Origin of the sequence: Shewanella seohaensis (assembly GCF_023283775.1) — a bacterium.
GTDB lineage: Bacteria > Pseudomonadota > Gammaproteobacteria > Enterobacterales > Shewanellaceae > Shewanella > Shewanella seohaensis.
Map to the genome: position 1 here is coordinate 1 of NZ_JAKILE010000007.1, position 57671 is coordinate 57671.

At 48.2% G+C, this 57671-nt stretch carries 45 protein-coding genes (1 of these 45 running past the window's edge); 27 read left to right on the top strand and 18 right to left on the bottom strand.

The features are described 5' to 3' along the window. Positions 1-572: 572 nt before the first annotated feature. Together L2713_RS09565 and L2713_RS09570 are read right to left on the bottom strand one after the other, a co-directional pair. The gene (locus L2713_RS09565; RefSeq protein ID WP_011624435.1) at positions 573-1478 is read right to left on the bottom strand and encodes a substrate-binding domain-containing protein; all 906 of its coding nucleotides are present in this window, start codon (positions 1476-1478) and stop codon (positions 573-575) included. Between the two features lie 56 nt (positions 1479-1534). Continuing rightward, complete coding sequence (locus tag L2713_RS09570) at positions 1535-2431, bottom strand: formate dehydrogenase accessory sulfurtransferase FdhD (protein ID WP_248967720.1); 897 nt, start codon at positions 2429-2431, stop codon at positions 1535-1537. A gap of 297 nt (positions 2432-2728) precedes the next feature. Between L2713_RS09570 and L2713_RS09575 the strand changes: the two genes are divergently transcribed. From L2713_RS09575 to L2713_RS09630, 12 genes are all read left to right on the top strand, one after another. Beyond that, positions 2729-3193, top strand: coding sequence for a DUF3305 domain-containing protein (locus L2713_RS09575; RefSeq protein ID WP_089068732.1), 465 nt, complete (start codon positions 2729-2731; stop codon positions 3191-3193). Further along, positions 3193-3849, top strand: coding sequence for a DUF3306 domain-containing protein (locus L2713_RS09580; RefSeq protein ID WP_248967721.1), 657 nt, complete (start codon positions 3193-3195; stop codon positions 3847-3849). Before L2713_RS09575 ends, L2713_RS09580 begins: the two co-directional genes overlap by 1 nt. Before the next feature lie 186 nt (positions 3850-4035). Next, entirely contained in the window at positions 4036-5697 is a 1662-nt protein-coding gene (locus L2713_RS09585; protein ID WP_167373723.1) for a 4Fe-4S binding protein, read from the top strand. Positions 5698-5707: 10 nt separating this feature from the next. Next, entirely contained in the window at positions 5708-6385 is a 678-nt protein-coding gene (locus tag L2713_RS09590; protein ID WP_089068735.1) for a TorD/DmsD family molecular chaperone, read from the top strand. Positions 6386-6552: 167 nt separating this feature from the next. Then, positions 6553-6750: a twin-arginine translocation signal domain-containing protein gene (locus tag L2713_RS09595; RefSeq protein ID WP_011624441.1), complete on the top strand. Its 198-nt coding sequence runs from the start codon at positions 6553-6555 to the stop codon at positions 6748-6750. Positions 6751-6767: 17 nt separating this feature from the next. Beyond that, positions 6768-9620 (top strand): molybdopterin-dependent oxidoreductase, encoded by a 2853-nt coding sequence (locus L2713_RS09600; protein WP_248967861.1) that lies wholly within the window; start codon positions 6768-6770, stop codon positions 9618-9620. Positions 9621-9646: 26 nt separating this feature from the next. Continuing rightward, positions 9647-10243, top strand: coding sequence for a formate dehydrogenase FDH3 subunit beta (gene fdh3B / locus L2713_RS09605; RefSeq protein ID WP_007651894.1), 597 nt, complete (start codon positions 9647-9649; stop codon positions 10241-10243). 49 nt (positions 10244-10292) lie between these two features. Continuing rightward, positions 10293-11321, top strand: a complete 1029-nt coding sequence (locus L2713_RS09610) for a formate dehydrogenase subunit gamma (protein ID WP_011624443.1) — start codon at positions 10293-10295, stop codon at positions 11319-11321. Between the two features lie 380 nt (positions 11322-11701). After that, complete coding sequence (locus L2713_RS09615; RefSeq protein ID WP_011624444.1) at positions 11702-11902, top strand: twin-arginine translocation signal domain-containing protein; 201 nt, start codon at positions 11702-11704, stop codon at positions 11900-11902. 17 nt (positions 11903-11919) lie between these two features. Continuing rightward, positions 11920-14772, top strand: coding sequence for a molybdopterin-dependent oxidoreductase (locus L2713_RS09620; RefSeq protein WP_086903568.1), 2853 nt, complete (start codon positions 11920-11922; stop codon positions 14770-14772). Between the two features lie 29 nt (positions 14773-14801). After that, the gene (gene fdh3B, locus L2713_RS09625; protein ID WP_011624446.1) at positions 14802-15371 is read left to right on the top strand and encodes a formate dehydrogenase FDH3 subunit beta; all 570 of its coding nucleotides are present in this window, start codon (positions 14802-14804) and stop codon (positions 15369-15371) included. A gap of 76 nt (positions 15372-15447) precedes the next feature. Then, entirely contained in the window at positions 15448-16431 is a 984-nt protein-coding gene (locus L2713_RS09630; protein WP_086903566.1) for a formate dehydrogenase subunit gamma, read from the top strand. 80 nt (positions 16432-16511) lie between these two features. Here L2713_RS09630 and L2713_RS09635 read toward each other — a convergent pair whose 3' ends face one another. Beyond that, on the bottom strand, positions 16512-18569 hold the full coding sequence (locus L2713_RS09635; protein WP_248967722.1) for a TonB-dependent receptor: 2058 nt from the start codon (positions 18567-18569) through the stop codon (positions 16512-16514). A 638-nt stretch (positions 18570-19207) separates the two neighbouring features. Between L2713_RS09635 and L2713_RS09640 the strand changes: the two genes are divergently transcribed. Beyond that, a complete protein-coding gene (locus L2713_RS09640; RefSeq protein WP_248967723.1) occupies positions 19208-20791 on the top strand; it encodes a methyl-accepting chemotaxis protein in 1584 nt (527 codons plus the stop codon). Positions 20792-20969: 178 nt separating this feature from the next. Here L2713_RS09640 and L2713_RS09645 read toward each other — a convergent pair whose 3' ends face one another. Further along, complete coding sequence (locus tag L2713_RS09645) at positions 20970-22940, bottom strand: hypothetical protein (protein WP_248967724.1); 1971 nt, start codon at positions 22938-22940, stop codon at positions 20970-20972. Between the two features lie 257 nt (positions 22941-23197). Then, positions 23198-24133, bottom strand: coding sequence for a bile acid:sodium symporter family protein (locus tag L2713_RS09650; RefSeq protein WP_248967725.1), 936 nt, complete (start codon positions 24131-24133; stop codon positions 23198-23200). 386 nt (positions 24134-24519) lie between these two features. Here L2713_RS09650 and L2713_RS09655 point away from each other — a divergent pair, with 386 nt between their 5' ends. From L2713_RS09655 to L2713_RS09665, 3 genes are all read left to right on the top strand, one after another. Further along, complete coding sequence (locus tag L2713_RS09655) at positions 24520-25857, top strand: coproporphyrinogen III oxidase family protein (RefSeq protein ID WP_011624451.1); 1338 nt, start codon at positions 24520-24522, stop codon at positions 25855-25857. 115 nt (positions 25858-25972) lie between these two features. After that, on the top strand, positions 25973-26206 hold the full coding sequence (locus L2713_RS09660; protein ID WP_109286769.1) for a hypothetical protein: 234 nt from the start codon (positions 25973-25975) through the stop codon (positions 26204-26206). Between the two features lie 28 nt (positions 26207-26234). Next, entirely contained in the window at positions 26235-27173 is a 939-nt protein-coding gene (locus L2713_RS09665) for a DUF4424 domain-containing protein (protein ID WP_248967726.1), read from the top strand. A gap of 56 nt (positions 27174-27229) precedes the next feature. On the opposite strand, the gene L2713_RS09670 is transcribed toward L2713_RS09665, so the two are convergent. Continuing rightward, positions 27230-29221 (bottom strand): ligand-gated channel protein, encoded by a 1992-nt coding sequence (locus L2713_RS09670; RefSeq protein ID WP_248967727.1) that lies wholly within the window; start codon positions 29219-29221, stop codon positions 27230-27232. Positions 29222-29342: 121 nt separating this feature from the next. Between L2713_RS09670 and L2713_RS09675 the strand changes: the two genes are divergently transcribed. Continuing rightward, on the top strand, positions 29343-30305 hold the full coding sequence (locus L2713_RS09675) for a LysR family transcriptional regulator (RefSeq protein WP_248967728.1): 963 nt from the start codon (positions 29343-29345) through the stop codon (positions 30303-30305). A gap of 79 nt (positions 30306-30384) precedes the next feature. After that, positions 30385-31257: a patatin-like phospholipase family protein gene (locus L2713_RS09680; protein WP_248967729.1), complete on the top strand. Its 873-nt coding sequence runs from the start codon at positions 30385-30387 to the stop codon at positions 31255-31257. On the opposite strand, the gene L2713_RS09685 is transcribed toward L2713_RS09680, so the two are convergent. Beyond that, a complete protein-coding gene (locus L2713_RS09685; RefSeq protein ID WP_248967730.1) occupies positions 31250-32185 on the bottom strand; it encodes a LysR family transcriptional regulator in 936 nt (311 codons plus the stop codon). The two genes, L2713_RS09680 and L2713_RS09685, sit on opposite strands and share 8 nt — an antisense overlap. Next, a complete protein-coding gene (locus L2713_RS09690; RefSeq protein WP_011624456.1) occupies positions 32186-33040 on the bottom strand; it encodes a DMT family transporter in 855 nt (284 codons plus the stop codon). Between the two features lie 196 nt (positions 33041-33236). Here L2713_RS09690 and trmL point away from each other — a divergent pair, with 196 nt between their 5' ends. The 3 genes from trmL to L2713_RS09705 all read left to right on the top strand — a co-directional run bounded on the left by trmL (position 33237) and on the right by L2713_RS09705 (position 35767). After that, entirely contained in the window at positions 33237-33701 is a 465-nt protein-coding gene (trmL, locus tag L2713_RS09695; RefSeq protein ID WP_011624457.1) for a tRNA (uridine(34)/cytosine(34)/5-carboxymethylaminomethyluridine(34)-2'-O)-methyltransferase TrmL, read from the top strand. Between the two features lie 819 nt (positions 33702-34520). Next, the gene (locus tag L2713_RS09700) at positions 34521-35384 is read left to right on the top strand and encodes a S1 family peptidase (RefSeq protein ID WP_248967731.1); all 864 of its coding nucleotides are present in this window, start codon (positions 34521-34523) and stop codon (positions 35382-35384) included. Positions 35385-35407: 23 nt separating this feature from the next. Further along, on the top strand, positions 35408-35767 hold the full coding sequence (locus L2713_RS09705; RefSeq protein WP_248967732.1) for a DUF6559 family protein: 360 nt from the start codon (positions 35408-35410) through the stop codon (positions 35765-35767). 518 nt (positions 35768-36285) lie between these two features. On the opposite strand, the gene L2713_RS09710 is transcribed toward L2713_RS09705, so the two are convergent. Then, on the bottom strand, positions 36286-36840 hold the full coding sequence (locus L2713_RS09710; protein ID WP_248967733.1) for a hypothetical protein: 555 nt from the start codon (positions 36838-36840) through the stop codon (positions 36286-36288). 244 nt (positions 36841-37084) lie between these two features. Here L2713_RS09710 and L2713_RS09715 point away from each other — a divergent pair, with 244 nt between their 5' ends. Next, complete coding sequence (locus L2713_RS09715; RefSeq protein WP_248967734.1) at positions 37085-39112, top strand: S9 family peptidase; 2028 nt, start codon at positions 37085-37087, stop codon at positions 39110-39112. Between the two features lie 74 nt (positions 39113-39186). Here L2713_RS09715 and L2713_RS09720 read toward each other — a convergent pair whose 3' ends face one another. The 3 genes from L2713_RS09720 to L2713_RS09730 form a co-directional block, all read right to left on the bottom strand. Then, a complete protein-coding gene (locus L2713_RS09720) occupies positions 39187-40650 on the bottom strand; it encodes a M16 family metallopeptidase (protein WP_248967735.1) in 1464 nt (487 codons plus the stop codon). Continuing rightward, positions 40647-41978 (bottom strand): M16 family metallopeptidase, encoded by a 1332-nt coding sequence (locus L2713_RS09725; RefSeq protein WP_248967736.1) that lies wholly within the window; start codon positions 41976-41978, stop codon positions 40647-40649. Before L2713_RS09725 ends, L2713_RS09720 begins: the two co-directional genes overlap by 4 nt. A gap of 137 nt (positions 41979-42115) precedes the next feature. Continuing rightward, entirely contained in the window at positions 42116-43528 is a 1413-nt protein-coding gene (locus L2713_RS09730) for an amidohydrolase (protein ID WP_248967737.1), read from the bottom strand. A gap of 308 nt (positions 43529-43836) precedes the next feature. Between L2713_RS09730 and L2713_RS09735 the strand changes: the two genes are divergently transcribed. Then, a complete protein-coding gene (locus tag L2713_RS09735) occupies positions 43837-44832 on the top strand; it encodes a helix-turn-helix transcriptional regulator (protein WP_248967738.1) in 996 nt (331 codons plus the stop codon). 82 nt (positions 44833-44914) lie between these two features. Then, positions 44915-46051 carry a cell division protein FtsZ gene (gene ftsZ / locus L2713_RS09740; protein ID WP_248967739.1) on the top strand — a complete coding sequence of 379 codons (1137 nt, stop codon included), beginning with the start codon at positions 44915-44917 and terminating at the stop codon, positions 46049-46051. Between the two features lie 16 nt (positions 46052-46067). Here ftsZ and L2713_RS09745 read toward each other — a convergent pair whose 3' ends face one another. Further along, positions 46068-46706: a class I SAM-dependent methyltransferase gene (locus L2713_RS09745; protein WP_248967740.1), complete on the bottom strand. Its 639-nt coding sequence runs from the start codon at positions 46704-46706 to the stop codon at positions 46068-46070. Positions 46707-46766: 60 nt separating this feature from the next. Beyond that, the gene (locus L2713_RS09750) at positions 46767-47120 is read right to left on the bottom strand and encodes a hypothetical protein (RefSeq protein WP_248967741.1); all 354 of its coding nucleotides are present in this window, start codon (positions 47118-47120) and stop codon (positions 46767-46769) included. 291 nt (positions 47121-47411) lie between these two features. Here L2713_RS09750 and L2713_RS09755 point away from each other — a divergent pair, with 291 nt between their 5' ends. Continuing rightward, positions 47412-49532 (top strand): putative bifunctional diguanylate cyclase/phosphodiesterase, encoded by a 2121-nt coding sequence (locus L2713_RS09755; RefSeq protein ID WP_248967742.1) that lies wholly within the window; start codon positions 47412-47414, stop codon positions 49530-49532. Between the two features lie 267 nt (positions 49533-49799). Here the strand turns inward: L2713_RS09755 and L2713_RS09760 are convergent, their stop codons facing one another. Both L2713_RS09760 and L2713_RS09765 read right to left on the bottom strand, forming a co-directional pair. Further along, on the bottom strand, positions 49800-50402 hold the full coding sequence (locus L2713_RS09760; RefSeq protein ID WP_248967743.1) for a tRNA-uridine aminocarboxypropyltransferase: 603 nt from the start codon (positions 50400-50402) through the stop codon (positions 49800-49802). Positions 50403-50527: 125 nt separating this feature from the next. Further along, the gene (locus L2713_RS09765; RefSeq protein ID WP_086903546.1) at positions 50528-51736 is read right to left on the bottom strand and encodes a multidrug effflux MFS transporter; all 1209 of its coding nucleotides are present in this window, start codon (positions 51734-51736) and stop codon (positions 50528-50530) included. A 115-nt stretch (positions 51737-51851) separates the two neighbouring features. On the opposite strand from L2713_RS09765, the gene L2713_RS09770 reads away from it, so the two are divergent. Then, on the top strand, positions 51852-52811 hold the full coding sequence (locus L2713_RS09770) for a LysR family transcriptional regulator (protein ID WP_248967744.1): 960 nt from the start codon (positions 51852-51854) through the stop codon (positions 52809-52811). Positions 52812-52873: 62 nt separating this feature from the next. Here L2713_RS09770 and L2713_RS09775 read toward each other — a convergent pair whose 3' ends face one another. Next, the gene (locus L2713_RS09775) at positions 52874-54745 is read right to left on the bottom strand and encodes a methyl-accepting chemotaxis protein (protein ID WP_248967745.1); all 1872 of its coding nucleotides are present in this window, start codon (positions 54743-54745) and stop codon (positions 52874-52876) included. Positions 54746-55134: 389 nt separating this feature from the next. Then, positions 55135-57006, bottom strand: a complete 1872-nt coding sequence (locus tag L2713_RS09780; RefSeq protein ID WP_248967746.1) for a methyl-accepting chemotaxis protein — start codon at positions 57004-57006, stop codon at positions 55135-55137. Between the two features lie 444 nt (positions 57007-57450). Here L2713_RS09780 and L2713_RS09785 point away from each other — a divergent pair, with 444 nt between their 5' ends. Beyond that, positions 57451-57671, top strand: the 5' portion of a protein-coding gene (locus tag L2713_RS09785) for a hypothetical protein (RefSeq protein ID WP_086903543.1). It continues 115 nt past the right edge of the window; only the first 221 of its 336 coding nucleotides appear in the window; it begins with the start codon at positions 57451-57453; the stop codon falls past the right edge of the window.

Genomic DNA, 57671 nt, shown 5'->3' on the forward strand with positions numbered 1-57671 from the left:
TTCGATTAACTCAACACCTGTGAGTGTCCACACAGATTTCTTGTTTAGATTGTTAAAGAGCATTTGACCTCGGCTTTCGCGTTACCGCTCAGCGGGTCAGGGCTGCGTATTTTACGCATTTCCCTTGTCGCGTCAAGGCGTTTTTGCAAACTTCTTGAGGCTTTCGAATCAACTGCACATTTTGCATTCGATTCTAACTGATACCGCGGTTGCTTTCGCTGTCTGCCGTGTCAGTGGATGCGCATTATAGGCAGCAGAACTTTTTGTGCAAGGGCTTTTTTCAGGTTTTTTGCATTATTTTTCAAATCGCTTTTTACACCCAAACTAGGCACAAGCTACCCACCACTTATTCCCAAAGTTATCCACAGTCGCTGCATTTATCACCACTGCATGCCAGCAAAATCATTAATTACAGCAGTTCATCGCTCGATTGAAACGTACCGCTGAAGCCAAAAAGGAATAAAGATGAAAGTCGGCAATTAGAATTGGAGAACAAAGAGAGGAAGTAGCGACCTTATACTTATATAGCTACATAAAAGTATAAGGCCGTGCAACGCGGCTCACTTGTGGCGTTAGTTAGCACTCCACAATAACTGGCCGCAATCAGTAAGATCGTATCCGCCTAACAACGCCGCCATTTGGCGTGTATGCCCGCTGCTTAACATAGTAAAGAGTTGTTGCAGTTGTCTGCGGAAGTAGATGCTTTGTGGCATAACAAAGTCGAAGGACTCTTTGACGAGTGGCACGAAGCTTAAACCACTTTCCAAGGCTACGGATTGGCACCCAAAACCAATGTCGGCATCACCCCGTGCTATATATCCTGCAAGTTCACGCTCGCTGTAGGCTGTTAGCACCACATTGAGTTGATCTAAACGTGCCCCTTGCTTTAATAGCCATTGTTCTAAATGTTGTTGACTTCCTGCGCCACCTTGGCGACTGACCCAGCGCCAGGGCAAGGTGAGTACCTTGTCCTCTTCTTGGCATCTGTGGTGCATATCGGTTCGCATGATCAAACCTTGCTGGCGGGAATAGCCATGGACCATGATCCATTGCTGATGGTTCTGATAACCTTTGAGTAAGGCTGGATGGCGGATATTTCTATCCTCCATGCTGCCCCAGTGCAGAGTACAAACATCAGCATATCCCTTTGCTAATAGCTCTAACCCAAGGCGCGAGCCTGTTGCGCTGTAGCTGATCAGCTCACGACTACCAACCTGCGCCATTAAGCGTGCGACTAACATAGAAAGCAGAGGATCATCACTGCCAGTGATCAAGAGTCGGTCGGTTAACATGCCGCTGTGGCAGGAGTCCATCACCCAGCGGTCAATTAGCACCTTAGGGAATAGCCATTTACCGGTGATTTTCGTTGCTGGCAGAATTCGGTCATTCGCCATGGCGTAGACTTTCTTCTCGTTCAGATCTAAATACTCAGCAACCTGCTTCGCACTCATGTAAATCAATTCACTGGCGGATGTCATCTTATGTCCTTGTCGTCCTGTCTCTCTGAGTTCAATCAATACCATTTATCTCGGCATTAGTTGCCTGATGGGGTATTCACATCAAATTCGAGATTTTCACTACCGTGATAGATCAAAAAGTGGCGCCCTTTCGCTCGGGCAATAATAGTGATGCCCAGCTGTTGAGCTAGCTCTAAACCCATTTGTGTCACGCCACTGCGCGACAGCAATACGGGGATCCCCATTTTGGCGACCTTAATCACCATCTCCGAGGTGAGTCGTCCCGTGGTGTAGAAAATTTTGTTATCGCCCCGATCCTGTGCCAACCACATATCACCCGCTAAGGTATCCACGGCATTGTGACGTCCCACATCTTCCACAAAGGCAAGGATCTGGTCGTTCTCGCAAACACCACAGCCATGAACGGCACCGGCATTCTTATAAGTATCATTATATTCGTTGATATTTTTAAGCAAACTGTAGAGCGTACTTTGCTTAAGGCTAGGTGTGGGTAGCTGGATATCATCTAAATCCTGCATAAAACTGCCATATACAGTTCCTTGCCCACAGCCTGAGGTCACGGTTTTTTCCGATAATTTTTGCTCGATATCGGCAGTTTGTTCACGAGTTAATACGGCGGCAGAGTTCACATCCCAGTCGACAATTACGGAGTCTAACTGGCTGACATCTGAAATAAAGCCCTGATTTTTAAGATAGCCTAACGCCAGCGACTCGGGTTTTGCCCCTAAGGTCATCAAAGTCACAATCGGGCGCCAGTTCAGGTAAACCGTTAAGGGCCTCTCACAGGCAACATGCTTATCAATCACCTCGCCCGACTCATCAACGGCTTTGACTGCGATCGTTAACGGCACTTCAGCCTGTGTTTTCACAAATGTGAAGGCTGGCTTCGCTGACGATGGAGGGTCATTCGGCTGTGCTTGCTGAGCAATATTAGAACTATTATCAGAAATCATAATGTTACCGCGTTACGTGTGATGGCATCAGCATAGCAATATTTATACCTAGGTATGAAACTCTGGACTAAATGCGTGATCCGTCGCAATTCTGAATATTTCACTGGGCGTAAATGTCCCAGACAAAATGTCCAATTAGACAAAATGTCCTAAATTCACCCTTATTTTGATGATCCACCTCAAACAAATAACCCCTGTTTAATGGCATTAATATTGCAGTGACCTTTTATCGCAATCAGTAGGGGAAAGAGAACCGTTAGCTCAGGTTCGTCCCCTCTCGGCTGAAACGGAGAGACAATGCAACATACTACTAGTGTTTGGCCAATGTACGTTTCGCTCAAAAAAGTAGAGAAACAAATGGGCCGTTGGACCTCGGTACAATGGGAAATCGATCATCTGCTGCCCGCCACCCACGACGCCCCCGAAGGCGCGACCTTAGTGCTGCTTGAACTGCACAAAGATGAGCGCGCCAGTTATCGCATCAACCTCGACATGGACAATGCCATGCTGTATTTGGTCTGCGATGAAATGGCAGATGGCACTTGGGTCCCCGCGCTACTCTCGGCGGATCAAAACGTGGCGGCAGGCTGCCTTGAAGGCAATACTCCCGTTATCAACATGCTGATGCCCGAAGCCATCGCCTGCTGGATTGAAGCCTTTATCACCCAATACGGCGAAGTTGAAATCGCCGCTTATCGTCGCAAGCATGTCGACCACCGTAAAAACCAAGGCCCTAGCCGCGACCCATTGCGGAGGGACTAATGACTGACTCAACCCCTAAGGCTAACGGCTTTTTTAGCCGTTGGAGCCAGCGCCGTGAGCAAGTCGCAGCCGAAGAAGCCGCACTTGCAGCCCAAACTACGGCCGAAAATCTTGCAGAAGTAAAGCCTGACACCACGGCAGAGCCTGCCGCGACGACTTCTGAACCTCAAGATGCCCTCCCAAAAACCGAGGAGGATCCCAACCGTCTCCTCACCGCGGAGGAATTGCCCAATCCCGAAGAAATTGAGATTGGCGGAAGCTTTGCTAAGTTTATGGGAGCCAATGTTGACCCCGCGGCCAAAACAGCAGCGCTACGAGCCTTGTGGAAACAGCCTCATTTCAATGAGATAGATGGTCTGTTGGAATATGCGCTCGACTACAGTAATCAGCCAAAGCTGACGCCTGAAGTATCCGCTGAGTTAGCCCAAAAAGTATTCCGTTTTATCACCAAAGAGAATGAAGAGTCAGACGAAGATCTGGCCTCAATCCCTAACGATGCGGTGGTGGACGCAGAAAATACAATGGAATCAAAAAACAGTGATGTCGAAACCGAGTTAGCAAACACTCAGATCACGGACAATTTGGATGGGGAGACTGATGACCTACCCCAAAATGCACCAGAGCCTGCCGCTCAGATGCAAAAGCCAGTTGTTTAATGTCAGTTTAGCTAATTTTTATGTCCATAACTTTGGTATGTGAATTGCTGTACTAAGGGATAAAAACTTAGATAAAAGCAGAAAAGGCAATGACTTAGTCTCAAATCACCGCCTAAATCTGCAGCAAAACAGCTATAAAAGAGCAGCCAAAGTACTGTTCAGGAACGCAATGTGAGCACTCATTTGATGACCAATCAAACCCAGCTTGCGCTAAAACAAGCGCGGCAAAATGTGTTAGCCCAAACGCAGATTTTACAGAATCTGATCCCGCCAACAGTGAGCTACACCACTGAAGGCACTGTGCTAATTATTGGCCCAGAGGATCTGGCACGCCTCGCGGCGGACAAATTGTCCACTATGGCGAGCCGTGTCATTTTGGCTAACGAAGCGATTACCAGCCAAGATGAAACCCACCTTGAAAAGGTGATGGCTGCGGCGACGGATGTTGAAAGCTACTACAACAAACTCATTGGCATTAAAGGATTTTTAGGTCAATTCCAGGTCAGCGTTGAGCATCAAAATGGCGCGGCGGAATTGAGTGTTGTCGCCATTCGTAAACCTCATTTCGACTTGATTCTCGATTTAAGCAGCACACCTTGCTTGAATTTAGAGATGCTGCCACCGGGTTATTTCTATGTCGGTCAAGACGAAGCCAAACTGGCCGATGCGCTGGAGCAACTCCCTGAACTAGTGGGGCAATTTGATAAACCCCGTTACGTCAAAATCAATGCCGACCTGTGCGCCCATGACCGTAATGGCATCAACGGCTGTAACCGTTGCCTCAACTTCTGCCCAGCCGATGCGATTAGCAGTGTCGCTAAGAAAATTGAGGTCGATCCTTACCTCTGCCACGGCGCTGGCAGCTGTTCAAGCGCCTGCCCAACGGGTGCAATTGGTTATGACTTACCGACGCCACAGGCATTGCATTCTTACCTGAACAAAATTATCAACCGTTACCGTGAGCAAGCCCAAACCGCACCAGTGATCCTGTTCCACGACAACGCGGTTGGCGCGAGCTTGATAGGGGACGACTTAGCCGGGGATGTGCTCCCTGTCGCCCTCGAAGAAATTACCGTTGCCAGCATTGACCATTGGTTAGCTTCACTGGCTTGGGGCGCTCGCCAAGTGTTAATCCTCAATACCGAGGCAACCGCCCCTACACTCACACAAATGTTGAAAGGCGAACTGGCTTTAGCCAACAGCATTTTAGATGAAATGGGCCAACCGCAGCGCTTGAGTCTTATCGACCCAAGCATGCTGGCGAATTTGGAGCCTCTGCTCGACATCAGCCTCGATTGGCCGGTGATTGTGCCCGGCGCTTTTGCGTCCACCAGCAAACGTAACACTCTGTTTGATGCGATTGATCATCTAAACAGCCAAGCGGGTGAAATCAATAGTTGTTTGAGTATCAACAACGTTCCCTACGGCAACGTCAGCGTCAATGTCGAGAAATGTACCCTGTGTATGTCCTGTGTGGCAATTTGCCCCACCATGGCATTGCAAGATGGTGGCGACAAACCTGCACTACACTTTATTGAGCAAAACTGTGTGCAATGTGGCTTGTGTGAGGCGGCTTGCCCTGAAAAGGTCATTAGCCTGACGCCACAAATTAACTTTGATAAAGCTGCTCGTCAGCAATTACAAACCCTGAAAGAAGAAGCCCCGTTCGAATGTATTCGCTGTGGCTCTCCTTTTGCGACCCAATCTATGGTGCATCGGATGCTGGATATGGTCGGCGCGCACAGCGCATTCTCAGCCAATATTGAACGACTGAAAATGTGTGGCGATTGCCGGGTAAAAGACATGTTTGAAGACATTCTTCAAGATCCTGAAAAGCAACTGCGATAAGAGATCCGCTATGACCGAATCAGTAAGACAAGTATCAGAAAACGATCAGTTGAGAGCCGATATCTATCAACTGTTGGCCGCCCTGTTGCGTCGCCATCCAAGCCCTGAACTACTGCAATTTTTGGCCAATCTTGAAATCGATGCCAATGAAGACAATGAGATGACCAAGGCTTGGTTATCCCTGCAATTAGCGGCGCAGCAGTTCAGCAGTGAACAATTAGAAGATGAGTATTTTGCCCTGTTCCTCGGTGTAGGTTGTGGCGAAATCCTGCCCTATGGCAGCTGGTTTATGACAGGCTCACTGATGGATAAGCCCTTGGCTCTGCTACGCCAAGACTTAATGCAACTCGGTTTTGAACGTGAAGAAAACGTCAAAGAACCTGAGGATCATGTAGCCGCTCTGTGCGAAGTCATGGGTACGCTAATCCTTGAAGCCCCAGGCTACCGCCAGTTGGCATTCTATCAGCGCCACATGGGCAGTTGGATTCAGCGCTTCTGCGATGCCGTCAGCAAAGCCCCGAGCGCAGCGTTTTATGCCACGGTTGCCCATCTTGCTAAGGCGTTTTTCGAGATGGAAGCCACCGAATTTGAACAACTGAGTTTAGACATTCCCGTCAATTGCCCCGGCAGTGCGGAGTTACAACCCGCCGCCAGCGATTTAGAAAAACAAGTGGAATTAATGAACTAAACTTAAAACGGTTAGCGATACGCAGATTCAGTGCCTGTCGCGTTTTAGTTTGATAGGCAAAGGTGGACTTAAGGTTCACCTTTGCCACAAAAAGGAAGCTTAGGCTTCCACAGTAACCGAGGTGGTCGTGGTATGCATCACCTCACCCAGTAACACAAGGAGACACTATGAAGAAGCAAGCTTCCGACATGGGCCGTCGTCAATTGCTCAAAGCATTGGCACTCGGCAGTGCGGCTGGCGCGGTTGCGACTGTCAGTAGCCAAGCTCTGGCTGCGACCCCAACAGTTGCCCCAAGCGAAACTAAGAGTGACAACTATCGCGAAACCGACCATATCCGTAACTACTATGCGTCGTTGAACAACTAACCAGAGGAGTGTGTGTGATGCGATTAACCCGCAAAACAGACCAAGTCGTCGAGCCTAAAGTGCCCGCCCTCGGTCTTAATCGTCGCCAATTCTTAAAATCTGCAGGTCTTGCCACTGGTGGTATCGCCGCCGCGTCTATGCTTGGCACAGGTATGATGCGTAAAGCACAGGCGCAGGAACATATCCCCCATAATGCACCGACTGAAGTCAAACGTACCATTTGTTCCCACTGCGCTGTGGGTTGTGGTATCTATGCTGAAGTGCAAAACGGTGTGTGGACAGGTCAAGAACCCGCGTTCGATCATCCATTTAACCAAGGCGGCCACTGCGCGAAAGGGGCTGCACTGCGTGAACACGGCCACGGTGAGAAACGCCTGAAATACCCAATGAAGTTAGAAGGCGGTAAGTGGAAGAAGATCTCTTGGGATCAAGCCATCAATGAAGTGGGTGATAAAATGACTGCGATTCGCCAAGAATCGGGTCCTGACTCTATCTACTTTATGGGTAGCGCTAAGTTCTCTAACGAACAGGCTTATTTATATCGCAAACTCGCGGCACTGTGGGGCACAAACAACGTCGACCACTCAGCCCGTATTTGTCACTCTACCACGGTAGCCGGTGTTGCTAACACTTGGGGCTACGGTGCGCAAACCAACTCGTTAAACGATATCCGCAACTCTAAGTGCGTCATGTTTGTGGGTTCAAACCCAAGTGAAGCACACCCAGTCGCCATGCAACACATTTTGGTGGCAAAAGAGCGCGGCGCTAAGATTATCGTTGTTGATCCACGTTTCACCCGTACTGCAGCTAAGTCTGACGAGTACGTGCATATTCGCCCAGGTACCGATATTCCATTCATCTATGGCCTGTTATGGCACATTTTTGAAAACGGCTGGGAAGACAAAGAGTTCATCAAGCAACGTGTATACGGTATGGAACGTATCCGCGAGGAAGTGAAAAAATATACGCCTGAAGAAGTCGAAAACGTTGCTGGCGTGCCTAAGGCGCAGATGTATCGTATCGCTAAAATGTTAGCCGAAACCAAACCAGGCACTATCGTATGGTGTATGGGCGGTACTCAGCACCACGTCGGTAACGCCAACACCCGTTCATACTGTATTTTACAGTTAGCGCTGGGCAACATGGGCGTATCAGGCGGTGGTACTAACATTTTCCGTGGTCATGATAACGTACAAGGCGCGACTGACTTTGGTCTGTTATTCGACAACTTACCCGGTTACTACGGCTTAACCTCTGGCGCTTGGGCTCACTGGTCTAACGTTTGGGACTTAGATCCAAAATGGGTTGCAGGCCGTTTCGACCAAGGCGAGTACTTAGGTCAAACCCCACAAACCTCAACGGGTATTCCCTGCTCTCGCTGGCACGATGGTGTGCTAGAAGATAAAACCAAGATCGCGCAAAAGGACAATATCCGTCTGGCGTTCTTCTGGGGTCAATCAGTTAACACCGAAACCCGTGGCCGTGAAGTGCGTGAAGCGCTGAACAAGTTAGATACAGTGGTCGTTGTTGACCCAATCCCAACTATGGCCGGTGTGATGCACCAGCGTAAAGATGGGGTATATCTACTCCCTGCGGCGACCCAATTTGAAACCTACGGCTCAGTGTCTGCCACTAACCGTTCGATTCAATGGCGCTCTAAAGTCATCGAGCCACTGTTTGAGTCTCTGCCTGACCACGTGATCATGTATAAACTGGCGAAAAAGCTGGGTATCGAAAAAGAATTCTGTAAGCACATCCAAGTCAATGGCGAAGAGCCATTGATTGAAGATGTGACTCGCGAGTTCAACAAAGGTATGTGGACCGTCGGTTACACAGGTCAAAGCCCAGAACGTTTGAAAATGCACCAAGAAAACTGGGGCACATTCGATGTGAACAGCCTTACCGCACCGGGCGGCCCAGCTAAAGGCGAAGTCTACGGCTTACCTTGGCCATGTTGGGGTACGCCAGAAATGAAACACCCTGGTACCCAAATTCTTTACGATCAATCTAAAGAAGTGAAAGACGGTGGTGGTAACTTCCGCGCCCGTTATGGTGTTGAACACAATGGTGTGAATATTCTCGCCGACGGTTCATTCTCCAAAGGCAGTGAAATTCAAGATGGTTATCCTGAGTTTACCGCCGACATGCTCAAGCAATTGGGTTGGTGGGATGATTTAACTGAAGAAGAGAAAAAATACGCCGAAGGCAAAAACTGGAAAACAGATATTTCTGGTGGTATCCAACGTGTTGCCATCAAGCACGGCTGTATTCCTTTCGGTAACGCAAAAGCGCGTTGTATCGTGTGGACTTTCCCAGACGATATCCCGCTACACCGCGAACCACTCTACACTCCTCGTCGTGACTTAGTCGCTAAGTACCCAACCTACGAAGACCGTATGGTTGCCCGTCTACCGACACTGTATAAGTCAATTCAGGATAAGGACTTCACCCAAGGCTTCCCACTGACACTGACCTCTGGTCGTTTGGTGGAATACGAAGGTGGTGGTGAAGAATCTCGTTCTAACCCTTGGTTGGCCGAGCTACAACAGGAAATGTTCATCGAAATGAACCCAGCAGACGCTGCTGACCGTGGTATCCGTGACGGTGACAATGTCTTTGTTCATGGTCCTGAAGGCGCCAAGATCACAGTGAAGGCAATGGTGACACCACGGGTTGTTCCGGGTGAATGTTTTATGCCATACCACTTCGCCGGTATCTTCGAAGGTGAAAACCTCGCGAAGAATTACCCAGAAGGTACAGTACCTTATGTACAAGGTGAATCGGCAAACACCATTTTAACTTACGGCTATGACGTTGTGACTCAGATGCAAGAAACTAAGTCCAGCCTTTGCCAAGTTAGCAAAGCCTAACCTACTTGATGAGGAGATAAGCCATTATGGCAGTCATGAAATTTTTGTGTGACACCAAACGCTGCATCGAGTGTAACGGCTGCGTCACAGCATGTAAAAACGAAAACGACTCCGCACTTGAGTGGGGTATTCAACGTCGCCGCGTGGTGACGATTAACGATGGTCAACCGGGTGAAGCATCGATTTCAGTAGCATGTATGCACTGTACCGACGCTCCTTGCATGGCCGTATGTCCGGCAGATTGTTTCTACCGTACCGACGATGGCATTGTGCTACACAACAAAGATACCTGTATCGGTTGTGGCTACTGCTTCTATGCCTGTCCGTTTGGTGCACCACAATTTCCGAAGAAAACCGCCTTCGGTAGCCGCGGTAAAATGGACAAGTGTACTTTCTGTGCCGGTGGCCCAGAAGAAACCTTCTCCGAAGCCGAGCACAAGAAATACGGTGCCAACCGTATTGCTGAAGGCAAGCTACCTATGTGTGCTGAGCTTTGTTCAACCAAAGCGCTGCTTGCGGGTGATGCGGAAGTGGTATCAAACATCTACCGTCAACGTATGGCCTCTCGAGGCAATCCTAACGTGATTTGGGGCTACAACCCAAAGACCGGTGAGATTAACTAAGCAGAGTGATGGTTAGGGAGTCATCCCTAACCTCTGGCAAGGAGTGAAAATGTTAAACAAACAGTTAAACAAATCACTGCGCAGTCTGTTTGCTCTGATGGTACTCGTGATGGGATTGGGCCTAGGTTCAGTAATGAGCGCAAGCCCAGTACAGGCAAGTGATCAGCAATCGAGTCAACAACAGGCGAAAGCGCAAACCAGCGAAGCCGATCTGTGGCGCGCGGTAAAGTCGGGTGAAACTGGCTATACCACAGCCAAAGGGGTCGAAACTGGGGTGTTGATTAACGTTGCCGGTAACCAAGGTAAAGAACTGAGAAACCAATACATCACCCCGATTATGGCCTTAGCTGTAACGGGTGTGTTTGGTGCTTTCTTACTGTTTTACTTGGTGAATGGTCCTTCAAGACTTAGCCACGGCTTTTCAGGCAAGATGGTGGCTCGTTGGTCTAAAGCGGATCTGTGGATCCACTGGATCATGGCAATTAGCTGTCTCACGCTGATGTTTACCGGCTTAACCATTATGCTCGGTAAGCATGTCGTGCAAGAGCTGCTAGGGCCCGACATCTGGGCACCGCTGATCTACGGCAGTAAAACCGTGCACGACTGGGCTGGCCCCATCTTTATCATGGCGTGGATTGTCTGCGTGGTGAAATGGATGCCGCTACAAACCTTTAAGATGTACGATCTTAAATGGTTCCTTGTGGTCGGTGGCTATATCAACTTTGGCCCATTCAAAGGCAAACACCCTGACAGTGGTTTTGCTAACGCCGGTGAAAAAATGTGGTTCTGGACACTGACCCTATTCGGGCTGTTTATCAGTGTGTCTGGCATCATGTTGGTATTACCCGGCTTAGACCTACCCCGTGAAGCCTCGATGGGCGCGCTGCTGATCCACTCGATCAGTGCCGTTATCCTGATTGCCTTTACCATAGTGCATATCTGGATGGCGACCGTACTCAGTGAAGGCGGTATGGAGTGCATGAAGTCAGGCTATTGTGATGAGAACTGGGCAATCCAGCACCACAATTTGTGGTATGACGAAATCAAAGCTAACGGCAGTCTGCGTTATAAAGACTAACTAAAGCCTGAAGCTTTACCCCAATAAAAACACCTCGCACTGCGAGGTGTTTTTTTACCTAGAACCCAAACAACAACTCATTAACAAGCGTTTCATTTTCATCCGAAAATTGACCCATTTTTGCGTGCTCACACAAGTGCCGAAACCATGAGCGAGTTAACGCTTTTGCATCAGCGCGCCTGCCTGTCCGGCTGCAAACTGTTCTAGATCAAATCCTACTCAATCTTTTCCTACTATATTGCCCTCACGCGCGATGATTAACGGCAAGCAAGATGATTTCATTATCTTTTCCACCTCTAATCTTCACTTTTTGATAACGAGTTTAATCCCTCGAAAAGTCGCGCCATCCAAGAACCATAACCCCTCATTCAGGAGTCAGCATGAAGCAACAACCTAGCGATTTATCTCGCCGTTCTTTGCTTAAAGCACTCACCGTTGGCAGCGTTGCCGGCGCCGCAATTGCCGCTACCGGCATGAGCGCAGCCCAAGCCAGCGAGAGCAGCAAGGTAACAACTAAAGAGCCTAAGGGTTACCACGAAACTGCGCACATTATCAGCTATTACGATAGCCTGCGTAGCTAATCTAGGAGAAGTCAGCGATGAAGTTAACTCGCAAGTCCGATGTCGCCCAAGTGGCCGACAAACCGACGTTAGGCATTAGCCGTCGTCAATTTATGAAGCAAGCAGGTATTACTACTGGTGGTATCGCAGCCGCTTCTCTGATGGGTACTGGCATGATGCGCCGCGCAGAAGCCAAAGATGTGCCACACGACGCGCCGATCGAAGTTAAACGTACGATTTGTAGTGCTTGTGCTGTGGGTTGTGGTCTGTATGCCGAAGTGCAAAATGGTGTGTGGACAGGTCAAGAACCTGCGTTCGATCACCCATTCAATGCCGGCGGTCACTGCGCGAAAGGTGCTGCACTGCGTGAGCATGGCCACGGTGAAAAACGCCTGAAATACCCAATGAAATTGGTTGATGGCAAGTGGAAAAAAATCTCTTGGGAAGATGCGATTAACGAAGTGGGCGACCAAATGCTCAACATTCGTAAAGAATCTGGCCCAGACTCTGTGTACTTCATGGGTAGCGCTAAGTTCTCTAACGAAGGCTGCTATATGTACCGCAAACTGGCGGCCATGTGGGGCACAAACAACGTCGACCACTCTGCTCGTATTTGTCACTCTACCACGGTAGCCGGTGTTGCTAACACTTGGGGTTACGGTGCGCAAACTAACTCTTTCAACGACATTCAGAATGCCAATGCCATCTTCCTGATCGGGGCAAACCCAGCGGAAGCGCATCCGGTTTCAATGCAACACATTCTGATCGCCAAAGAGAAAAACAACGCGAAAATCATCGTTGTTGACCCACGTTTCTCTCGCACAGCGGCGCACTCAGATCTGCACTGCGCGATTCGTCCTGGTACCGACATTCCCTTTATCTACGGTATGTTATGGCACATTTTCGAAAACGGTTGGGAAGATAAAACCTTTATCCAACAACGCGTATTCGAGATGGAAACCATCCGTGAAGAAGTGAAAAAATTCCCACCTAAAGAAGTGGCGGATATCACTGGCGTGAGCGAAGAAGTGGTTTATCAAGCCGCAAAACTGATGGCAGAAAACCGTCCGGGTACTGTGATTTGGTGTATGGGTGGTACTCAACACCACGTCGGTAACGCTAACACTCGTGCTTACTGTATTCTGCAATTAGCCTTAGGCAACATGGGCGTTTCTGGTGGCGGTACTAACATTTTCCGTGGCCACGACAACGTACAGGGCGCGACCGACTTAGGTCTGCTGTTCGACAACCTGCCAGGTTACTACGGTTTAACCTCAGCCGCTTGGACTCACTGGACCCATGTGTGGGATCTGGATATGGAGTGGGTGAAGAGCCGCTTCGATCAAAACGCCTATTTAGGCAAAGATCCAATGACCACCCCAGGTATTCCTTGTTCTCGCTGGCACGATGGCGTGTTAGAAGACAAGAGCAAGCTGGCACAAAAAGACAATATCCGTATGGCCTTCTTCTGGGGTCAATCGGTCAACACTGAAACCCGTCAACGTGAAGTGCGTGATGCCTTAGACAAGATGGACACAGTCGTGGTTGTCGACCCATTCCCAACCATGGCCGGTGTCATGCACCGTCGTAAGAATGGTGTGTATCTGTTACCCGCTGCGACTCAGTTTGAAACTCAAGGTTCAGTGTCTAACTCAGGCCGTTCTATCCAATGGCGTGAGCAGGTTATCCAACCTTTATTCGAGTCAAAAACCGACATCGAAATCATGTACCGTTTAGCGCAAAAACTCGGTATCGCCGAGCAATACACTAAACGCATCGCCAAAGAAAACGGCTTACCGGTTATCGAAGAAATCACCCGCGAAATCAACCGCGGCATGTGGACCATCGGTATGACAGGTCAAAGCCCTGAGCGTATCAAGCTGCACACCCAAAACTGGGGCACTTTCAGCAACAAGACGCTCGAAGCCGCCGGCGGCCCAGCGAAGGGCGAAACCTACGGTTTACCTTGGCCATGTTGGGGCACACCAGAAGCTAAACACCCTGGCACCCAAATTCTGTATAACCAATCCAAACACGTTAAAGACGGCGGCGGTAACTTCCGTGCTCGTTATGGCGTTGAATACAATGGTAAAAACCTGCTGGCTGAAGGTTCTTTCTCTAAAGGTGCCGAGATCCAAGACGGTTACCCAGAATTTACCGACAAGCTGCTGAAGCAACTCGGTTGGTGGGATGACCTGACTGCGGAAGAAAAAGCCGAAGCAGAAGGACGCAACTGGAAGACCGACTTATCAGGCGGTATCGTGCGCGTGGCAATTAAGCACGGCTGTATTCCATTTGGTAACGCGAAAGCCCGTTGTATTGTTTGGACTTTCCCAGACCAAGTGCCAGTTCACCGCGAGCCGTTATACACAGCACGCCGTGACTTAGTGGCTAAATACCCAACCTACGACGACATGCAAGTTCATCGTCTGCCAACACTATACAAGTCAATCCAAGAGAAAGACTTCAGCGGCAAGTATCCACTGGTACTGACTTCTGGTCGTTTAGTGGAATACGAAGGTGGTGGTGAAGAATCTCGTTCTAACCCATGGCTGGCTGAGCTTCAACAGGAAATGTTTGTTGAAATCAACCCAGGTGACGCAGCTGACCGCGGTATCCGCAACGGCGAGTTTGTGTGGTTAGAGGGCGCCGAAGGTGGCCGCATAAAAGTACAAGCCATGGTAACGCCACGCGTTAAACCAGGTGTGACCTTTATGCCATACCACTTTGCAGGTGTGATGCACGGTGAAAGCTTAGCGCCTAACTATCCTGAGGGCACTGTGCCTTACGTTATCGGTGAATCCGCTAACACGGCACTGACCTATGGTTATGACCCTGTGACTCAAATGCAGGAAACCAAAGCGTCGCTCTGTCAGATCGTTAAAGCGTAAGTGCAGCTTAAGCTAGGAGAATTGCCACTATGGCTACAATGAAATTTTTGTGTGACACCAAGCGCTGCATCGAATGTAACGGCTGTGTCACCGCATGTAAAAACGAAAACGATTCCGCTCTCGAGTGGGGTATCCAACGCCGCCGCGTCGTGACTATCAACGATGGTCAACCCGGTGAAGCTTCAATCTCTGTCGCCTGTATGCATTGCTCAGACGCGCCATGTATGGCGGTTTGCCCAGCAAACTGCTTCTACAAAACCGAAGACGGCATTGTGCTACACAACAAAGATGCCTGTATTGGTTGCGGTTACTGCTTGTACGCCTGTCCATTTGGTGCACCACAGTTCCCGAAAAAAGGTGCCTTTGGTAGCCGCGGTAAGATGGATAAATGTACCTTCTGTGCCGGCGGCCCAGAAGAAAACCACTCAGAGGCAGAGCGCCAGAAGTACGGTTCAAACCGTATTGCCGAAGGCAAACTGCCAATGTGCGCAGAACTATGTGCGACTAAGGCCCTGTTAGCGGGTGATGCAGAAGTGGTTTCTAGCATCTTCCGTGAGCGTGTGGCTTACCGTGGCGCTAAAAACGCGGCTTGGAATTAATTCAGGTCACAGGATCTGTCCACAGACTTAGCTTGGCGCCTGCTAGCAGGCGCCACTAAGCGAGAGAGGATGTATGATGAACAAATGGTTCAAACACATAGGTTTAGCCATAGCACTGCTATTTAGTGCCGTGTGTCTAGCCAATGGTGGTGATGAACAGGCGCTCCAACCTCAAGCCTCTGATGCCCAAATTTGGGCACAGCTGAAGGACGGCGCCACGGGATACACTACCTCCCAAAGCGAGTTCCACGCACAACCGATCAATACCTATGATCTGCGTGTACTGGAGCTGCGTAGCGACTGGTTAGCGCCGGCCTTAATGGCGGCGTTATTCGGCATGATCATTATCTTTGTCTTATTTATCAAGGTGAACGGCATCTCCAAGCTACACCATGGTTTTTCGGGCAAGCTAGTGTATCGCTGGTCAAAGTTTGACGTTTCAATCCACTGGTTAGGCGCGATCCCGTGCTTAATGCTGATTTTAACGGGCTTAACCTTATTAGCGGGTCGTTTCTTCTTCCAACCTTGGTTGGGCGAAGGCATCTGGGAAGCCATCGTTTATGGCGCTAAGCAAATCCACGATGTGATGGCGATTCCGTTTATGATCGGCTGGGCATTGATGACAGTGTTATGGGCGAAGAACCAGCTGCCAAAAATGTACGACGTGAAGTGGTTCCTCGTTGTGGGTGGTTACATCAACTTTGGTCCCTTCAAAGGTAAGCACCCTGACGCAGGTTTTGCTAACGCCGGTGAAAAAATGTGGTTCTGGGCCTTTGCCCTGTTTGGGTTAGTGATTTCAGCCTCGGGCATGTTGTTACTGTTCCCCAATCTTTTCGAACCTAGCCGCACCTTAAGCTTAATCGCGCTGGTATTACACTCAGTGAGCGCTATCGTGATCTGCGCCTTCTCTATCGTGCATATCTTCATGGCAACGGTAATGTCTGAAGGTGGTATGGAGTGTATGGTGTCTGGTTATTGTGATGAAAACTGGGCAACCCAACACCACAACCTGTGGTACGACGAAATCAAAGCTAACGGCACTTTGAAATATAAAGAGTAAAAGTCGCTGAAAACAAAAAACCTCCACAGCATGCTGTGGAGGTTTTTTTATGGGTAAAATAAGTGCGTTAAATTGAGCACTTAGAAGCGGTACATCACAGATACACCGAGATTTCTTGGGTCGATAATCGCCGCATAACCATCGGGATAACTGCGGCTAGCGGGTTCATTTACCGTCAAGGCTTGCTCATCAAACAGGTTGTTTACAAAGCCGCTGATTCTCCAGCTATCAGTTTGATAATCGAGGCTTAAGCGGGCAACAACATAATCGCCAGCCACCCGTGATTCGGTATTATTGATATCCGCATAATACTCACCCACATAGTTGCCTGAAAAACCAAAAGAAAATGCATCGCCTAACCAATATTTTAATCCAGCATTGGCGGTCACATGCGGCGCCGAGTTCAGCTGATTGCCGATAATGTCACCATAGCTAGGATCCGCTTGTTTGATCTCACTATCGAGTAAACCTACGCCCGAAATAAACTGCAGGTTTTCGGTGAGCATGGCGCTGAATTCAGCCTCAATACCGTAACTGACCGCTTTATCGATATTGGTAATTTTGCGGGCGCTGTTAGAGGCTTGGTAACCGTCGAAATCGTTGTAGAAGAGGTTGGCATTAAAGTTAACATCGCCATCCATAAACGCGCTGCGACTGCTGATTTCATAGGTATTTACGTACTCTTCGTCGTAGTAGTAATACTCACTTTCGGCTAACGACAGCGCACCGCCACCCGAGTTATAACCGCGACGCACACTGGCCGCCAAAGTTGTGCTGTCATTCAGCGCATATTGCAGCACTAACTTCGGCAGGGTAACGGTATTGGCATTATCGAGTTTCTCCTGCAATTGACTGCCTTGATAGAGCATATTGAAGTTACGCAATTGCTCCTCACGCATCACGCGGCCGCCGAATGTGACCCAGAGTGATTCGGCAAGGCCATAGGTCATTTCACCGTATATAGAGGTGGATTCAGTGCTGTCATCCCCACTGTAAACAGAGCTGCCAGTACTACCAAAATCTTGATCGCGTTTAAAATAGGCTAAACCCACAAAACCATTGAAATCTTTATCTTTTAGACCAAAGCTGTACTTACCATCGACGGTGTAACTCTGGTCATTCATATCCACATATTGCTGCGCCGTGGCGAGGGCCTCATAGGATTCAAAGCCCCAGTCATAATCCATATAAGCGACGATGAGATCGAAGGCGCGGCCTTCACCGAGGTCATAATCGACTTTCACTGAATGAGTCGTAGATTTAGTCTCGATATAACGTTGGAAAATAGGCTTAAACGCCCAAGGATCATCGCCGGTAAAATAGTTACGCCCAGAGTCACCTTTCTCATCATTGTATGAAAAGCTATAGAGCACTTTGAGATCTTCAATCGCACTCGGCTGCCACAGGAATTTACCGCGCCAGCGATTGGTGATCAGTTCATTGAGGTCAAATGGGGCAGGATTTGTCTCATATTCCAAGCCTTTATTGAAGGTATTCCCTGTCACATTTTGTCCGCTCACCCTAAATGCCAGCTCATCATCGAGGATGGGGCCTGAGAGCATAACGGCGCTATCGATAAAGTTATCTTGATTGCGATAACCAACACGAGCCGCACCTTGCCAATCGAAGGTGGGGTCTTCCGTTTTAATAAACACTGTGCCGCCAATGCTGTTACGCCCGTTAATCGTCGATTGCGGACCGCGGTACACCTCAATTTGTTGGATATCCCACAGACCAGTATCACCAGTAAGATCGGCCACAAAAGGTTCGGCAACGCCATCGACTAAGGTGGATACCCGCGCCCGAGCACCGCCGGTAAAAGAGTTAAATCCCGAGGCAGAACCATTACCAGAAACCCCACGGATATCGGGCACAGATCCCGTAAGCACCACCACGTTAGGCACTTCAGATAAGGCACTCGAGGTGGATTGATATTGACCGCTGTCGAGCGCTTCTTTATCGATAACCGAAATAGAGGAAGTCGTATCCTTAAGGCTACGCTCGATTTTCTCACCATAAACAGTAATTTTTTCAATCGGTTCAGCAGATTCTGCGTCCACAGCAGCGTAAGCTGAGGACATCACTAAACTCGAAACTATTACTGCAATTGCACTTTTCTTAAACGCCCTGCATTCCATAAAAACCTCGACGGCACTCATTGATAAACGGTGTTAGCTTGAAATGCCGACAATCTACATTAAAACAACCTTAAATCCAAATGATAACCAATATCATTTACATTCAATACATAGCTTTGTGACCGAACGCAAATTCGTAGGAATGAGAGATAAAAGATTGAGTGAGGGACAATTACCACTCGCTTCGACTAACACAAGAGCGTGTTGAGGCCTCAGTTTTTTGCAGTGATTTGGCGGGCTTTTATTCGAGTTTAAGCTTGTGGTGCATAGCTGTTCGACACCATCAGCCAATAACGCGGTCAAGCGCTATAGATACACTTATAAACATTTGTAAGTTTTGCGATCTGCCTCACAATCGATTTTTGCACTGTTAATAGGCTGTAGAGTGACTGCTACATCACTTTATTTTCACCATGAAAATCAATCAACTGAGAATACTTTGATTTTTACTTACATAACATCTGGCAACCACTGCACCATTCCCAATTAACACGGCAAAAACAATCCCTTTTAAAACATACCACTATAGCTAAAACGCTCAAAATGTCGCCTTGCAGCTGCCTAAATCCAAGCGTTAAAATGGCCTCAATGTGTAATTTAATTACACCCCGTCTTGATTAATACCCCAGTAGGCCACCATGTTTAACAATGCAAAAACCAGCACATTGACGGCGCTGCCTTCAGTGTTTGCGAGTATTTTATTGATCATTATCGGCATTTCCTCCTATCGGGGTTTTGCTGAACTCAATGACACCAGCAGCAGGCTGGTCAACAATACCCAGCTCGCCGAAACCTTCACCAATGTGCGTGAAGCTTTCTTCGAGTTGCGCTTAGCCACATTAGTCCATAACAGCGACGCCATCAGCTTGCAGCAACGCAATGTGCAGCAGCTTGTCGAGCAACTCGCAGGATTTAACACCGATTTTATGGGGCAAGATGCTAGAACGATCCGCACACTACTGCCACAAATCGAGCAATATGTGCGTCTCTATCAGCAGGAGTTAGCCTACGCCAAACAAACGGGCACCGAGCCTGAACTCACGCCAGAACGTGGCGCACTTGGGCCCAAAGTTAGCAATGAGATCAATCAATTAGTCAAATTAATCACCCAACGAAACCATGAACTAGGCAAACAGGCAGAAGACAAAGTCAATGCCACCGAAGCGCTGCTCCTTGGCCTAATCCTAATTGCCATTGTCGCTTCCTTACTAAGCGCCTTCTTTATGAGCAAACGTTTGGTCAATATCGTTAATCAAATCAAGCGGGTTGTAGAGCGCCTTGCCGATGGTGATCTGACTCAGAAGACCCAAATCAGCGGTCAAAACGAACTGTGTTCACTCGGCGCCGATCTCGACCGAGTGATTGACCACTTGCGCCATATGATTTCCGATATTGCTCAGGCCTCTGAACATATGTCAGATCAAATTGGTCAGTTGAATGTGCAGTCCAACGCCAATACCCATGCATTGCAAACCCACGCGGTAGAAACCGACCAAGTCGTGACGGCCATGACCGAAATGAGTGCAACTGCCCATAACGTTGCCGGTGATGCCGCCTCTGCCGCACGCTTTACCCAACAGGCAAATGAACAGGCTGATAAGTCGAAAAAGGCTGTCGAACAAGCGGCAAATACTGTCGTCGCCTTAGTTGGTAAGGTCGATACCGCCGCCCACACCATAGCGGAAATGAATGAAAACACTCGCCATATCGCCACTATCTTAGGTGTGATTGGAGATATTGCCGACCAAACCAACTTACTCGCACTTAACGCCGCCATCGAAGCCGCCCGTGCTGGTGAACAGGGCCGAGGCTTTGCTGTCGTCGCCGACGAAGTACGCGCCCTAGCCGCTCGTACCCAAGCGAGCACGGCCGAGATCAATCAAATGCTGGAACGCCTGCGCACGGGTGCTAACAGCGCCGTTAATGCGATGGATGAGACCAAACAGAGTTGCCAAGATGCAGCGGACACCACTACGCTGGTGACTGAAAGCCTTGAAACCTTAACGACCTATGTATTTGATATTAATGGATTGAGCAATCAAATCGCCACCGCCGCCGAAGAACAAAGCGCCGTGAGTGAAGAGATTAATCGTAACTTGAATACCATTCGCGAAATGGTTGAAGAGTTAAATCAAAGCGGTAAAGCAACCCTCAATAGCGCAACCTCTTTGGCCGCCACCAAAGAACAGCTAACAGGCGTAGTCTCGCATTTTAGACTCTAATTCGAGTCAGCTAAGTCGTTACAATGGCCTAATATCGCAAGATGTTAGGCCATTTTTGATTAAGGGCGAGCAACTATTGGCGACAACATCACAATCTCAGTGCTCATACATTTCATTCATAATGAGCCATTAAATACATCAAAAAAATAAAGGCACCCTAAGGTGCCTTCATAATCGATTAGTGGTTAATTCCCACCGAAGAGTGATAACGAATCACACCATTTAAAGGCGGCATGGTATTTTCACAACGCTGATTAAAGTTAACCGCTAGAGATTTAACAGATTTATCAGCATTATAACTCAACTCAAGCACCTCAAAATCCCCGATACTTTGATTGCAGCCACGACCATCACCCGTAAATGACAAACCTGCCGTCAAGGGGCCTTGGAACGGATAACGAGTAGCATTGATATATTTCTTCACTTGCAGGTTTTCACCAGCGGGTGCAGCAATATCAAAGCTCCACCAAGTATTTCCGTCAATAGATAAGGTGATTGCATTTAAGCTGTTGTCGTAATTCGTTGGCGTGAACACTGCACTGCTCGAATCCATAATCACTGTTTTCCCACCACCAATGTAGTCACCTTGCGGGCTCACATAGTGCATGAATGTGTCACTGCCAGCATAATAGTGCATCGTTAAAGTTCGGAATACTTGGTATCCCTGTCCATTGGACACTTCTAACTTTATCGCGACATCAGATGTCACTTCATTTGGAACGGTAAAACCTGTCTTGGCACTAGTCGGATTTGAAAAAACAATGCCGACATTATTCACATCTACCCACTTAAATGTCAGTGCACTACCTTTATTCATAACGGTTTGTGAAGCATCGAGCTTTGGCGTGTCGTTGGCTTTATATAAATAGCTACTTGCAGCCACATCGATAATGATTGCATCGCTGGTTTTAAAACGTTCAGACCACATAGTATTCGCCACTGCACCAAATTTGCTTTCAAGCAAAACACCATTAAAGCGATATACCGTATTCGCCTTTAAATCTGTCTCTGGCGTGATGTTTAATATCGCACCATTCACGCTAATTTTGGCTGCAACTTTTCGGTATGGCCATGAATCCTCATCAAAAGAACTTTCGTAAACTTGGTCTTTGATAGGGCGTGACATGAGTAATCGAATCGTCCCGCCAGACACAGGAAATGCTTGTAAATCCTGGTCATCAATCATGCCTACATAGTTAAAGTTGTCAGAGCGAAACTCAAATGATGAGTTAGATTTTCCACCTTCAAGATGCCACAAACTTCCCTCAACAATTTGACTCCAATAAACCATGTAAGCTTCTTTAGCAGTATTCACATTGAGCATTTTAGAGTCAGTAACGAAGTTACTCGTCATTTGAACTGAGTCCTGAGCTGATGTACTGGCGACAATAGAGCCTTCATGGGGAAATTCGTCAAAATGTCCTTTCAATGGTTTAGTAAACTCAAAACCAAAGCCATTATTAAATTGTGCGACCGAAATCTGGCCTTTACCACTAATCGCATAAGTTGCATCGGAAAAGTTTTCCACTCTCGTTAAAGAGAGATTAGTAAAACTTAACTCCGAATTACTATTTACAACTAATTTAACAGTGCTTTTGCTTTGAATGTTCAACTGTCTTTGCAACGGTGAAATGTTATTTTCGAACAACATTTGACCAACCAAGTTGAAGTTATCATCTCCATTAACCTGCAGATTAGAAATATCAATCGACCCTTTTGCCTTAGTGCCCTGTTGATATTCAGATAGCGTTAATGAACCTTCGCCATTCACTGTGCTGTCGAGTGCTTGAATGTAACAATCACGATAGGACATATTAAGACTATCGCCGACAGAAATGCCTTTTGAGTCATCCTTATCAATCAACTCAATCGTCGCTAAACCGCCATTAGAGCACGACTTTTCAGCTCCATTAGCCTCGATATCAAAATTGCGTAAGATGTCATTAGCAAAAAAACCAACTTGCAAAACACTCTCCGCTAACGATAGCGAAGTGACAGCAACTTCCGTCGGGTAATCAGTAACTTTAAAAGTTGTTGTCGGAGGAGGATTGGTCGGTGATGTTGGCGTTGTAGAGTCGCCACCTCCCCCGCCACAAGCAGATAAGACTAGTGAACTGCCAAGTAATACACAGATTCCTTTTGCGGTCATATTCGTTCCCTAAACTAGCAAAAACAGATCATATTTTTAATTTGCCAGCTACTTTACCGAATTAATTAAAGTTAACAACAAGTATCTATAATTTAACAACAAGTTAATCGGCTGGCATAAGTTGATGCTAATTAAGTGATGCGCATTTATGAGCGAGTGACCACATACTGACTTATCCATAAAACACTCATATATTTCATTTACGATATTAAGATATACGTTACTTCAGCTTATTAAAAAGCTGCTATTGTTTCTCACTATTTGGTGGTGGTTTTCACACCATCCGGATCTTGCTCTAAACTCGCCCAGTAGCCTGCCAGCAGGGCGCCTGAAAGGTTATGCCAAATCGAGAAAATTGCGCTGGGGACGGCGGAGAGCGGGCTAAAAAACTTGATGCATAACGCGGTCGCAAGGCCTGAGTTTTGCAGCCCGACCTCAATCGAAATGGTTTTACACACTGTACGGTTAAAGCCGAGCAAGCGGCAGCAGGTATAACCCAAGGCGAGTCCCAAACCGTTATGTAGAAACACCGCGAGTAAAATCACAGGCCCCACCTGCGAAAATTGCCCTGCATTTAGGGCCACAATAATGCTGATGGCCAGTACAATCGCCACGATAGAAATGATGGGTAATGCGGGGGCAAGTTTAGCAACCTGCGGTTTAAAGAAGTGATTCAACACCACACCCACAGTCACAGGGATAAGCACGATTTTAACGAGGCTGACGAGCATATCCATTAAAGGAATGGCGACCATCTCGCCGATTAATAGCTCAATAATCAAGGGTGTGAGCACTACACCCGCTAAGGTCGATAGCGCAGTCATAGTGATAGATAAGGCGACATCGCCCTTGGCCAAATAGCAAATCACGTTCGATGCCGTGCCACCCGCCACACTCCCCACCAGCACCATGCCTATGGTCAATTCCCGATTGAGCCCTAACAGCAAGCTAATGGCTAAGGCACTTAAGGGCATTAGGGTAAATTGCAAGATTAAGCCAGTGATAACGGCACGTTTCTGTTTGAATGCATTGGCAAAGTCCCGCACATCTAAGGTCAGCCCCATAGATAACATAATCACCACCAGCAACGGTACTATGCTGGTTTTCAATCCGCTAAACCATGCGGGCATCAAATACGCCGTACCCGCCCCAACTAAGGCGAATAGCGGAAAAAAGCGGTTGATATTAACCAATGGGGATCCTCCAAGATTTCAGGCAGGTTGGGGAGATTAGGCAATGTCCGCAGGGATAATGACAGCCAGATACCCTCAGTACAAGTCAAAATGCCCACAAGTAAGAAGCTCAACTTTTTATCATTTCAGTCTTTCGATTGAGCGCTAAAGTTAATCGCTCAAATTCAATAACAAACAGCCAAAAACCTCAGTAAATATGCATCTATGTTTACTAAAACATGATCTGCTTAACAAAAAGCCAGTGATTTCCTTGTTAGGAAACCGTAACTTATAACCAGTTCACGTTTTGCTTACTCCATACGAGGTAGTCTAATTGCGCTAGGTGGTCGTGAATTACCTAAAGCAATTTCGGTGTTTACGGTTAGCACTCTCAGATAGGAATCGTTATGTCTTCTGTTATTCAAACGCTCAATGGCGCGATCGCAACGCCTTATCAAGCGAATATTACCGTCCCTAACTGGATGCTCAGCTCGATGGAACGAGTCATGCAGTATTATGTCGATAAGAATCTTCGCCTCGATACGCTCTCCGCCGACATTATGCCCGCCCCGGTCGAAGGTAAAAAGTACATGCTTTATGCCCATGTGCCCTTCTGCCATACCTTGTGTTCTTACTGTACCTTCCACCGTTTTATGTTTAAGGAAGACAAGGCGCGCGCTTACTTTATCTCTCTACGTAAAGAGATGGAGATGGTCAAAGCCTTAGGCTATGACTTTGAATCTATGTACATTGGCGGCGGCACCACCACAGTATTAGAAGATGAACTCGCCCGTACCATTGAGCATGCCAAGACCCTATTCCCAAGCATTAAAGAAGTGTCTTGCGAGTCGGATCCACAGCATTTAGACAGCCCAGGCTTTAAGCAACTCAAGGGCTTAGTGGATCGTATGTCCATCGGCGTACAAAGCTTTAACGACGACATTTTAAAAATGACCGATCGCCTCGAAAAGTTCGGCACAGGTCAGCAAACCTTCGACAAGATCATGGCGGCCAAAGAGCTGTTCCCTATTATCAACGTCGACCTGATTTTTGGCTTTCGCGGTCAAACCGATGAAGTGATCCAGCACGACTTAGACATGGCCTCACGCCTCGACCCAAGACAGATCACCACCTATCCGCTGATGATCACGCACCAAACGCGTAAGAGTGTTAAGGGTAAGCTGGCAGCGCCACAGGCGGATATGGCCAACCAATATCGCCAGATCTTAAACCGTTTAAATGGCCAATATAATCAGTTGTCTGCATGGGCCTTTGGTAAGGCGAATGACGAAGGCTTCGACGAGTATGTTATCGATTACGATGAGTATTTAGGGGTGGGTTCAGGCTCATTTAGCTTCCTGAACGACACTTTATACGTTAACACTTTCTCGCTGCGTAAGTACCAAGAGCGGATCGCCGCCGGCAAGATGGGCGTCGAGCAACAGAAAAACTACAGCAAAAAGGATGTGATGCAGTATCGCTTCCTGCTGGGGATGTTCTCTGGCCGTCTATCGCGCAAATACTTCCGCGAAACCTTTGGCGTTAACTTAGACACAGCCCTGTTTAAGGAAATGACCTCGATGAAGCTAATTGGCGCCATCAAGAACGACCCAACCGATCCCGATAATCTGATCATCACAGATAACGGTAAGATGATGGGCTTGTTAATGATGAAAGAGTTCTACGCCGGCATGGATAACGTGCGCGCCCAATTGCGTAAGCCGCTCAAGCCCTGCGATATGTAAATATCAGTTAAACCACAAAAGGCCCATGATGGGCCTTTTTGTTAGCGCCATTTCAGGCTACGCTTGCCACCACTCACGCATGAGTCTGTCGCCCAGTAATAAAGGAGTATTCGTTATGGGTTTTAATGAGCAAGAAAGACAAGCACTACTCGCCGTTAAGGGCGTTGGCCCGACGGTCATTAAACGCTTTGAAGAAATCGGTATTAGCTCACTCGCCCAGTTAGCCGAGCATGAGGTCGAAGATATCGCCAACCTCGTCGCCAGCATGCTACGCACCACTTGTTGGAAAAACAGCCCACAGGCTCGCAATGCCATCGCCGCAGCCATTGAGCTTGCCCGCCGCGCTTAATCCTTTATTGCTATCTTTTGAGATGTTTATGTCAATCCATATTCGCGCCCTAATGGGCGGTTTACTCGCACTGCTGAGCACAGCAGCCATCGCCAATGACAGCAGTTTTGGTGATGCTAATGGTTCTATCACCCTTAAATATCAGCCACATATCAGTATGGATAAGGAGTCGCTCTTTATCAGCGAGACCGAAGTCAGGGTCGATTATCTGTTTACCAACACCAGTTCGCAGGATCTTACCGTCCCCATCGCCTTCCCTATGCCGCCGATGTTTTTTGGCTCAGCCGATCACAGCAGCATCGATAACTTCACCCTCAAAGTAAATGGCAGCCCCCAACCAACTGAGCACAGGCTCGTCGCCCAACTTACCGATAAGACGGATATTTCACGAGAGCTTAAAAATCTCGGCTGGGGCGTAGAAGAAGTCGCTTACTTTACCGAATATGGCGAAGTCCCCAAGGGCAAACCAGCACTCCCCAAGGAATGGTTGGATGAGGACCAACAAATCGCCTTTACCCTGAGTGACTACTTTGTGTGGCAGCAAACCTTTCCCGCAGGAAAAAACGTTGCCATCAGCCACAGTTACACCCCGAGCCTCTCAACGGGCGTGCCCGATACCGCCAACAGTATTATCGATACTTACACTGAACTTGCCTGTTTAGATGAAAGCGCCAAGCAAGGCATTCGTAAGCGAAACCTTATCGTTAAACAAGACGGTGAAGATCAGGAGATTGGCGTCGAGTGGAGCCACCTTAGCTATATATTGGTGACGGCCAATAACTGGCAAGGGGCGATTAAGGACTTCAAACTGACGCTGAAAAAATCCCAGCCCACAGATCTCATTAGCTTGTGTTTTGATGGCGAGCTAAAAAAAATCGACCCACTCACCTTTGAGTTCCAGCAAAAACAATTCACGCCAACGCAGGATCTCAGCATCCTATTTATCCGTAAACCGAATTATGAATAATCGAAAAAGCCAGCTAAATGCTGGCTTTTGTATTAAGCGACTAATTTTAAAGGCGGTTAAAAGCTATAGGTCATACCTAACCAGTAACGACGGCCGTCTTCGATATAACCGTATTCCTCTTCCGTGATGTCCTTATCGAAGGCGTTATAGATGCCCGCACTGAACTTAATGCTGTCATTAACGCGATAGTTCGCCCCTAAATCTAACAGCGTATAGGAAGGCGCAATCAAGCTGCTTGAGGAAGGCCCTGTGGTTGGTTGGCTCTCTTCGCCACGGTAGTTGACTCGCAGCCAAGTGCTTAACTTATCTATCGGCTCATAGTTAACCGACAATTGCACCAGATGTTTAGGTAACTGATTCAATGGACTACCTTTATAGGCACCCGTTTTCTGCTCCGAGTCGGTATAAGTGTAGTTGCCAGTTAATGCCAAGTTACTGAGGATTTTATAGTCGATACTGAACTCAACCCCTTGGGTGACCGCCTCATCGATATTCACATAGGTGGTTGGGTCAGAACCAAACTGATTCGGCCCATCGGTACATTGAGTCGCAGGGCAAGCGACACGGGTGATCTTGTCCTCAAACTCATTATAAAACACGCCAGCACTGGTGGTGATGGAATCGGTAAGATCGGTATAAATCCCTAGCTCATAGTTCACTGAGGTTTCGGGTTGCAAATCGGGATTACCGTACATATTGCCGCCTCGGCTCACCTGCCCCCAATCGGGTACAGTTTGCCTCAGGCTCGGTGCCCTAAAGCCAGTCGACACACCACCTTTTAAGGTAGTGTGCTCGGTCAGCCCCCATACCCCGTAAATCCGTGGGCTGAGGTGGTCGCCAAAGTTTTCATCATCGTCTAAACGCAGGCCTAAGGTTAAGGCAAAATTATCGACGATACGCCATTCATCCTCTGAGAACACCGACCATTGGCGGCGACTAATATCGGTTAACTCGCTGACCTGATTACCAGTTTCATCGGTGAGATCTTGCTTATTGAAGGCCGCGCCGAACGTGGCGGTATGGCTTTCTCCTAAGGTAGCGATCAGGCTGGTTTGAGCATCAGTATTTTTGATTTTCATCTTGCGGGACTTGTTATCGTACACTTCGTGCTTGATATAAGTATCCGAAGTGCCAAAGTCCCAACGCCCGGTATGCGACAATGAAATCGTGCTGTTTTCATATTCGGTTGTCGACGATGCAGGGCAACCGCGGCGGCCACAACTGGCTCCCGGCGCTAATGGCGCAACGGTTTTCCCTAAGGTGCTATCCAACTCTTGGTTAGCGATGCCAACTTCCAACATGATGTCATGGTCTTGATTAGGCGTGAGGGCAAATCTGGCGGTGAGATTATCCGCATCGCGACCTCGGTAACCGCCGTAGATATTATCTTCTTCACGCTGAGTATATTGGCCGTATAACTGCACGCCGAGCAGGTCTTTAATCAAGCCACCGTTCACAAAAAAGTTGCCCTGATACACATTGCCCGAGTCCGACTTCTCCTGCAGCGTGGTGTCGAGTCGCAGTTCCCCCTGCCACTCATTGGGCACTTTACGGGTGATAATGTTGATCACCCCACCGATAGCATCGGAGCCATAAAGGGATGACATGGGGCCGCGGACAATTTCAATCCTATCGATTGCGGCGAGCGGCGGCGTCCAAGCGCCTTCAACACCAGGACCATCGCTGTTGGTGCGGGTTTCGCGGGAAGACTGACGCTTACCATCAACTAAAATCAGCGTGTATTGGCTGCCCATGCCCCGCAGACTAATGTCCCGACGGTCGGCACCACCAGTCACCACCACGCCAGGCACCTCTAACATTGCGTCGGTTAAGTCACGGTAAAAACGAGTATCGAGATCCTCACGGGTAATCACGCTAATCGATGCCGGCGCATCACGCACTTGCTGCTCAAAACCCGATGCGGTGACGACAATCCTTTCCATCATTTTGTCTTGATCGGGGGCGGCATCCGCCAAAGCCTGAGTAGCCGGTAGCAACAGAGTTGTAGATACCAGCTGTGCGAGGATCTTTTTACGACGTAACAACATAACCAACGAATCTCCCTTGACCCTTTGTAAATGATAATAATTTTCAATACGGCAATGTATCCCTATGTTACAATCGGCTCAAGTTAGACTTTGAGTAATCACTTGTAAGAGTTGCTTAAGAATGAATAGAAATATGGTCAAGGGCATGATCGTGTTTGCCGCCATCGCGGAAAAAGGCTCGATGAGCGCTGCGGCAACACAGCTTAATCTGAGTTCATCGGCGGTGAGCCAACAAGTCGCAAAGCTTGAAATGGATATGGGAATTAGTCTGTTTCACCGTAATACCCGCCACCTGACACTCACAGAGGCGGGCACGTTATTTTATGAAAACTGCATTAAAATCATAAAAATAGTAGAAAGCGCCGAACATCAGCTACACGCATTAAAGGGCACTCCTTCGGGGGAGCTTAAAATCGCCGCGCCAGTCGGTTTTGGCGGTGGTTTACTCAGCCAGCCTTTAGCACATTTATTGGCGGCTCATCCGCAGATCAGCCTCAATCTGCAGTTGCAGGACGGCCCAATCGATATAGTTAACGAAGGAATTGATCTGGCAATTTGCATCGGCCCTCTATCGGATTCGAACCTTATCGCTCGCCCCTTGGCGGATTGGCGCATGTTGTTGTGCGTCGCCCCTAACTATATTCCTCAGCATCAACACCTACAGCATCCTGACGAGTTACAAGGGTTCAACCGTATTAGCCACAGCTATGCTAAGCCCGAGTTCTTAACCCATTCACAGACTCAAGCGCGAATAGAACTCCCTACCCAGCGCATCAACGTCAATAATATGCAGACGCTTATCCAACTCACCCTCGATGGATTAGGCTATGCCGTATTGCCAGAGCCAGAAGTGCATCAATATCTTGCATCTGGCCAACTGGTGACACTTTTGCCCGACTGGTCGCTGCGCACCTACAGCGTTTACAGCGTGACCTCGGCGCGGGATAAACAGCCCGCCAAAGTGAAAGAAGCCATTGCGGCGCTCAGCCAATATTTTAGCCAGATGGATTTTAGTCCGAACCCAGCATTACTGACTCAACCCAGCGCCTGCGAGCATACGCCAAGATTAGCCATACCCGCCTAACCCTTGTAGACACGCGTTTCATTTATCAGGTGAGTTAGAGTATGCTGTTCTATCCATTCGATTAAACAGTAGTAACTCAATGCAAGATGTGGCCTTAGTGTTAGAGGGCGGCGGCCTGAGGGCAATCTATACCGCCGGCGTGTTAGATGCCTTTTTACAGCAACAATTGCACTTCCCCTATGTGATAGGCGTATCGGCGGGGGCGATTTATCCCGCTTCTTACGTCTCACGCCAATTTGGCCGCAATTTACAAATTCAGCAGCAATATCTGCGGGATAAGCGCTACATGGGGCTGCGCCACTGGTTAACCACGGGCAATTACGTCAACACCGACTTTACCTATAAGCGCATGGCCTATGAGTTACTGCCTTTTGATTTTACAACCTTTTTAGGCAGCGGAACCGAGTTTAAGGTCGGGGCATTTAACTGCCAGACAGGCCAAACCGATTACTTTGGCATGGCCGATTTTCATGAGCACGACAAATTGCTCGACGTGCTTATCGCCTCCTCTAGCCTGCCTTTTATGGCCAATCCCTATCGGATAAACCAGCAAACCTACCTCGACGGCGGTATCGCCGCGCCCATTCCGGTAGCGAAGGCGCAGCAAGAGGGCTATTCACGCCAAGTGGTGATCCTGACTCAAGACGCAAACTATCGAAAATCGCCGATGAAGTTCAACTGGTTAGCGCGCAAGCGTTATCAAGCTTATCCGGCAGTGGCCGCCGCGCTCAAAATACGCCATCAACGTTATAACCAATCCCTCGAGGAACTCACCCAGAGTGTTGCCAGCGGTCATACCTTTGTGATCCGCCCTGCTGCGCCGCTTACTCTCTCGCGACTTGACCGCAATATCGATAAAGTGACCGCCGTATATCACCAAGGGCTGGCCGATGGACAGGCGATTTTGCCCAAGCTGAAGGCTTGGCTAAACACTGGGGCAGATATCAGTTAGGGAGCGAGGCGCTGACTTTGTTAATAATCAGCTCCCGCAGCCATTTATGGCTGAGATCGTGCTCGAAATGCTTATGCCACATCAGCAGATACGCACCGGGGATCAGTTTAATCGGCGAGGGTAAATACTTAAGATCAAACGACTTCATCACCGCTAAGGCATAACGGGAAGGAGCGCAGAGAATCAAATCGCTCTGCTCACACAGGGCCAACGCACTCTGGAAGTCGGTCATATTCACCGCAATATCCCGTTTACGCCCTTGGATTTGCAGCACATCGTCTAACAACCAATGTTCCAAACCACCAAAGGCGACCTGCAATTGGCGATAGCTTAAAAAGGTGTCGAGATCCCATTCCTGCGAAAGGGCTGGATGGTCACGGCGCATCAGGCAAACGGTGTAATCCTGAACCAATTCAACATAATGGATATCGTCCGGAATATGGTTTACATGCATGGGTGAACGTTCATCCCATTCGCGGCAACCTATGGCGAGATCGATATCGCAGCGTTGGAGTCTATCCATGGTATCCAGCCGCCAGGTTTGGCAATTAATGCTCACACCGGGCGCCTGCGCCAATAGCGAAGGCATAAAGTGTGGAAAGGTCAGCGAGTAAGTCGTCTCGACCAGATGCATCCGAAACTGGCGCTGACTTAAGGCGGGTTCAAAACTGTCTGGCCGGGTAAATTGCGCTAATTGCTGTAAGCATTGTCGCAAGTCGGGTGCCAGCGACAGCGCCTTGGGCGTTGGCTTGAGGCCGTAAGCGGTGCGCTCGAATAAGGGATCATCAAACACTTCGCGCAGGCGGGTCAATTGCTTGCTCACCGCCGACTGACTCAAATGCAGCCGCGCCGCCGCGGCCGTGACACTCTGCTCCTCGAGGAGAATTTCCAGTACGGGCAGTAAATTTAAGTCTAAGTGTTTTAGCATCTAACCCCTCGCTTTTAAGGGATTCCACCTCAAGTTTTGCGGCAATTTCATCAGCAGTAGCGACAGTAAAATCACTAAAATCCCTGCCCACTGGCGCATATCTAAGGCTTCACCCACAATCAATACGCCTAATGATACGGCAACCACGGGATTGACTAAAGCCACCATCCCCATGATTTCTGGCCCTAAATTTCGCATTGACCAGAGCCAAGCCCAATAAGCCACCGCGGTATTGGCGGTAACCAACCAGATTAACGAGGGAACCACATCCATACTCGGGATCTGTGGCGGCCCCGCCATAAACCACGCCAGCGGGATCAACATCAATCCCCCCAAGAGTAATTGCCAAGCGGTGAGCACTAAAAAGTCGCCCACATCCCAGCGCTGCATCCAGCGGGAAGAAAAGGCAATCAACGTTGTCGCGCTCAGCATACACAGGACACCAATCGGGTCGAGATCCGCCGAGGGATTCAGCAATAAAATCACGCCACCGAGGCCCATTAAACCGAGCAGTAGCCACTTCATCCCCGGGCGTTTTTTATCAATCAGCCAAGCGAGGATCAAAAAGATTAATGGCAATGTCGCCCCCAGCGTGCCCGCGACGGCGCCGGGTAGCCGATAGGCGCCAATAAACAGCAGCGCAAAGAAGGCGCCAATATTACAAAACGCCAGCAAGCTTAATTTAGACCACGCCAGCGTCGGCAAACGTGGGCGCAGCATCAGCAGCAATATGCCCGCAGGCAGCGCACGCCAAACCGCTACCCAGTAAGGCGACATATCCTGTAAGTAAAGACTCACCAATGCATAGGTAGTCCCCCAAAACACGGGGGCGAGTAACGCAATCACAAACGGCATAATGACTTCTTAAAAAGTATCTTGATGTTGAGATATATTACTTTGAGAGAATAAAACAGGCAAGTGCTGAGATAAGGTTAATAGGGAGAAAAGAAAATGGACTCGCGTTTATGCCGCTTTAGATATGCGCACACAGAGCTGCGCTTAAGGCTTGTTTGCCGTATAATCGGGCGTCATTTTTTATAGGCGGGCAAGCATGTTCCATATCGCACTCTATGAGCCAGAAATCGCACCCAACACGGGTAATATCATTCGCCTTTGCGCAAACAACGGCAGCCAACTGCATCTAATTGAGCCACTAGGGTTTGATTTTGAAGAGAAAAAACTGCGCCGCGCGGGCCTAGACTATGCCGATTTAACCAATGTGACTCGCCATAAAAACTTCGATGCCTTCCTCGAAGCCATGGCAGGCAAACGCATTATGGCCTGTACCACTAAGGGAAGTCGCCCTCACACTGAACTCAGTTTTGCCAAGGATGACGTGCTGCTATTTGGCCCTGAAACCCGTGGGCTACCTATGCCAATTATCGAGTCGATCCCAACCGAGCAGCGATTACGCATTCCGATGGCGGCCACCAGTCGCAGCCTCAACCTCTCCAATGCCGTGGCGATTATCAGCTACGAAGCCTGGCGTCAGCTCGGGTTTGAAGGCGCAATTTAATACCTAAGAATACTGATTTAAATTGGCTGGGCTGAACCAGCCAATTTTCCAATCACTCAGCCAAATCATTCAGCCATCAGCTCTGAAAGATTTCTTTCCCAGTGATAAGCTGCCTTATTTCACAAGAAGTATCCATGAAGGCTCTACTAAAACATTCCTGCTTTAGAAGATCGTCGGTACAACAATGCCAATCCTCGCTGCCCTCTAGCTGTTTGTTCAACTAAAAAGATATTCCCCAAAGCAAGGCGGCTGAATCGGATATTGCGTAATATACATTGCCACTGTTTCCCCAGTGACACGCCGTGAATATATCCCTATAGGCTCGACGGCGGCATCCATGCCGCCAACGGTCACTGTTGCAATAGTGACAATTTTGACGACCATTGAACTGCTCATCCGACTAAAAGGCTAATGCCCCATTCCTTGTTTCGTTTCGTTGGCTCAATAGAAAACTCCTACTCTTGTTGCCATACAAAATCTCATCCATTTACCTAATGTTTGGACCTAACGTAAAGCGACTAACAATGTATGGGTATACAGTCGTATTTAAATTTAGGTTTTTTGGTATGATTTTTAGACAAAATCAGTGCGCACTAATTACATCCGCAATAAATAAAATTCTATCAAATCAATTAACTATGGTGACAGATTTTTAGTTAATAGGTTTGGAAAACGCGCATGCGCGTTTTTCCAGATGGTATATCTAATAGAATGCTGATAAGTTCTTTGCATACAGATAGTTAACTGTGCGCGCTTTCACTGGTCTAACGAGGTAAACGCGCATGCGCATAAATACTAAGAAGTTAGAAGGAAAACATCGTGCACCCACTTGATCAATTAATGATGTCAGTTGTCCGCATTGAAGCTAATTTAAATAATGGTTCTAAAGCAACCGGATCAGGTTTCGCTTTTAGCTTTGCACAGCAAGAAGATGGAATGTATGTTCCTGCGATAGTTACGAATAAGCATGTTATTGAAGGTGCAGTATCTGTTTCTTTGCCGATTAGCACAGCGGATAACCAAGGCAATCCTACAGGCAAGTTCGAAGTTATAACTTATCCTCTGCAAAACAATGTTATCTATCATCCCGATCCTGACATCGATCTATGCGCAATATTGGCCGCACCGATCTACCAATATTTTCAAAGTAAGAATACGCAGCCGCTGTTGTTCCGCCTGGATAAATATATTGCAGCTACTGATGCTACCTTCTCTGAGTTGCTTCCCCTTGAGGAGGTGACAATGATTGGCTATCCAAATGGGATTTGGGACTCGACCAATAACGGATCGATTGCTAGACGCGGTATTATTGCAACTAAACCTGAAGACAACTATTTGGGAAAAAAGCAGTTTGTTGTTGATATGGCCTGTTTCCCGGGCTCTAGCGGAAGCCCAGTATATTTAGCAAACTTCGGTAGCTTTGCCGACAGAAATGGTAATTTGAATATGGGAACCCGTATCAAATTACTTGGCGTTTTGTATGCTGGCCCCCAGCATACTGCCAGTGGAGAAATCGTTCTTAAGCCAGTACCTACAAGTAATGTACCAATGAGCTTAACTTCTATGCCAAATAATCTTGGTTACGTTATTAAAGCAACAGAATTGGGTGCTATTGAGTCTATTGCAGCATCCCTTCTAACAAATCAAGCAAGAGGGACGCCGCAAAGCGGCGCCCCTTCTTGAAGCGTTAAGCATACGGAGATCACATGGTAGCGAGAACTTTAACGGAAAAAGAAAAGAAACAATATGCGAAAGATGTTGGGAAGGTTCTCGTAAAAAAATATGGGAAGCAGAAGTATTACAGCCCTCATCGTGTAAAGCTGGCGTCGAAGGAAACTAAATGGGATATCGATTGGCATTGTTGGGCTATGTGCCTTTATACATCACCAAGAGATTTCAATCGGTATCACGAATCAATCGGTGAGGTGTGTGATTACGCCTCAATGAAAGGTCAAATGGCACATGCCATAACGAATGGGGCTTCAGACTCATGGTTCGATTTTGATCTTTCATGGTTGGATTGGCCTGATTTCGATTTTCTATCAATCTTTGATATTTTCGACTGATGCTTAACAAAGCCAAGCACTTTACCCTCCTGCGCAGGGGCCGAAACTCCCTTCGGTCGGCCCGTGTTGGCGGCGTGATGTTACTCGTTAACCAATGTAATTTTGTATTAATGGTAAAACATGGAAGTACTTGAACTGGCATTAGGCTTTTGGCTATTTATATTCAGTAAAATATTTCGGGAAAACTGTTTTTTTGAATATCGAAAATCAGGCATTTTTGGTAAATTTCTAATTATTTTGAGCTCTTTGGTGTCTGTTGTATTTGGCTTGGTAATACCGTTACTTATATTAGTTTGGGTATTAAAACTTTAACCCGTAATATAACAAACAACTTATGTGGGACTGCTAAAGCTTGGCTCGGTTCCGCTTCGCTACACATTTAAGCCAAGCTATAGCAGCCCCAAAGTTGGGCGTTAACCCATAGATATTTTTATCCGAAGCAGATACGTTAGAGTTAAGACTTAAACTCGAATTTGTCCCAAAGTGAGCTGCATATTGTCGAGTATCAATGAGTAGACTTAATAAGATGGCGCGATAGGCGTCATCTCTATCCCGCGAAAGAGCTGATAGCGGTCGATATCATCGTCTAAATATTGGATATTTTGCGTCCACTGCCATGCGCCCTGGGGCGATTTAGCCTCGAATAACAGTTGGATTAAGGCAGCGCGCGCATTCACGACTCCCTCGCCCAGCAGGGAATAATCGCCATTTTGTTGATATAAACTAAAGAGTTGCTGCTTTTCCTGCGAAACACCGTCGTAGTAGGTTAACAGCACTTGCTCGCCTTGCTCCCGAAACCACCAAGTCTCGCTGTAGGGAGCGCGCGTACCGACACTCACGGAAAGGATCAACTGGTGCAGATCATGGGAGCAAAAACCGTTGACGATAACTTGCTTAGGGATCTCCCCCACCTTAGCGGCATTGCCCTGCCACTGCCCCACCATTTGCGGGCAAAAGGCTTTAAAACTGATCTTAGCGGCTTGCGCAGGAAAGACAGCCAAGCTGCCCAAGGCGAGTATCAATACTTTTTTGATCAATAGCTTGACCAGTTTTTGCGGGATGATTAACGCCATATTCGAGTCCTATTTCAATCTTCCAATACATTAGCGTTAAAACACCTTAGCCACAAACACGTCACGACAGTTTGCGCCATGCCTGTCATAACTCGTCATCAAAATGCGGCCTGTGGTTACAGTTACTTACATAAAAGTCCGCCTCAACCTTCACAGACTCAGCTTGATTTCATGCTCGGTTTTTATACTTTGGGGTTTAATGGGAAAAATAACGATAACACTCTGAATGATAAGGAGACATCTAGTGAAGAAGGCAGGAATTATACTGCTGAGTCTGCTAATGCCCCTCAGTACGGCATTTGCAGAAGCCAGCAAACCACTCTCAGTCGAATTACTTTGGCAACTCAAACGCATAGGTAGCCCTGTGGTGTCCTCCACGGGCGAGCACATTATTGCGCCTGTGACTGAATACGACCTTAAGGAAGACAAAGGTTCAACCCAACTGTGGCGCTTCGACGGTGAAGGTAAAAATAACCGTGCGATTACCGCCAAAGGCTTAAAAGTCAGCGAGCCAGTGTTCTCGCCAGACGGCAAAACCTTAGCCTTTATCAGCGAACGTAACGATGACGACGCGGGCCAAATTTACCTGTTACCTATGGATGGCCCGGGTGAAGCCAGCAAACTCACGGACATCCCCACTGGCGTCAATGGAATCAAGTGGGTTGGCAAGCATTTGTATTTTATCAGCAATATCTTCCCTGAGCAGAACTGGGAGCAAATGAAGACCCAGCTCAAGACAGATAAAGATAATAAAGTCTCCGCACGCCAGTGGAATGCGCTGCCCTATTCGCAGTTCGATCATTGGTTAGACGAGCGCCGTCAGGCCCATGTATTTAGGATCCCAGCCACAGGCGGCGCGGTTGAAGCCGTGACTCAGCCTTTAGGCCATGAACTGCCACGCTCAAGCCAAAGCAGTTCAAGCTATGATATTTCCCCCGATGAACGTTTAATCGCCTTCAGCGCCTATGGTTCGGATAATCGCGTCGACCCTAAGTTAGACTTGTTCCTCGCCACCATTGGCGACAGCAAGGCTGAAAACATCACTCCAGATAACCCAGCGCCGGATCTAAACCCAACATTTAGCCCTAACGGCAAAACCCTCGCCTTTACTCGACAAAAAATCCCCGGATTTTATGCCGATACCGCAAGGTTGATGCTGCTGGATGTGAGCAGTCGCAAACTCACCACGCTCACCGCGGATTGGGATCGCTCAGTGTCTCAATTTGAATGGACACCCGACAGCAAGGGCTTCTATGCCAGCATTGATGATGCGGCGACAAACCGTATTTATCATATCGATGCCAAGAGCGGTAAGGCCAAGGCCATCACTCAAGCGACCGACTTTAGCCAACCTGCTATCGCTAAAGATGGCCAGTTGATTGCGACCAATCAGAGCTTTTTGTATCCCGCGCGTTTAGTCAGCATCAACCCTCGCAATGGTAAAACCGAGCGTTTAGAACAGTTTAACGACGAGATTTTAAAGGATGTCGATTTAGGCACCTATGAGTCGGTCACCTACAAGGGTTATCAGGGCCAAGATATTCAAATGTGGGTGCACTATCCACCCGGCTTCGATCGCAGCAAGAAGTACCCGCTGTTTATGTTGATCCACGGCGGCCCACACAACGCCATTAGTGATGGTTTCCACTTCCGCTGGAACGCGCAAACCTTCGCCTCTTGGGGTTATGTCACCGCCTGGCCAAACTTCCACGGCTCTAGCGGCTTTGGACAAGAGTTTGCCGATGCCATTAATCCAGATTGGAAAAACAAATCCCTCGAAGATGTGCTCAAAGCCGCAGACTGGTTTAAGCAACAAAGTTGGATCGATAGCGATCGTATGGTCGCTGGCGGCGCCAGCTATGGCGGCTACTTAACCTCGATTATTTTAGGCCAGCCGCATCCCTTCAAGGCGCTGCTAATCCATGCTGCAGTATACGACATGTACTCACAAATGTCGGCGGACTTTGCCGTCCACAGCACCCGCTTTGGTAACTACTGGGATAATCCTGAGCTGTATAAAGCGATTTCGCCCCATTACTTTGCCGCCAACTTTAACACTCCAACCTTAGTCAGCCATGGGCAACTCGATTATCGCGTGCCCGTCGGCCAAGGTTTTGAGCTGTTCCGCACCCTGCAAACCCGTAATGTCGAATCGCGGATGATTTATTTCCCCGATGAAAACCATTGGATTATGAAGCCCAACAACTCCATCTATTGGTATAACCAAGTGAAAGATTGGATGACCCATTACGCTAAGCCTGGTGCCCAATAACACCTAGAACAGAAAAACAAAAGGTCTGCACTATGCAGACCTTTTTATTGGACGAAATAGACTAACGCCAGTGGTTATTGACCAAAACCCACCGCATTAATATCAACGGTTTGCACTTGGCCATATTTGGCAGCGATAGGCGCTATCTTGCTAGCGTTGCCAATCAGCACAAACTGCAGGTCTTTTTGTGGGAAGTAAGTTTTTACTAACCTTTGGGTCTCTTCTAAGGTTAAGCCGTCCACTTTAGCTTGGAACTCGTTGATAAACTTATCATCGAAGCCGTAGAGATACATGCCAGATAAGAGTCCAGCCAATTGTCCCGAGGTTTCAAACTTAGGCGGGAACTGACCTTTAACATAGGCCTTAGCCGAATCAAGAGTCGCTTGGTCAACGCCTTTTTCCCATAAACGAGCATAGGTTTTCAGCGCTAAATCAATCGCTTCTTGAGTGGTTTCCGTCTTAGTGAAGGTGCTAATGGTAAACACGCCCGAGTCGGTATAAGGACTAAAACCGGAGCGCGCGCCATAGGTTAGCCCCGCATTCACCCGCAGCTCATCGTTCAGCCAAGAGGTAAAGCGGCCACCTAAAATGGTGTTCACTACCGTTAGCCCCACATAGTCGGGGTTATCACGGCTAATGCCTAAACCACCGATAACAAAGGTAGTTTCCATCGCATCAGGCTTATCCACCAGCAGCACTTTGGCCTCAGTTAACTTTGGTAAACCTTGGTTTAAGTCGGGCTGAACGAGTTTTTCGCTGCCTTTCCACTGGCCAAAAGTCTGGGTTAGCTTGGCCTTCATCGCCGCCACATCAAAATCCCCCACCACTGTTAATGCGGTATTGGCGGGTTGATAGTAGCTTTTATGGAAGGCGCGCAGCTGCGACACTGTGACTTGCTCAAGTGACTCGCGATTACCCGATGACGCATTACCGTAAGGATGGGCACCGAACACCAGTTTATCGAAGTAGCGACCAATCACGGCGCGCGGGCTTTCTTTATCCTGCTGTAAACCCGCAATGGCGCGCTGCTTAAGCTTGTCGAACTCGGCCGAATCAAAGTCGGGGCTTAATAGCGCGGCGCTGAATAGGCCGAGCATCACATCGGTATCTTTCGCCATAAAATCGGCGGCCAGATAACTACCTTCTTTGTCGGCTTCGGCCCCTAAGCTAGCGCCGAGAAAATCCACTTGCTGCTCAATCTCGGCCTTGGATTTACCCGCCGCACCAAGGAGTAAACCTTCGGCGGTCATTTGGGCGATACCCGCTGTGGTGTCGTTTACCGCCCCAGCACGCACGACCGCGTTTAGGGTGATTAACGGCACTTCACGCTGTGGCATTAAATACACGGTTAGGCCGTTATCTAACACTAACTTGTCGTAACTTGGCATGGCAAAGCTGCCAGTATCGACGCGTTTTGGTGCCGTGGTGGAGGCGCAGCCGGATAAGGCTAAGCTAGTGCCTAGGGCTAATGCGACCATTAACTTAGTCGGCTGCAAAGATGATTTTATAAAGGATGATTTAACAAAGGAGAATTTCATTGATCCGACTCCTCGTTTGCCGCCAATACCGCAACAGTGCGATTCGATTTGCGTAAATAGGTTTGGGCAACACGTTGGATATCCGCAGGCGTTACCTTGTTATAGGCCTCTGGCGCATTAAATAATTTATCGTAGCTACCAAAATACATTTCATAGGTGCCTATGGTGTTGGCCTTGCCATTGATGGTTTCCATCGCACGATAAAAGTCCATCAACTTGATATTTTTGACTTTATCTAGCTCTTGCTGGGTCACGCCATTGGTCGCAATGGCATCGATTTGTTCGATCAGCGCGCGCTCTAAGGTGTTAGCATTCACTTCAGGCGTGGCTACGCCCATCACGTAGAACAGGTTAGGATCGACCGACATCGGCATATAAGTCTCGGCTTCGAGCGCGACTTGCTTATCCACCAGCGCTTGATATAAACGCGAGCTATTACCTTGGCTTAGGATAGAGCTGAGCAGATCCAAGGCATAATAATCGGCATGGGTCGCCGCTGGCACATGGTACGCCAACATCACGTTAGGTGTACTGACCGAGGCTTTTTGAACGAAAGTACGGCGCTCGCCCTTTTGCAAAGGCTCGACGGTACGCACGGCCTTAGGCGGTGTTTGCGCAGGAATAGGCGCAAAATACTTATCTGCCAATGCCTTAACTTGAGCCAGTTTTACATCACCGGCAATCACTACGACCGCATTGTTCGGCGCATAGTAGGTTTTATGGTATTGCACTAAATCTTCTAAGGTCCAAGCGGCAATATCCGACTCATGGCCAATGACAGACCAAGAATAGGGATGCGCTAAAAAGGCCACGCCTTTAACTTCGCCTTCGAGGGTATTCCAGTTGGAGTTTTCAAGCCCAGTCGAACGCTCCGACTGCACTACGCCACGCTCGCTTTCCACCATATCGGGATTGATATCTAAGTTGGCGATACGGTCAGCCTCGAGGTCGAACATGGTTTCTAGCGCATTAGCTGGGAACCAGTCGGTGTAGACCGTCATATCCTCTGTGGTGTAGGCATTGTTAGCCCCACCCGCGGCTTCCATGGTACGGTCGAACATCTTAGGGCCGTATTTTTTCGAGCCGTTAAACATCATGTGTTCGAAAAAGTGTGAGATACCGGTAATCCCCGGGACTTCGTTGCGGGAACCGACTTTCCAAAACAGATACATGTTGGCATTGGGAATAGAAGAGTCCTCTAGCACCATGATTTTCATGCCGTTGGCTAGCGTAAAACTCTTGATGTCTTCTGCCGTTGTGGCCTGTGCTTGGCTTAAGGGATTAAAGAGTCCCATCGCCAACACCAGCGCCGATAGCGTGCGCTTCATCTTGTTCGCTCCTTGCTGTAAAAATCCACATATGAAGGCAAATTGCCTAGCAAATCAAGCGTGGGAAGGCCTTCCCACGCCGATTTTTTGTAAGCTCAAGTTATACCGAAAAGCTGACGGAATAAGGCTTAAGCGGTTTATTGCGCCTTAAGTGCCGTAAGGGCAACCTTGGTCATGGCTTCTACCCCGACTTTGAGTGCACTTTCATCCACATAGAAGGCGGGAGAATGGTTACTGGCAGCCGTTTCAGGATCAGTGCCTTTTGGTGTCACCCCGAGGAAGAAAAACATCCCAGGAGACTCTAGGGCATAGAATGAAAAGTCCTCGGCACCTGTGATTAATCCAGGCTCAATCAGCATCTTATCGCCAACCACACTGGCAAGCACTGGGCGCATACTGGCGACCAATTCAGGATTATTCACCACCACGGGATAACCTTGATGGATTTCAGTTGTCGCGGTGGCACCTAAAGTTTTTGCCGATAACTCGGCGATTTCGGCCAAACGCACCTTAATATCGGCGCGCATAGGTTGATCGAATGTGCGGATGGTGCCAATCAGTTCCACTTCATCGGGAATAATATTCGAGCGAATACCGCCATTGACTGCGCCAAAACTCACCACGGCGGGCGCTTTGGTAATATCCACCTGACGACTGACAATGGTTTGCACATTGGTAATAATTTGCGCCGCGGCGACGATAGGGTCGACGCCATTCCAGGGGCGAGAACCATGGGTTTGACGACCTTTCACTTTGATTGTAAAGGAATCTTCACTCGCCATGGCTGGGCCGCTACGCACACCAATCATGCCGCTTGGCATACTCGAGGTCACATGCATGCCAAACACTTGGTCGGGTTTGCGCTTGGCAAACAGCCCTTGTTTTAGCATTAATTCCGCGCCGCCCTCTTCACCATCAGGCGCACCTTCTTCGGCGGGTTGAAAGATAAACATCACATCGCCAGCAAGGCTATCCTTCACTTTCACTAAATTCTCGGCCACGCCCATTAACATAGCCACATGGGTATCGTGACCGCAGGCATGCATCACCCCAACGGTTTGACCACGATAGGTATCCGTCGCTTTGGAGGCAAAGGGCACATCGACCACTTCGGTCACGGGCAAAGCATCCATATCCGCGCGAATAGCAATCAAAGGACCGGGTTTACCGCCCTTTAACTTTCCGCCTTTCAAGATAGCAACAACCCCAGTATGGGCAATGCCCGTCTGCACTTCTAATCCGAGGGATTTCAGATGCTTTTCGATAATCTTGCTAGTGCGAAACTCGCGGTTAGATAACTCAGGATGCTGGTGCAAGTCACGGCGCCAGTCGATCACCTTTTGCTCCACACCCGCCGCTAACTTGGCCGCGTCGGGCTGCGCCGCATAGGCAGAACTTAGCCCAGCACCCATTAAGCTCAAGGTGACGATGGAAGCGAGTAAGCTTTTGGTGAATCTTGATTTGCTCACACCGAGTGAACGGGAATAAGGTGCAAAGGATGTTGCTACAGAGGATGTTGATAACGCGCGCAATACCGAGGGTACAGTCATAGCGATAACCTATTGTTGTTTTTATAAGCTATCTAAACTACACGGACATAGAGAAATTGTTAATAGATTTAATAGTAAGGAGACATTACGCAGTCCACTCAGTATAAATCACGCGGCTTGCAAAATATGCCGACAACCTATTGTTGATGGCCTCCCGAAATCAAAAGACGAGGCAAAGCGATTACTCACATAAGGTGAGTCAGTCAGGATTTTGAGAGATTTTCACACACCATACAAAACCTGCGACAGCTTTTGTCGCAACCTTTAATTAATATACTGTTATTCCGCTAAACATCGAAAAATTCACCATGCAACCTAACTTTCAACGCCAAGTGACACTACTGAGTTTAATCCCGCGGGCGCCACGTAAAATCTCGGTGAATGAATTAGTCGAGCGGCTGGCAAACCGCACGCAGGATATCAGCAAGCGTTCGGTGCAAAGGGATTTAAAGGCCATGTATGAAATGGGCACCTTTGGCTTACGCCTCGATGATAGAAACAAGCCCTATGGTTGGTCGATTGAGTCCTGCTGGCGCGGGTTGAACCTAGAGCTAATGGACCAACATATGGCGCTGGCTTTAACCACCTTAAAGCGCAGTGCGAGTCAGTTGATGCCACCACAAAGCTTGCAACAACTACAGCCCTACTTCGACAGGGCCGATCAGGTGCTGGCTAGCGATCCCGAAAACCCTTGGCTCTATTGGGCGTGCCGAGTCGCACAGCTTCCCGAGCCTTACCCCTTTATCCTGCCGCAGCACCAACCTCAGTCCTTAGAGGTCATACAGCAAGCGATTTTGGATAAGAAACAAATTCGCTGCGATATCAAAAAATGGATCAATGGTAAAATGCATTGGCTGCATTACAACCCTATCAATCCACAAGGAATTTTAATTCGCGATGGGGTGGCGCTACTCGCTTTTACCATTGGCAGCTTTGATAAGCGCCGCCACCATAAACCGATAGGCTTACTGCTTAACGCGCAGCTATTGCCCAGCGCGGCGGTTAAGAGTGCCGATTTTGATATCAATAAAACCGCACAGGGCTCGCGTGGCGAGAAGATATGTCTCGAACTGCTGCTCTCCGATAAGGCGAGTTTTATCATGCGCGAAGCCAAGTTTAGCGATAACCAGACCATGCAATTACGCGAGGATGGCCGCTTTTATGTGGTAGCAGAAGTCACTGACACCCCAAAACTGCGCGCAGCATTGTGGGAAATGGCCGATACCGTGGAGGTGCTGGCACCGATAAAACTGGGGGAGCACTTTGCCGCCCTCAGCCAAAAAATGGCGGCGAAATACCGTTAAACCGTTTATCGCATTGATGCGACAAGCTGAGTCGCAACTCAAGGTTAGTCTTGCTTTACCATTGCTAACCGTGAGAGTCGCTATGTTTGAACTAATTCATGAAACTGCCACTGGCGCCATGCCCAAATTAACGGTATTCGGCGTCGGAGGTTGTGGTTGTAATACCATTAATCAACTCAGCCAAGTCAATCTGCCATCCAGCGTAGAATTAATTTCCGTCAATACCGATGCCCAAGCCATGGCAGCCACCAGCAGCCATTACCGTATTCAAATTGGTCCACAAACGACGAAAGGCTTAGGCGCAGGCGCCAAGCCCGATGTCGGCTGCGCAGCAGCGATTGAGTCGGCGCAGGCATTAACTGAACAAATGCAGCATAGCGATATCGTGTTTCTCACCGCGGGATTAGGCGGCGGCACAGGTACGGGCGCGCTACCGCAGGTGGCAAAGCTCGCTCGAGAGTTAACCAAACCTGTTATCGCCGTTGTGACCATGCCTTTTAGCTTTGAGGGCCAGCACAGAAAGGCCAATGCCGAAGCCGGACTGCAGGAATTATTGGAGAGCGCCAATGCCGTTATCGTTCTCCCCAACGATAAGCTTGCCGAGGTGCTTGGCGCCAAAGTGACCCTGCTTAATGCATTCAAAGAGAGCAATAAAATTTTACAGGATGTGTTACTGGGGCTTGCCAATACCATCAGCCAAGCTGGGCTTATCAATATTGATTTAAATGACTTTATTTCCGTCATCAGCCGCCAAGGTCGCGCCGCAATGGGCGTGAGCTGCCTTCAGGGCGACGAGGAGCTTATCTCGGCGGTGAAACGCGCCATGCAACATCCTTTGCTCGATAATATTGAACTCAATCAAGCACAAGCGGCAATTGTCAGTGTTGTCGCAAAAGACACGATAGAGCTCAGTCAATACAACCAAATCGGCGCAACTGTACATGAGCAATTACCGCGGGATGCCCTTGTGATTATTGGGCTAACTATCGACCCTAACCTCGAATCGGAGCTCGAAATCATGGTGATAGCAACAGGGATTGGATTCACGCCGCCGGAAATTCAAGATCCTATCCAGGCAGTCAATGACAACTATATCAATGTGCATGATTTTATTAAGCGTCAGGCGATATCCATCGCCGATCCTGCACCATCCAAGTTCGATTTAGAAAACTTACAGATCCCAACTTATCTGCGGCAGCAAAAGCCTCAAGCGCATTAATTAACCTGAGTTCAGGTTAATTAGCTTGATGCAAAAACACGACGTCTTTGTCGATGATTTCCAGTTGCCAGCCGTAATGCTCGGCGAGCCATTGAAAGGTGGCTTCGGAGTAAAAGTTAATATGGGTGGGATCATTTTTATAATGCCAAGTGCTAAAGGCCGTGGGATTGAGCACTCGCTTCGTCATTACGGCCAAAATGCCCTTGGGCTTGAGCAAGGTGTTTAATAAGGTCAGTAACGCATCGGCATCACTCACATGCTCAATGACCTCTGTTAGGGTAACAAAATCGTATTGCCGCGTGAGTAACTCGGGGTGGTTAGCGTAATAGAGATCGTAGTTTTCGACCCGATAACCCCGCGTTTGCGCCAGCAGACTCAACGCCTTGCCCTCACCACAACCAAAATCGAGCCCCAATGCCGTTGGCGCAAAGCGGCTCAACAAGGGGGCGAGGGTTCGGTCTAGAAACTGCTGATAACCGAGATCCTGCGGGTGATTCTCGTGCTTATCGTATTCAGCCTTTTCGGCTTCAGGACTCAGATAAAATTCGGCAGGCACGCTCACCAAGGCACACTGCTGGCACTGTTGGTAACGACGGCGTTTATCTTGGTGGTAAGCCACTAAATCGGCACTGTGGCAAAGGGGACAGGTGTTCAACAGCAATTCCTAGCAGAATCAAAGGGCAAACGGTGAATATTGCCCTTAATGTAAAAATAACTAAGGTTTGGGGATTTTACGCTCTTTGGCGGCCGCTTCCTTGGCTTCTTGCAGATATTTTTGCTCGCGGCTTTCCCTTTCATCGAACTGCTTTTGAGCCTTAAGCTTTTGTTGGGCTTCCCAATCCTGCGGATTGGACTGTTGGCGGATTTTTTCTTCCCGTGCCGAGGTTTCTTGGGCGGCTCGGCGGGCCTTTTCAAGCTGCGCCTGCTCAATACGCTGCGAGTCGATGCGCGCCTTATCGGCCCTTTGCTCTAAGGTCAGCCGTGGTTTCGGCTGTTCAGCCGCATGCGCGGTAGACAATACTAGGCCGACAACGACACTTAACGCGATGGTGGGGATAAGTTTTTGCATCCTATATTCCTTAGAGTCCTTCCTCGGCTGATTGACACGGCAAACTGGGTATTCAGGGCAAAACATAGCATAAAACCGTATTTTACAGTGATGAGTTAGAATGATTTTCGTGTAAGACGCTGAAAATCAGCTATCTTAGACTGTCAGTTTTTAGTTGTTATTTGAGCAAAACCTCGATTATGTTTATTTTAACCTCGCTGGAATGATGTACTATTTGAATTAATTTCGTTATAAACGAAGTACCTAGCTATAGGATGTGACCTTAATTTGCGTCACAAGGGAGTATCCTAAATGATCAGATGGCAACACTTGCTCAATAAACTCAGTACAGATGACCCTGTATTGCAAGATAAGCTGTCATGCTGGCAAGCCGATCCGCACCAGACTCCCCTCGCCCTGATCCAAGGCTTTAGTTTTATTAGCGCAAATAGCGCCACCCTCGATTACTTTGGCACCGAATACGATGCCTTAGTGAATACCACGCCCTATGACTTTTCACCTAGGATCCAATCCTCTGGACGCAATAGCGTTGAATTTGCACGGGAAATGATTATTGAGGCGGCATCGGGGAACCATGTCGAATTTAGTTGGCTCCACCTGAGCCAACAGGGTAAAGAACTCCCCACCAAGGTAAGACTCTACCCTTGTTATTTACAGCAACAAGCCGTAGTGCTCGTTGAGCTACAAGCCCTCAACCGTCGAACTCAAGTTCGGCCGTCGATCTCCGATGGCTTTGCCCATATCCCACGGGAAATTATGGCGACCACACTTGAAGAGAGTGCCGAGGCCGTTTATATCACCGATGCTGATAATCGCATATTGGCCGTGAACAAGGCTATGTGCCGTATCTGCGGTTACAGTGCGGAGCAATTGATCGGTAAAACTCCTGAGTTTTTAGAGGCCAAACTCCTGCCACCAGGGCAAGAAACCGATTGCCAAGCCGCCATGAAACTTCGGGGATTTTGGCATGGCGAGACACTTAAACAGCGTTCTGACGGGAGTCACTTTCCCGCATGGCAGAGCAGTCGCCGAATCGAGACCGATGATAATGCCCTGTATCATGTGAATATTTTCAGCGATATCAGCACCAAAAAACTGCTCGAAACACAGCTCACCACCCGCGCTATGTACGACACATTAACGGGGTTGCCGAACCGTTATCATCTCAAGCAAATACTCAATAGTGCCCTCGATAAACTGAAGGATGATCCTTCCACCCTCGGCGCACTGATGTTTTTAGACCTCAATGGTTTTAAGAACATCAATGACAGCTTTGGTCATTCCATGGGGGACAGGGTGTTACAACTGGTGGCCGCGCGTTTAGAAGCAGGCTGCATTGAGAAGGCCGATATCGCCCGTATGGGGGGCGATGAATTTACCTTAGTGCTGCAGGAATGCAGCTGTAAGGAAGAAATTCAATTATTTGCCGAGCAAATACTGAGCCTGTTCGACAGTCCATTTGAAATCGAAGGGCAAAAGTTCTTCCTCGGTACCAGTATTGGTATCGCACTGTTCCCAACCCACAGCGATCAAGCGGGACAGCTGATTAGCTTGGCCGATACCGCCATGTATAGCGCGAAGAAAAATCAGCCGCACTTAGTCTTTTATGACAAGGCGATGAGCCAAGCAGCTGAGCTTAAATTAAAGCTTATCAACAATCTAAGGCATGCACATAGCCTCAAGCAGTTCAATCTTGCCTATCAGGCAATTGTGGATTTACACACCAATAAGCCCATTGGTGCCGAGGCGCTGTTGCGTTGGCAAAAATCCCCTAACGAGCATTATGAAGCGGCCGAATTCGTCCCTTTACTCGAGGAAACAGGGCTGATTATTACCATTGGGCAATGGGCACTGGAGCAAGCCTGTAAGCAGGCCGCCATATGGCGCGCGAGTTATCAGCCTGATTTTAAAGTGTCGGTTAACGTATCGCCCTTACAGTTGGAGCATGTGGATTTTGTCGGCCAAGTGATTAGCGCCCTAGAAATGGTCGCTCTGCCCGCCGAAGCGCTGATTTTAGAAATCACCGAGTCAGCGCTGTTACGTCAACCCGAGTTAGCGCGCCAAACCCTTGAGCGCATCAAAGCCTTAGGTGTCGGCATCGCCATTGACGACTTTGGTACGGGTCTCTCATCACTCAGTCGTTTAGGAACCTTACCGATAGACAGTGTCAAAATTGATGCTGAATTTGCTATGCGCCTTAATGATGTCTCGGGACAAAAACTTTGCCACGCCATAGTGCAATTAGCACAGGCTCTCGACATTCACTTTGTGGCAGAAGGCATTGAAACGCAGCAGCAAAAAGACATCATTACCCATATGGGACAAGGTTTTGCGCAAGGCTTCTTGTTTGGTTATCCCAGCTCGGTTGAACAGTTTACTCAAGCCTTTTTAGCCGAAAGGTGTATCGCTTAAGGTTGAGCTGCAACGCGGTGATAATTGACTGGTTTATGGGTGGATTTTTACGAATAGACTCATTGGCTCGATAGCCCTGCCAGCACACCATTAAGAATGGAATCACTCCCCTGCAAAGCAATTGGCTGGCAAAGCTATCTCATCATTTGCGCTGCAAATGAATCACCGCTATTAAACCTTGTTTTACGTTACGTTAGCGTGATCTGAATAAGATTTTAACTATTTTAATTCGTACGGGGTCTCAAAAACGTAAGAATTTAAAAACACTTATTCTCCGCCCTGATAACGCAGCCTTACTTGAGCTGGCATCGCCCGAATGCGCATCTCCACCATAGCATCGAAGGCATTCAATAAAGGCGACAGATCTAAATCCGGCTCGAGTGCTTTTAGCATATAAGCACTCGCTTCTAAGGTTGATAAACTGTCACTGCGACTCGATTTACGGATCTTATATCTTGATGCATAACCTTCGGCCAAGTGCACAGCCGGCAATTGAGCTAACCAAGGATTGAGCTGCAAGATTTTAAAGGCTTTGCGCCAAGTGCCATCGATCAACAACAGCACACAATCGGCGCAAAGCTTCTGTTGTTCGACACTCACACTCTGCTCAGAGGGATACACAAGATAGACAGGGCGTTCGCCATTCATCAATTGTTCGCGCAATAAGGCAAAATCCGCTTCAGTCTCCCCCACATACACTTGGGTATTGGGGATCACTAGACTTAACACCTTGACGCTATTCTTTTTATGCTCGACTTCCGAGGGATGCTGCAATATCACTAACTGCGTTTGCGGTTGTATTAGCTGCACATGGGCGCAGAGGCATGCATTCATCGGATAACAGCAAATAGGACAATAGTGGCGGCTCAAAGCAAACTCTCTATAAAACGTTTATCCAGCAGTATAACAGCTTAAATTACCGATAAAAAATGCCCGTAGTTATGGTCAAATAAGCTACGGGCAAAGGGTGTTTTTGGTTAGCCGCTTAGGGCGAATTAATGCTCTGCGGCTAATTGCTCTTGGTGCCAGTGGTCGAAGCGGCTGAGCGCCATCATTGAAAGTAATCCGACAGAAAATACTCCCATCACTAAGGCCACAGCATAGGGTGCGGTCAGGTTTGTTTGCTGCACAAGGCCAGCCACCACAGACGCACCACTCATCTGAATAAAACCTAACATCGCCGTAGCGGTACCCGCCCGCTCGCCAAAGGCAGACAGTGCCATACTGGTCGCTGGGCCTAATAACAGCGCAAAACCAATACACAACAGCATCATAGGCAGCATAAAGGCAAAGGCGGCGGCCATGCCGACACTCGGGCCGAAGGCTTGCGTTGCGATAATCAATACCGCCGAAAGCACCAGTAGCACTAAGGCAAGGATGGCGGTTGGACGGTTGCCTAACTTGCGGATCACCACTGGCGCGGCAAAACAGGCCACAATATTGACTACAGCGTTCAAACCGAACAAACCACTAAAAGCTAACTCAGACACCCCTAAATGGCCGATAAGCCACACGGGAGAGTAAGACACATAACTTAAAATTGCCGCCATCGCCGACATACAGGCAAAGGCATAGAACAAGAAATGGGTATTGCTCAGCACAGGTTTATAACGACTCCAACGGTACAATGGGCCTGTGCTAACGGTATTGGCAGGACGGGTTTCGGGTAAACGATAGCCCACCAATAACATCATCAAAATCGCGTATAGGGTCATAAACACAAAGGTCGAGCGCCAGCCAAATTGCATGGCTAATAGTCCGCCAAGGGTAGGTGCCAAGGCGGGAATAACGCAAATAGCACCATTTAAGTAACTGTAAATACGGGCGCCTTCCTTCGGCGAATAACAGTCACGCACAGCACTAAAGACCACAATCGAGGTTGAACACGCCGCTAAACCTTGCAGCACGCGAGCAAGTTGCAACCAGTGAAATTCAATCGCAGCAGCGGCGAGCAAACTGCTCGCGCCATAGAGCAATACACCAAAGAGTGCCACGGGGCGACGTCCATAACGGTCGGCCAAGGGGCCAATCAATACCTGTCCCACACCCATAGCAAATAAAAACAGTACTAAGGTGGACTGTACTTCGCTGGCAGACACGGCGAACTCTGCCGCCATAGTGGGCATAGAAGGGAGGTAAATATCAATTGCCAGAGGGCTAAGTAGCACCAAAGACATCAAAATAGGTAACAGATTGCGCCGCATAAAACTTATCTCGGTTAAACAGTAAAAAGTATTTCAGTGGGCGCTATTTTAAATAACTCAAGGTATGAACAGAAATGGTATAATTTCCAAAGTGAATTTCCTCTAAGGAATATCTATGAATCTCGACAACTTAGCCAGAATCGATCTCAACCTACTGGTGATATTGAAGGTTTTGCTCGAAGAGCAGAGCGTCACCCGCGCAGCGAGTCGATTACATATTAGCCAGTCAGCATTGAGCAAGAGCTTGAATCGCCTGCGAGAAACTCTAGATGATCCCCTGTTCCAGCGCACTGCCCACGGCCTAAAACCCACGGCACATGCGCTCAATATTGGGCTTAAATTGCCGAATATTTTGCAGGACTTATATCAACTCACTCAGCCACCGACGTTTACGCCGGCCAGCAGTAACAGGCAGTTTTCCTTCGCCATGGTTGAAAGCGCCTACGAAACCTTAATTCCCTATTTTATCGGCCCATTATTAAGCACTGCACCGAATCTGAAGCTCGACTCCTATGTGTGGACCGAGAAATCGATGCACGATTTGCAGCAGGGGCAAATTGACTTTGGGATCTCGGGGCGGGATCTACACCCACTGTCGGACTCGCAAACGGACAGACTCCCAGATGGCATTAGCTGCCAAACCCTGTTTACCGACAGGCAAGTGTGTTTGGTGCGCCAAGATCATCCCTTGATGACCGCACTCACCTCGCTCCAGTGGGATTTATCCCTGTACTTGGATATGGCACATGTGCAGGTTCGTTGTGAAGGGAGTGATTGGTGGGCGCTGGATTACTTTCTGGCCGACCTTGGCCACAGGCGCAAAATCAGCACGACTGTGCCAGATTTTTATGGCGCGGCCAGCATCTGTGCCCACAGTGATTTAATTTTCACTTTGCCTTCAAGCTTTGCACTGCACGCATGCAAGCTGTATCCACTGAGGCTATTGCCTCTGCCCTTTGAATTTATCCCTATGGCCTATGTGCTGCTCTGGCATCAGCGCAACGATGAAGACCAAGGCCATAAATGGATGCGTGATACCATCTGCCAAAGTGTTGAAAAGCTTATGCAACCTTAGGATTAAAGCCATAAAAAAGCCCAGGATACAAGCGTATCCTGGGCTGATTCAACTCTACACACTTAGAGAATAAAAGTTGCTACTTGGGCGTTGAGATCATTCGCACGCGCCTTTAATCCTTGGGCTTGAGTCAGATCCGATTTCGCGGCCTCGGTGATTTCGTCGGTAATATCTTTAATCGCTACGGTATTTTGGGTGATTTCTCCCGTGACCTGTGTTTGCTCTTCGGCGGCAGTGGCAATTTGGCCTGCCATATCTGAAATGATATGCACGGCTTGGGTGATCTCCTCCAATGCCTTCGCAGCGGCATTCGCATCTTCCACGCTGTTGCCTGCGAGCATTTGACTGCTTTCCATCAAACTCACGGCTTTTGCTGTGGTGCGTTGCAGGGTTTCAATGGTCGCATGTACTTCTTGGGTCGAATCTTGAGTCCGGCGCGACAATACCCGCACCTCATCGGCGACCACGGCAAAACCACGGCCCTGCTCACCCGCGCGGGCAGCTTCAATCGCCGCATTGAGCGCTAATAGGTTGGTCTGCTCCGCAATCCCTTGAATTGTGCCCAGAATACTGGAGATAGACTGAGCGTGATGACTTAAATCTTCAATGACCTCAGTTGCCTGAGTAACTTCATCGGCTAAGGAATTGATCGAACTGCGGGTTTTATTAACTAACTCTTTCCCTTGGAAACTACTTTCAGCTGATTGCTGCGCCGCTGTCGCGGTATTTTCCGCATTGGCGGCAATTTCATTGGTTGCACTCGCCATTTCAGTCACCGCCGTTGCCACCATAGCGACTTCCTGCTGCTGACGCAGTAACTCCGCAACCGAAGATTGTGTCGTCACGAGGCTACGTTCAGCATCTTGATCTAATTGATTTGCCAATTGACGAATATGGCTGATCAGTTGATGCTGACTGCCGACAAAACGGTTAAAGCTATCAGCCAGCACGCCCACCTCATCCTGAGTGTCGACGGAAATACGTTGAGTCAAATCCCCATTTCCATCGGCAATACGTGCGAGCGCCTGAGATACTCGGCTCAATGAACCGAGTAGAACGCTTATTAACCAAGAAATTGCTAATACGCTTAAAATTAATACTAGTGTCGATAATCCAAACTGAGTGAGTAGCAAACTAGAGAGTGGTGCCTCGAGTGTTTCTCTATCCAGTACAAGGACTAATTTCCAATCTGTATTTGGAATATCAACACCCCAAACTAACTTATCGCGATCTTCACTTTCAAAGTACATAGGAAGCAAAGTGCCAATTTTTCGGCTTAATTCTGACAAATTACTATTTAGCTCATTGTCTATATCACTAATAGGCTTTAGTGTTTTAGTTTGATCTTTATAAGCGATAATGGTGCCGTCTTTATGCATCATGATGGCATAACCGTCTGCAGGTAACTCCATTCGATTAACTTCTTCAGTAAGATTATTAATCGACAAATCTCCAGCAATAACACCACCTGCAACAGGCTCAGCCAAAGTCACCACCAGAATATTAAATGCAGTATCAAGATAAGGCTTAGTTAAAACACTTCCGCCAGTTCGCATAGCTTCTTGGTACCAAGGGCGAGTACGAGGATCGAAATTGGTATAATCGGTCGCAGGCTCAGAGTCCCGCATGTTACCGTCAGACTCCCCAAAGAATGTTGATTCAAAACCTCCCGATTGTTTCGCCTGCTTCATTGCTTGCACAATGTCATGGTTTAGCTGAGTTTCCATCGCTTTCACAATTTGCTGACGACTTGAAAGCCACTCACTTATGATTAACGCTTGCTGCTCTCCAAGACGCTGAGCTTGCTCTAAATTAACATCTAACAGCACTTTTTTCTGACTGGTATAACTTTGCCACGACAGTAGTAAAATCACTGCTGAAAGAGCAAGAATAACGGACGAAAGAATTTTCTGCTTTAATGAATATGATTTCATAGGATATTTCGCAAATAAACACAGGATAACCGCCCTACTTCGAATAAAAATTATTCAAAGCAGCATTTAGCTTACCAAAATACGTGAATTAACAACTTACGTATTTACTCTTGATCGCAAAAATAAACAAATTCACAATAAAAGCCAAGATAATTAAACATCTAGATATTAATGTTTAAGTCCTACTTAACAGAACGCTTAGCTTATTTAAAGTTAAATATGCAATATGACTAGTATGAATCATAAAATATCGCATATTAATGCTAACGGATTAGAGATAAATTCAAATAATAGATTATCAATTTAATGTAAATATAAGTGCCAATTTTATTAACTGACACTTATATTGAAGAGAAATGACTATCTGTCGGAATAGTTTTAAGATTGGATTAGAGAATAAAAGTCGCTACCTGAGCATTAAGATCGTTCGCACGCGCCTTTAATCCTTGAGCTTGAGTCAGATCTGATTTCGCGGCCTCGGTGATTTCGTCGGTCACGTCCTTGATCGCTACGGTATTTTGGGTGATTTCCCCCGTAACTTGGGTTTGCTCTTCGGCGGCAGTGGCAATTTGGCCCGCCATATCTGAAATGATATGCACGGCTTGGGTGATCTCCTCCAATGCCTTCGCGGCTGCATTCGCATCTTCCACGCTGTTACCTGCGAGCATTTGACTGCTTTCCATCAAACTCACGGCTTTTGCTGTGGTGCGTTGCAGGGTTTCAATAGTCGCATGTACTTCTTGGGTCGAATCTTGAGTCCGACGCGACAATACCCGCACCTCATCGGCGACCACAGCAAAACCACGGCCCTGCTCACCCGCGCGGGCAGCTTCAATCGCCGCGTTGAGCGCTAATAGGTTAGTCTGCTCCGCAATCCCTTGAATAGTCGCTAAAATGCTAGAAATCGACTGGGCATGGCGACTTAAATCTTCAATCACGTCTGTTGCCTGAGCGACTTCATCGGCGAGGGAATTGATCGAACTGCGGGTTTTATTGACCAGCTCTTTGCCTTGGAAACTGCTCGCGGCCGACTGCTGCGCCGCTGTCGCAGTGTTTTCCGCATTAGCGGCAATTTCATTGGTCGCGCTTGCCATTTCGGTCACCGCCGTTGCCACCATAGCCACTTCCTGCTGCTGACGTTGCAACTCTGCCACGGCAATATGGTTGGTTTTAAGACTGCGCTCGGCATCCGCATCCAGCTCGCTCGCTAACTGACGAATATGGCTGATCAATTGATGCTGGCTGCCGACAAAACGGTTAAAGCTATCGGCCAAGACGCCCACTTCATCCTGTGTGTCGACCTCGATGCGTTGAGTTAAATCGCCATTGCCGTCGGCAATGCGTGCCAGCGCCTGAGACACGCGTCCGAGTGGACCTAGCAATAGATTCACCAACCAGGAAATCGCCAACACGCTCAGGAGTAACACCACGGCGGAAAGTCCAAATTGCGTCAGCAAAAGATTGGTTAACGGCGCCTCTAAGGTCTCCTTATCCAGCACTATCACCAATTCCCAATCGGTATTGGGAATATCGACGCCCCAGACTAACTTGTCGCGGCCCTCATTCTCAAAATACATAGGCAGCAAGGCTCCCGCTTGGCGGCTCTGCTGCGGTAAATCATGACTCAGATCGTTGTCGATTTGGCCGACAGGCTTCATCGCCTTTGAAGCATCTTTGTAAGCAATCACAGTGCCGTCTTTGTGCATCATGATCGCATAGCCATTGGCGGGGAGTGTCATGCGATTCACGCTCTCGACTAGGCTCGCAATTGAGAGATCGCCCCCCACCACACCTTGCGAGGTCGGCTGCGCCATAGTGACCACTAACACGTTATACGCCACGTCAACATAGGGTTTTGTCAGGATAAGACTGCGCTCATTCATGGCCTGTTTATACCAAGGGCGCGTTCTCGGATCGTAACCCGTGCGGTCGATACTTGGATCTGAATCCAACATCTGCCCGGTCTCGGTACCAAAATAGGTCAGCTGGAATCGCCCAGAGGCCTGCGCCTGTTGCAATGCACTTAAACTGTTACCTTCCACCTTAGAGACTAATGCGCCTACGATATCTTGGCGTCCTGCGAGCCACTCTTGAATGCGCTCGGCCTGTTGTTCACCCAAGCGCTGCACCTGCTCTAGGCTATTTTGCAGCAACAATGACTTTTGACTGGAATAGCTTTGCCATGACAGTGAGCCGATGACGAGGGAAAGCGCGATCACGACCGAAATCAGGATCTTTTGTTTAAGCGAATATGAGTTCATTTTGGTATCTACGGTTTTACACAGCACTGAAGGAAGGTAATGATGAGAGGCAGGCAGTTAACGTCGTAAATTTACAGTTTTAGCCAAAACCAATCAAAATATCGGCTAAATTTTCGCACATATTGCACAACAAACAAAGAATACGTTACAGTCAGAATAACAAATAATTAAGCAAAAACATTAAGATAACCAAAAAACGCCAAAAACAAACCTCAGGTAAACACAAAGATCACAGCCAAACAAAAGGCACAACAATTTCGGTTTCATAGACGTAAAACAACGTAAATTAACCCAAATTAACGTGACCCAATCCGATTATTTATTGCACACTGACCCTCCATAGCATTGGGAAAGAGGCCCATTGATGGCGCCAGCTTGGCGACATCCACTCTACAATATGGCTTTACTCGTTTTCCGCCTCGCCCATTTTGATTAGGAGTTCTTATGATCTATCAACAATTTCAACAGAGCCCATTTCAGCCACGCATTTCAGGAGCTCGGGCTTGGTTAGCCATGGCGATCAGCGTCAGCCTAATCTGCTTATCTCTGTTTTTATTACCTTTTGTGCTTTTATTCGGCGCGATTGCACTCGGATGTGTCGTGCTATTTAGCCGTTTTTATGTCGCACGCCAAATGAGTAAGTTTAATCGCGCCCAAGCGCAAGC

Bases quoted from the DNA above. Each gene is read 5' to 3' on its own strand.
- L2713_RS09705 (WP_248967732.1), top strand. From the start codon at position 35,408: ATGGTAGCGAGAACTTTAACGGAAAAAGAAAAGAAACAATATGCGAAA.
- L2713_RS09575 (WP_089068732.1), top strand. From the start codon at position 2,729: ATGCAACATACTACTAGTGTTTGGCCAATGTACGTTTCGCTCAAAAAA.
- L2713_RS09720 (WP_248967735.1), bottom strand. From the start codon at position 40,650: ATGAAATTCTCCTTTGTTAAATCATCCTTTATAAAATCATCTTTGCAG.
- L2713_RS09770 (WP_248967744.1), top strand. From the start codon at position 51,852: ATGAATCTCGACAACTTAGCCAGAATCGATCTCAACCTACTGGTGATA.
- L2713_RS09595 (WP_011624441.1), top strand. From the start codon at position 6,553: ATGAAGAAGCAAGCTTCCGACATGGGCCGTCGTCAATTGCTCAAAGCA.
- fdh3B (WP_011624446.1), top strand. From the start codon at position 14,802: ATGGCTACAATGAAATTTTTGTGTGACACCAAGCGCTGCATCGAATGT.
- L2713_RS09710 (WP_248967733.1), bottom strand. From the start codon at position 36,840: ATGGCGTTAATCATCCCGCAAAAACTGGTCAAGCTATTGATCAAAAAA.
- L2713_RS09590 (WP_089068735.1), top strand. From the start codon at position 5,708: ATGACCGAATCAGTAAGACAAGTATCAGAAAACGATCAGTTGAGAGCC.
- L2713_RS09675 (WP_248967728.1), top strand. From the start codon at position 29,343: ATGAATAGAAATATGGTCAAGGGCATGATCGTGTTTGCCGCCATCGCG.
- L2713_RS09685 (WP_248967730.1), bottom strand. From the start codon at position 32,185: ATGCTAAAACACTTAGACTTAAATTTACTGCCCGTACTGGAAATTCTC.
- L2713_RS09680 (WP_248967729.1), top strand. From the start codon at position 30,385: ATGCAAGATGTGGCCTTAGTGTTAGAGGGCGGCGGCCTGAGGGCAATC.
- L2713_RS09620 (WP_086903568.1), top strand. From the start codon at position 11,920: ATGAAGTTAACTCGCAAGTCCGATGTCGCCCAAGTGGCCGACAAACCG.
- ftsZ (WP_248967739.1), top strand. From the start codon at position 44,915: ATGTTTGAACTAATTCATGAAACTGCCACTGGCGCCATGCCCAAATTA.
- L2713_RS09730 (WP_248967737.1), bottom strand. From the start codon at position 43,528: ATGACTGTACCCTCGGTATTGCGCGCGTTATCAACATCCTCTGTAGCA.
- L2713_RS09630 (WP_086903566.1), top strand. From the start codon at position 15,448: ATGAACAAATGGTTCAAACACATAGGTTTAGCCATAGCACTGCTATTT.
- L2713_RS09610 (WP_011624443.1), top strand. From the start codon at position 10,293: ATGTTAAACAAACAGTTAAACAAATCACTGCGCAGTCTGTTTGCTCTG.
- L2713_RS09660 (WP_109286769.1), top strand. From the start codon at position 25,973: ATGGGTTTTAATGAGCAAGAAAGACAAGCACTACTCGCCGTTAAGGGC.
- L2713_RS09725 (WP_248967736.1), bottom strand. From the start codon at position 41,978: ATGAAGCGCACGCTATCGGCGCTGGTGTTGGCGATGGGACTCTTTAAT.
- L2713_RS09670 (WP_248967727.1), bottom strand. From the start codon at position 29,221: ATGTTGTTACGTCGTAAAAAGATCCTCGCACAGCTGGTATCTACAACT.
- L2713_RS09600 (WP_248967861.1), top strand. From the start codon at position 6,768: ATGCGATTAACCCGCAAAACAGACCAAGTCGTCGAGCCTAAAGTGCCC.
- L2713_RS09735 (WP_248967738.1), top strand. From the start codon at position 43,837: ATGCAACCTAACTTTCAACGCCAAGTGACACTACTGAGTTTAATCCCG.
- L2713_RS09755 (WP_248967742.1), top strand. From the start codon at position 47,412: ATGATCAGATGGCAACACTTGCTCAATAAACTCAGTACAGATGACCCT.
- L2713_RS09645 (WP_248967724.1), bottom strand. From the start codon at position 22,940: ATGACCGCAAAAGGAATCTGTGTATTACTTGGCAGTTCACTAGTCTTA.
- L2713_RS09780 (WP_248967746.1), bottom strand. From the start codon at position 57,006: ATGAACTCATATTCGCTTAAACAAAAGATCCTGATTTCGGTCGTGATC.
- trmL (WP_011624457.1), top strand. From the start codon at position 33,237: ATGTTCCATATCGCACTCTATGAGCCAGAAATCGCACCCAACACGGGT.
- fdh3B (WP_007651894.1), top strand. From the start codon at position 9,647: ATGGCAGTCATGAAATTTTTGTGTGACACCAAACGCTGCATCGAGTGT.
- L2713_RS09690 (WP_011624456.1), bottom strand. From the start codon at position 33,040: ATGCCGTTTGTGATTGCGTTACTCGCCCCCGTGTTTTGGGGGACTACC.
- L2713_RS09570 (WP_248967720.1), bottom strand. From the start codon at position 2,431: ATGATTTCTGATAATAGTTCTAATATTGCTCAGCAAGCACAGCCGAAT.
- L2713_RS09615 (WP_011624444.1), top strand. From the start codon at position 11,702: ATGAAGCAACAACCTAGCGATTTATCTCGCCGTTCTTTGCTTAAAGCA.
- L2713_RS09640 (WP_248967723.1), top strand. From the start codon at position 19,208: ATGTTTAACAATGCAAAAACCAGCACATTGACGGCGCTGCCTTCAGTG.
- L2713_RS09565 (WP_011624435.1), bottom strand. From the start codon at position 1,478: ATGACATCCGCCAGTGAATTGATTTACATGAGTGCGAAGCAGGTTGCT.
- L2713_RS09665 (WP_248967726.1), top strand. From the start codon at position 26,235: ATGTCAATCCATATTCGCGCCCTAATGGGCGGTTTACTCGCACTGCTG.
- L2713_RS09775 (WP_248967745.1), bottom strand. From the start codon at position 54,745: ATGAAATCATATTCATTAAAGCAGAAAATTCTTTCGTCCGTTATTCTT.
- L2713_RS09635 (WP_248967722.1), bottom strand. From the start codon at position 18,569: ATGGAATGCAGGGCGTTTAAGAAAAGTGCAATTGCAGTAATAGTTTCG.
- L2713_RS09580 (WP_248967721.1), top strand. From the start codon at position 3,193: ATGACTGACTCAACCCCTAAGGCTAACGGCTTTTTTAGCCGTTGGAGC.
- L2713_RS09585 (WP_167373723.1), top strand. From the start codon at position 4,036: ATGACCAATCAAACCCAGCTTGCGCTAAAACAAGCGCGGCAAAATGTG.
- L2713_RS09655 (WP_011624451.1), top strand. From the start codon at position 24,520: ATGTCTTCTGTTATTCAAACGCTCAATGGCGCGATCGCAACGCCTTAT.
- L2713_RS09750 (WP_248967741.1), bottom strand. From the start codon at position 47,120: ATGCAAAAACTTATCCCCACCATCGCGTTAAGTGTCGTTGTCGGCCTA.
- L2713_RS09765 (WP_086903546.1), bottom strand. From the start codon at position 51,736: ATGCGGCGCAATCTGTTACCTATTTTGATGTCTTTGGTGCTACTTAGC.